This is a genomic window from Dorea sp. BIOML-A1 (genome assembly GCF_009875615.1).
Taxonomy (GTDB): Bacteria; Bacillota; Clostridia; order Lachnospirales; family Lachnospiraceae; genus Dorea_A; species Dorea_A amylophila.
The window spans coordinates 1-41,046 of sequence record NZ_WWSA01000032.1; the positions used below are offsets into that span (position 1 = coordinate 1).

Sequence of the window (41,046 nt, forward strand, 5' to 3'; positions counted from 1 at the left end):
GAAAATCCTAATGGCAATATGTCATACCAACTACTTCCCTTATTATAATAAAATAAGTGTAGATGTTAGAGTTAATTACTCTCTAACAACTACACTTTTATGGTACTAAATGGCAATTGCGTAACGGTTGTGGCCTCCACCGGGTTACACTTCCGGGCATTTTATTTATTAACATTCGCTGCCAGTCACGACTTGAAGGAAACAATAGATAAGGATTATTGTGAATGTGGAATGCCGTTAGAAACAATTAGAGAGTCAGAAGCACCGTTAAAGGAACGAAGCGAACGTGTTTGAGGCGAATGCCGAGTTTGAGCGTAGTTCCTTTGCTTTTAGGTGATTCAGACTCTCTAACTGTTTCTTATGGTATGGAACCTGAACAAGAAGCCTTATCTATTGTTTCCTTCAAGGACTGAGAGGCCGCTTCCCCAGTTAATAAATTAAATCCCAAATCAACTCAGACTCTGTCGTGATTGATCTCGCGATAAAATAACCGTGCAATCTCATCCTGTTTATCCGTCTGACCAAGAATCCACATCAGTTTTGCAACAATGGATTCTGTTGTCATATCATCGGACTGTAGGATTCCTTTATGATTACTGAATTTTTTTCCAACCTGATATACGCCAAGATCACAGCCTTCTTCCGGTACCTGTGTGGTGACAGCGATTGTCTTGCCGGAATCTACCCAGGAGAAGATCGCTTTTTCAAAGGAATCATCATATTCCGGGATACCGCCGATACCAAAGGTTTCCAGGATGATAGCATCATAGTGACCACTCAACAGATCGAAAATCTCAGCTTTGACTTCCGGAGTCAGTTTCAGCACAAAGACACGGTCATTAAGACTTGCGTAAGATTTCAAATCCTGAGGAGCGGGACGTTCTTCCGTATAGTAACGGATGATGCGGCTGTCACGGATAATGGCAAGTTCAGGGAAGTTCATACTGTCAAATGCATCAAAACTTCTGGTGCGCTGCTTACGTCCGCGGGTTCCGGCAACAACTTTTCCGTTAAATACAATGCAGACATTGCAGGAAAGATCGTCGGCAGCATACAAAATACTCTGGAACAGATTGATCTTTGCATCGGTATAAGGATTGGCCATTGGTTTCTGGGAACCGGTCAGTACGATTGGCTTTACACTGTCCTGGATCAGATAAGACAGGGCGGCAGCAGTATATGCCATGGTGTCTGTTCCATGAAGAACGACAAACCCATCGTAGTTGTTATAATTTTCCATGATTGCATCACGGATCATCAGCCATTGACGTGGACGCATATTGGTGCTGTCGATGTTCATAAGTTGAAGTATTTCCAGATGACAGATGTCTTTGATTCCCGGTACGCTGGCTGCAAGTTCTTCCCCTGTCACAGCCGGTGTCAATCCAAGATCCCCCTCTTTGGATGCAATCGTACCACCGGTTGCTATCATTAGTATGTTTTTCATGATCAGTTACCTCTCAATATATATAATATATTTTTTATACTTCTATAAGATTAGCTGTGATTGGAAGGCATGTCAAGAAAAAACAGGTATTTTGCAGAGTATTTTCAGATGGACATTAACCCTTAATATCAGATGGATTTTTACCGGAAGGCGGAGCCTGCTCCGGAGCATCATCTGCGGATGAGACCGGAGGAAGGAATGGATAAAGTTCCTCATACGAATCCAGTTCCGCAGGATTAAGAGGTGCAGAAGGAATCAGACCGGTACAGTCATGAGAAGAGGCAGCAGTTGCGAGATAATCGTAAGAATCAATGAGTTCCTGGTTGGATAATGGGTTTACATTTACAGTCTTTTTTTCATGTTTCTTCATAATAAAAACTCCTTTATAATTCAGATATATTAGAGGGGTGAATAAATGGTGGTTATTTAGTAAAAAAAGAGGAAAACCTGCTTTCCGGTATAGAATGGGTAGAAAAAAAGAAAATTATACGGTATAATACTTCATGTTGTGAAATATTAGAGCGTTAAAGCTGAAAAGAAGAAAAGTTACAATTTAAAATAACAAATAAAAATAACAGATAAAGAAGATCTGATGAAATACAACAGGAAGGAGAAGCAGGAAATGAGAGTAGAAATTGACACACATACGCATACGCTCGCAAGTGGACATGCATATAATACGCTGAATGAGATGGCGCAAGCAGCAGCGGATAAAGGGCTGAAGGGACTTGCAATTACGGAACATGCACCAGAGATGCCCGGAACTTGTCATTTGTTCTATTTTCAAAATTTAAGAATTGTTCCAAGAAAAAAATACGGGATTGAGCTGTTATTAGGAACAGAACTGAATATCATGAATGCGCGGGGGGAGACCGATCTCCCGGATTCGGTTCTTGAAAGACTTGATATTGCAATCGCCAGTATTCATATGCCGTGTTTTAAAGATGAACGGACAATAGACAATGTAACCGCAGCATATGAGAAAGTAATGGAACATCCGTATGTGGACATCATTGGACATCCGGACGACGGGAGATTTCCTGTAGATATGAAGCGTCTGGTAAAAAAAGCAAAAGAAACCGGAACATTACTGGAAGTAAATAATTCATCACTGCGTCCGGAAGGATTTCGAGAAAATACAAAAGAGAACTGTCTGGAGATGGTAAAGGAATGTAAAGCACAGGGAGTGATGATCGTGCTTGGCAGTGATTCACATGTGGATACAGATATTGCAGAGTATCCATATGCGGAAGAAATATTGAGAGAAACAGATTTTCCGGAAGAATTGGTTGCCAATGTTTCACTGGAAAAATTAAAAGCATGTATAAAACATGGGAAAAAACTATAGACTTCGCAATTTTAGTGTGTTAAAATGTAAAAGTAATGAATCTGCTACGAAGGAGATAATGCTATGAGTAAGAAAATCAGAACAGAGGCGGTTGATTATCTGTTTCAGGGAATTTTAAGCCTCAAAGATAAAGAGGAGTGTTATACATTTTTTGAAGATATCTGTACGATTAATGAATTGCTTTCATTATCACAGCGTTTTGAAGTTGCAAAGATGTTAAGAGAACACAAGACTTATCTTGAGATTGCAGAAAAGACAGGCGCTTCAACAGCAACGATCAGTCGTGTGAACCGTTCGCTGAATTACGGTAATGACGGATATGACATGGTATTCGAGAGAATTGGACTTGGGGAAGTCAAAGACGAAAAAGCAGAATAAAGTGCGAAAAAACAGTGCAGATGCATTTGGCAAGAATGCAGAAGCAAAAAAGAAATAAGACGTGCGGTCTTATTTCTTTTTTTTGACCGAATCCTTTTTGACACCGGTATTTTCAGAGTGAAGCAGATCGGGGAAATTATCCAAAAGCTTTTCTACAATCTGCTTTTTAACATAGATGTCAAAACTCAGGTTACAGATAAATGCAAACAACTGCAGAGAATCCCTGTCATCTTCCGGTGCTTCATCAAAACATTTTTTAGAAGAATTATAAGAGCGGATAATTTCTTTTTCAAATTCCGGAATTCTGGACTTTTCCAGTTCGCATACTTCTTTATAGATAGAAGTGATATCAAAATCCTGATCTGTGTCAAAATACTTATCCGTAATCGGTTCTAACATAGTTTCAATATCTTTAATAGAAAGAAAATTTTTAAAATAATAGATAAAGATCATTATCAGCAGATGCTCTTTGGAGTACTTCTTCTTCACAGGTGGAGGGAGAAGATTGTTCTTGGCATAGTTGTTGATCATGGTTTTGGTAAGGATCTTATCATCTTCATGACGTTTACTGGATGCCAGTTCTTTTTCCATAAAGGTAGTAACCTGATCCATGTATAAATCTATATTCGGAATATCATCGGGTCTCACGTAATCAATCCGTGAGATGCTTGATAAAATGCTGTTCAGCATATCTTTTGTGTCTATTGTCATTTTTTATCACCTCAATGTAATTATTATATAGTTTTGAAAACTAGATGGCAAGCGTTTTTTATACACGTTGCAGAAAATGTCTGGAAAATACGGCTGAATATCGGAGAAGTTATTGACATTTTAATTGGATATGATAAAATAAGTTCGCCAACAAACAATTTGATAACAAACAATTTGAATGCGAACAATTGAACGGAAAGGATGGTAATGTGGAAAGAAAAGGAAGAAAGATCGGACCGGAGATACACTGTGCGGATCTGAAATTGTCAAGGAATCTGTCTGCACATGTGAGAAAGTCCGGAGTGGATGAAGTGACGATGATGCATGGCTGGATCATACGGTATCTGTATGAGAACCGGGAGCAGGATATTTTTCAGAAGGATATTGAACAAAGATTTGCAGTAGGTAGATCTACAGTTACGAATCTGCTTCAATTGATGGAAAAGAAGGGATTCGTAAGAAGAGAATCGGTAAAACAGGATGCCAGGTTAAAAAAAGTAATCCTGACAGAAAAAGGAATTGCAAGTCAGGAATCTTTTGAGGATATTGTGGAGCATATCGAAGAAGAGCTTTCCGAAGGCATATCAGAAGAAGAACTTCATATTTTTTATAAGGTATTAGACCAGATTAATCAGAATGTGAAGAAATATGAAGTCAGGTAATCCGGAAAATCGGAGTTATAAATGTAACTATAAAACAAGAAACGAAACAGAAAGGGCGTAAATGGAATGATTAAGACATTAGCAAAACAGATTAAAGAATTTAAAGCAGCATCCATTGCAACTCCGCTCTTTATGATCCTTGAGGTATTGATGGAGATGATCATCCCATATCTGATGGCATCAATTATTGATAAAGGGGTCAATACCGGGGATATCCACCACATCTACAAAGTCGGCGGAATCATGGTTGTTGCGGCGGTCATCGGATTATTCGCCGGAATGATGGGCGGAAGATTCGGTGCAAAAGCATCGGCGGGATTTGCAAGGAACTTACGAGAGGCTATGTTTAACAATATTCAGACATTTTCATTTTCAAATATTGATAAATTCAGCACAGCAGGACTTGTAACCCGAATGACAACGGATGTAACCAATATACAGAATGCATATCAGATGATCCTGCGTATGTTCACCAGAGCACCGGCCAGTATGATCTGTGCGATGGTCATGGCATTTACAATCAATGCGAGACTGGCATGTATCTATCTTGTAGCGGTAATTATTCTTGGAATTTTATTGTTCCTGATCATGAGCCATGCGACAAAGTATTTCCAGCAGGCATTTCCAAAGTACGATGATCTGAATGAATCCGTGCAGGAGAATGTATCTGCGATCCGTGTCGTGAAGGCATATGTAAGAGAGGAACAGGAGACATCTAAGTTACGAAGAGCAAGTGAGAATATCTATAACATTTTTGTAAAAGCAGAGACAAATCTGGTATTCAATGCACCGATGATGCAGACGGCGGTATACACCTGTATCCTGTTAGTGAGCTGGTTCGGAGCAAAGATGATCGCAAGTGATTCCCTGACGACAGGAGAACTGATGAGTCTTCTTACATATTGCATGAATATTCTGATGAGTCTGATGATGTTGTCGATGGTATTTGTCATGGTCGCTATGAGTATGGCAAGTGCGAGACGTATCTCCGAAGTGTTAAATGAGACGAGTGATCTTAAGAATCCGGAACATCCGACCATGAAAGTAGAAGATGGAAGTATTGAATTCCGTCATGTGGACTTTGCGTATAAAAAGGACAGTGACGAACCGGTACTGGAAGATATTAATCTGAAGATCCGCTCCGGTGAGACGATCGGAATCATCGGAGGAACAGGAAGTGCCAAGACGAGTCTGGTTAACTTGATCAGTCGTCTGTACGATGTGACGAAAGGCGAAGTACTGGTCGGTGGCAGAAATGTCAAAGATTATGATATGGAAGTGCTTCGTGATCAGGTATCAGTAGTCTTGCAGAATAATGTGCTGTTCTCCGGAACAATCCTTGATAATCTCCGCTGGGGAGACAAGGAAGCAACTTTGGAAGAATGCAGACACGCGTGTGAACTTGCATGTGCGGATGAGTTCATCGACCGTTTCCCGAAAGGATATGAGACCTACATCGAGCAGGGCGGAAGTAACGTATCCGGAGGTCAGAAGCAGAGACTATGTATTGCAAGAGCACTACTTAAGAAGCCAAAAGTACTGATTCTGGATGACAGTACCAGTGCGGTAGATACTGCAACAGATGCGAAGATCCGAAGAGCGTTTCGTGAAGAAATTCCGGATACAACGAAACTGATCATCGCACAGAGAATCTCAAGCGTACAGGATGCTGACCGTATCATCGTTATGGAAGACGGTAAGGTCAATGGATTCGGTACACATGAAGAATTATTGGAACAGAATGATATCTATCGTGAAGTCTATGAATCACAGACCAGTGGTGGCGGAGATTTTGACGAGAAGGAGGGTGAATAAGATGCCGGGGCCGGGAAGACAGCCGAGAGGAATGAAAGCACAGGTAAAAAATCCGGGTGAATTATTCCTCCGCCTTATGAAATATGTATTAAAAGATTATAAGTTTCACTGCATCAGTGTAGTAGTATTGATTGTTGTCAGTGTTCTTTGCAATGTGCAGGGAACGATGTTCATGAAGAACCTGATCGACGAATATATCACACCATTTTTATTATCAGATAATCCCAATTTTACACCGCTTGCACATGCGATCGCCAGAGTAGCAGCATTTTATGCACTGGGTGTACTGGCAACATTTGGTTATAACCGTCTGATGGTCAATGTGACGCAGGGGACACTACGCAACTTAAGAAATGATCTGTTCTCTCATATGGAGAAACTACCGGTCAAGTATTTTGATACGCATGCACATGGAGATATCATGTCGGTATATACGAATGATATTGATACATTAAGACAGATGATCAGCCAGAGTATGCCGCAGCTTCTGAACAGTGGGATTACGATCATCAGTGTATTTGTCAGTATGTTGATCTTAAGTATCCCACTTACGGTCGTAACGATGATCATGGTCGGAATCATGGTATTCTGTTCAAAGAAATCTGCCGGACAGAGCGGGGCATATTTTGCAAAACAGCAGAAAGACCTGGGAACTGTGAACGGTTATATCGAAGAGATGATGAACGGACAAAAGGTGGTAAAGGTATTCTGCCATGAAGAGGAGAACATGCAGAACTTCAAAAAGTTGAATGATGAACTATATGTCAGTGCAGACAAAGCCAATACATTTGCCAATTTTTTAGGACCGATCAATGCACAAATCGGAAATATCAGTTATGTGATCTGTGCGATCATCGGGGGTGTGCTGGCACTTGGAAAGGTCGGAGGTTTTACCCTCGGAGGTTTGGCAAGCTTCCTGACATTTAATAAGAGCTTCAGTATGCCGATCAACCAGATCAGTATGCAGATGAATGCAATTGTTATGGCAATGGCCGGGGCCGACCGTATTTTTAAGCTGATGGATGAAAAAGAAGAACTGGATGAAGGTTATGTAACACTGGTCAATGCGAAAGAAGAAGACGGAAAGCTTACAGAGTGTGAAGAAAGAACCGAACGCTGGGCATGGAAACATACACATCAGAATGATGGCAGTGTGGATTATGTGGAGGTGAAAGGTGAAGTCGTATTCAATGGTGTGGATTTCGGTTATAATGATGAGAAGATTGTATTGCATGATATCAAATTATATGCCAAACCGGGACAGAAGATTGCATTCGTCGGATCGACCGGAGCAGGTAAGACGACGATCACCAATCTGATCAATCGTTTTTATGATATCCAGGACGGCAAGATCCGTTATGATGGAATCAACATTAACAAGATTAAGAAAGCGGATCTCAGACATTCACTTGGGATTGTTCTGCAGGATACACATTTATTCACCGGAACGGTGCGCGACAATATCCGCTTTGGCAAACTGGATGCGACCGATGAAGAGATCGTGGCAGCAGCAAAGCTTGCAAATGCCGACAGCTTTATCCGAAGACTTCCGAAAGGCTATGATACGATGCTGACCGGAGACGGAGCAAATTTAAGCCAGGGACAGCGCCAGCTTCTGGCAATTGCAAGAGCCGCTATTGTTGATCCTCCGGTATTGATCCTTGATGAAGCAACCAGTTCCATCGATACCAGAACGGAACGGATCGTACAGGATGGAATGGATAAGCTGATGCGTGGAAGGACAACATTTGTTATTGCCCACAGATTATCGACAGTCCGCAATTCTGACTGCATTATGGTACTGGAACAGGGAAGAATCATTGAGCGTGGTACACATGATGAACTGATCGAAGAGAAAGGCAGATATTATCAGCTGTATACGGGAAATGCGATCAGCGCGTAAATGAATCGGATGATGAATGAAAATGAAAAAGGGACAGGACATTTTTTTATTTGGGACGGAGGATTTTTTAAAATCCTCCGTCCCAAATTGTTTCTTGCAGAACCCGGACAAAGCAACTATAATGGAAACAGACATTCGAAAAGGGGTAGAATGCATATGAAATCAATCATGCTATGTTATAATCTGAAAGGCACGAAAAAGGGAAGAAAGATCGGCATGCTGGGAAGTTTTCTTGGTTTTCGTGTGAAATATGTGGAAAAAGAAGAGTATTCAAAGACAATCGGAGTACTGACCGGACTGAAAGAAGAAGTGGCGGAAGAGGCATCAAGAGAGGAAATTTCCGGGACAGACAATGAAAAGAATGAAGAAATCACAGACTTTGAAGAAGAGATGCTTGTCATGCTACTGGCAGACAATCGGATATTGGATAAGCTATTATTCCAAATGAAAAAAGAAAAAGTACAGGTTCCGCTGAAGGCAATCGTTACTGCAAAGAATCAGAACTGGACATCAACGGCTCTTTATAGCGAAATAAAAAGAGAGCATGAATCCATGACGAAAGCAGAACAGGCCGGAAAGAAAAAAGAAGAATAAAAAACCGGAAAGAAAGGAAACCATAAGATTGAGTATATACGATACATTAAATGAACAACAAAGAGAAGCAGTGTTCCATACAGAAGGACCACTTCTGATTCTTGCAGGAGCAGGATCCGGAAAGACCCGTGTTCTGACACACAGAATTGCTTACTTAATTGAAGAGCAGCAGGTGAATCCATGGAATATCCTTGCAATTACATTTACGAATAAAGCAGCCGGAGAGATGAGGGAACGTGTCGACAAATTGGTTGGATACGGATCAGAGAGTATATGGGTAAGCACCTTCCATTCCATGTGCGTGCGTATCTTAAGACGCCATATCGATCTGCTCGGATATGATACCAACTTTACAATCTACGACAGTGACGATCAAAAGACACTGATGCGTGAGGTCTGTAAGCTTCTGCAGATAGATACGAAGATGTTCCGGGAAAGAGCACTGTTGTCAGAGATTTCCAAAGCAAAGGATGAACTGGTGACGCCACAGGAATACCGTATGCGTGCGGAAGGAGATTACAGCCGGAAAAAAATTGCAGAAGTATATGAAGAATATGAAAAACAGCTCCGATCAAATAATGCATTAGATTTTGATGATCTGTTGTTTAAGACCGTGCAGCTTTTCCAGACACAGAAAGATGTACTGGAATATTATCAGGAGCGTTTTCGTTATATCATGGTAGATGAGTATCAGGATACAAATACAGTACAGTTCGAACTGATCCGTCTGCTGGCATCCAAGTACCGTAATCTGTGTGTGGTTGGAGACGATGACCAGTCCATATATAAGTTCCGCGGCGCGAACATTAAGAACATTCTAGATTTTGAACATGTGTTTGAAGATACCAGAGTGATCAAGCTGGAGCAGAATTACCGTTCTACCGGCAATATCCTGAATGCAGCCAATGCCGTGATCCGGAACAATCAGGGAAGAAAGGATAAGACACTCTGGACAGAGAATGAAGATGGAGATATGATTCAGTTACGTCAGTTTGATTCTGCTTATGAAGAGGCAGAATATGTAGTCGGTGACATCAGACGTCATGTCAATAAAGAACTCTGCAGCTACAAAGATAATGCAGTCCTTTACCGCACCAATGCGCAGTCCCGTATGTTCGAGGAGCGTTTTGTCCGTGACAGCATCCCATATAAAGTCATCGGCGGTGTGAACTTCTATGCGAGACGCGAGATCAAGGATCTTCTTGCGTATCTGAAGACGATTGATAACGGAAGAGATGATCTGGCTGTCAGACGTATTGTAAATGTTCCAAAACGTGGAATTGGACTGACCAGCATCAACCGTGTGCAGGAATATGCATCAACCAGAGAATGCAGCTTCTATGATGCACTTCGTGCCGTAGACCTGATCCCGAACATCGGAAGAGGACAGGCAAAACTGGAATCGTTCGTTGCAATGATCGAGCATTTTAAGAATGATACAGAAGACATGAGTGTATTGGAACTGTTGGAGGAAGTTATCAAAGAAACTGGTTATATCGATGCGCTGATCCACGAATGTGAGAGTGAAGAGGCAACATCAAGAATTGAAAATATAGACGAACTCCGCAATAAGATCGCTGCTTATGAAGAAAGCTGTGCGCTACAGAATGAAGCACCGACACTTGGAGGATTTCTTGAGGATGTAGCTTTGGTAGCAGATATCGACAGTCTGGATGAAAGTACGGATTATGTCGTATTGATGACATTACATAGTGCAAAAGGTCTGGAATTCCCACATGTATATCTGGCAGGAATGGAAGACGGACTGTTTCCGAGCTATATGACGATCACAGCAGACGATCCGGCAGAACTGGAAGAAGAAAGACGATTATGTTATGTAGGAATCACAAGAGCAGAGAAAGATCTGACACTGACCTGTGCAAGAAAACGTATGGTACATGGGGAGACACAGTATAAGAAGATGTCCCGTTTCTTAAAAGAAATCCCATTGGAACTTCTGGAGACAGGATCATCAGCAAAAAAAGAGAAGAAAGAAGAAAGTGAGCAGGTAAGGGTGAAGACCTCTTTCATGCAGGCGAAAGAAACATTTAAGACGAAGGCATTTACCGCATCAAAGCCGGTACAGCAGTTCGGGACACCAAAAGACGGGAAGCTTCCTTACGGAGTGGGAGACCGTGTCAGACATATCAAATTCGGAGAAGGAACGGTAACTGCAATCATTGAAGGCGGACGTGATTATGAAGTAACAGTTCACTTCGACGGACCCGGAACGAAGAAGATGTTTGCCACATTTGCAAGACTTCAGAAAGTATAACAATCCGGAATCTATCCGGGTTACAGGAGAAAAATCTGAAAAATAAGTAGTCATACACTACGTAAAGTGTTATAATAAGTAAAGAATGATTTGCCGAAAGAGCAGAGGAAAGGACGTGGGAGCATGAGTAAAGTAGAAGATATTATTGCAGCATCCAAGCTTAGCGAACTGATGAATAAAAAAGAAGAGGACAAACACGGCAAGACCGTACTCTGGATTCTGGCAGTAGTCGGAGCTGTAGCTGCAGTTGCAGGAATCGCTTATGCAGTATATTGCTTCTTTACCCCGGATTACCTGGAAGACTTCGAGGATGATTTTGATGACGATGATTTCGACGATGACTTTTTCGATGATGACGATCAGGTATAAGAACCGGGCGGATGAATAAGTGAAGAAAGAGGCAGGTTAGAAACCGATCTGGTAAAAGAAAGGCGACTGGCCTGCTTTTCTTTTGCAATCTCAAGTGCGTCCGCATGGAAAATTCAGTAATATTTATAGAAAGAAGAGAGAGAAGGTATGCAGGAACAGTGTTATGCACTACTGATTGATGCAGATAATGTATCAGCAAAATACATTAAGCCGATCCTGACAGAATTGTCAAAATATGGGATCATTACATATAAAAGAATATACGGAGACTGGACGAGCACACAGCATTCAAGCTGGAAAGATGAACTTCTGACAAACTCGATCACGCCGATCCAGCAGTTTAGTTATACACAAGGAAAGAATTCTACCGATTCAGCTATGATCATTGATGCGATGGATATCCTGTATACGAATGATGTGGATGGATTTTGCATTGTATCCAGTGACAGCGACTTTACAAGACTCGTCAGCCGTCTTAGAGAGAGCGGAAAGATGGTTATTGGCATGGGAGAAAATAAGACTCCGGAGCCATTCAGGAAAGCGTGTGATAAGTTTACGATTCTGGAAAATCTGATGAGTGAGCAGAATCCGGGAACATCGAAGAGCGAGACAACACATGACAGACGAAGTAAAGAGAAGATTGAAGATGCGATCATTAAGATGATCATTGAGAATCAGGATATCAATAAGCCAACCGGACTCGGTGAAGTAGGAAGCCGTCTGGTCAGTCTTTACCCGGACTTTGATGTGCGGAGCTACGGGTATAATATGCTGTCCAAGTTTCTGGAGGAATTCACAAGAATCCAGATGGTAAAACATGGAAATATTGTGTCGGTTACTTTAAGAGAGGATCAGGATCTGAAGGAAAATATCGACAGCTACGTCGTACAGATTGTGAAAAAGTCGGGAAGATCCGGAGTAGAACTCAGTACACTGGGAAATAAAATGTATGAAAAATACAAAGACTTTAAGATCCGCGATTATGGATATTCCCAGTTCAATCAGTATGTGAAAAGTTTGAAACATGTGAAAGTGGAACAGGAAGGGACAATCCTGAAAGCAGTATATAAAGGATAGAAAAGCGGAACAAGAGACAGAACCAGAAATAGTAAAGATAATGAAATAAATTGCAATAGATAAAAGCTATGACAGAAAGGATAGATATGAAAAAAGGACAGGTATACGAAGGAATTATAGAATCCGTAGAATTTCCAAATAAAGGGCGCATTTATCTGCCGGAAGAAGACAGATGGGTAGTCGTAAAGAATGGCGTGCCGGGACAGAAGGTAAGGTTTTCTGTCAATAAGATCAGAAAAGGAAAGGCAGAAGGGCGTCTTCTGGAAGTACTGGAACCGTCAGCCAGCGAGATTCCGTCAGCCTGTCCACATTTCGGACAGTGCGGAGGCTGTACTTATCAGAATCTTCCGTATGAAGAGCAGCTTGCCATGAAGAATGAGCAGGTGAAAAAAATGATGGATGAAGCGGTAGACGGGGAGTATATCTGGGAAGGCATTAAACCAAGTCCTGTCAGGACCGAGTACCGCAACAAGATGGAATTTTCATTCGGAGATGAATACAAAGACGGACCACTGGCACTTGGGATGCATAAACGCGGAAGTTTTCATGATATTGTAAATGTGACAGATTGTCAGATCGTAGATGAAGATTACAGAAAGATTCTTGCATGTACACTGGAATGTGCGGGAGAATCGGGACTTCCATATTATCACCGCATGCGTCATGTCGGATATTTCCGCCACCTACTGGTAAGAAAAGCAGTAAAGACAGGAGAGATCCTGGTGGATCTGGTCACAGCATCCGATACGGCAGAACTCGGAGTTGATCCGGCAGAGGCAATGAAAAAAATCCAGACATTCAAGGCTGCATGGCTGGAAAAGATGACAGCAGTGAACTTTGATGGAACATTGGTCGGAATCCTGCATACAAAGAACGACAGCCTTGCAGATGTCGTAAAAGACGAAGGAACAGAAGTCCTGTTCGGACAGGATTATTTCTACGAGGAATTACTTGGATTAAAATTCAAGATCACACCATTCTCATTCTTCCAGACTAATTCGCTGGGAGCGGAAGTCTTGTATGAGACAGCCAGAGAATACATCGGAGATACGAATGAAAAAGTTGTCTTTGATCTGTACAGCGGAACGGGAACGATCGCACAGATCCTCGCACCGGTTGCGAAGAAAGTGGTTGGTGTGGAGATTGTAGAAGAAGCGGTAGAAGCAGCAAAAGAAAATGCGAAGTTAAATAATCTGGACAATTGTACATTCTGGGCCGGGGATGTATTGAAAGTCATTGATGAACTGGGGGAAGTTCCGGATCTGATCATGCTCGATCCGCCGAGAGACGGTGTGAATCCGAAGGCACTTATGAAGATCCTGAATTTCGGAGTGGAGCGTCTGGTGTATATCGCATGCAAACCGACCAGTCTGGCACGGGATCTGGAGATGATACAGGGACGTGGATATAAAGTGGAGAAGATCAGCGGGGTGGATTTGTTCCCGGGAACTTATCATGTGGAGACGGTCTGTCTCCTCTCTAAGAAATGCCTAGTTTAAGCGGGGTTGAGGGGTATATCTGCTAGAACATATTATGAAAATAAGCCTATAAATTAAGAAATTTATTGTTGGATGAGAAGAATGAACTTCATAATCGTACGATGCACATTAGTGGAAGGTTTGCAGAAGTGGACATTGAAAGAGTAAAAGTGGACATTGAGAGTGGAGAAGTGGACATTGAAAGCACAAAAGTGGACATTCGAAATAAATTACTTTCTTTCTCAGATACGATTTCAGAAAAAACAATAAATCATACAGTAGAAATATTTTCAAAATGTGGAAAAGAAAATTGTTTCGGAAGAACGATAGTTGAAGAAATTACTGGATTAAAGCCATCAGGAGCTTCCAAGTTAATAAAACTGTTGGTTGATAGTGAGGTAATCGTACCTGTAACAGGACATGGAAAAGGAAAATATCGGTTTCAATAAAAGTGAACATTGAAAGGGTGTTAATGCCATTCGCAAAAATGTCCAAAACAAATCGGCGTACTGATATATTACCAAATTTGGTAGCAGTATTTAGAATAATTTTGTATTATAAAAGTGTTACAAAATATCGGCGTACCCGCCACACGTTTGCAAAGTCAAACGGTCTGTACGCCATGTCTTAACCTTATGATTGCAGATATTAGCAACCTGTCAAAGGGGGTAAAAACTCAGTAACTATGCGGGTTCGCGTACTGTTAAAGCAGTGAAAAACGACACCGCACGTCGAGACGGTTGTTCTTTTGTCCCAACATCGAGACAAGAGTACTTGTCTCGATGAACGCAGCAGTCGGCAAATCGAGATGCAAGCATCTCGGCTTGCCTCGTTGCTCGCGCAAAAACCGGATGACACGATAGAGATCGACTTAGACCTGGACGAGCTGGATGCCACCAGTGCCGAGTTGAAAGCAGCCTATCAGGAAATCAAAGATTATGTGTTGAAAGAATTAGTGTATATTTAAAGCGTAGAAAGCTCCTTCGGGAGCTTTTGGCTGTTTATAAGATAAATTCTGCCGGAGATTTTGATTTAATGATTTGATTTATAAAACTGACAATGATACAATTAGCGTAATTTGTAAGAAAGCAGAGAAAATATGAGTGAAAAGTTACTGATTGTTGAAGATGACAAAAAATTAAATGATGGAATCCGTCTGGCTTTAAAGAATGATGCTTATTTCTTTTATCAGTGCAGAACTTTGCAGGAGGCTAGAGAGATCTTGAAAAAGGAAGATATCACATTGGTTTTGTTAGATGTGAACTTGCCGGATGGGAATGGGATTGATTTTGTAAGAGAAATAAGGAAAAACAGTCAGGTGCCGATTATTCTGCTTACAGTAAATAACATGGAAGTAGATATTGTAACAGGATTGGAAGCTGGGGCAAATGATTATATTACGAAACCGTTTAGCTTGATGGTTTTGCGTGCAAGAGTGTCTGTACAGCTTAGAAATAAAGAGGCAACAGCTAATAATTCTATGGAGCTTAATGGATTTGAGTTCTATTTCGATAAAATGGAATTTTTCAAAGATGGAGAACCTATTGAACTTAGTAAGACAGAACAAAAGCTCCTTAGAGTGCTGTGTGAAAACAGAGGAAAAGTATTGAAACGGGAATATCTGATTGACGAGGTATGGCAGGGAGATACAGAGTTTGTGGATGCTCATGCTCTGACTGTTGCAGTCAAACGCCTCAGAGACAAATTAGAAGATGATACGCAGAAGCCTGAATATGTCAAGACGGTTTATGGAATTGGTTATACATGGGCGGTGAATGGATGATAGAAATAATTATGTTGATTGTAGTTATATTTGTCCTGAGCGGAGTTTTTTGGTACAGCTTTTTTTATCAGAAAGAAAAAAAGCTTTTTAACCGGCTGCAGCGAATGCTGGATTGTGCAATAGATGGAGAACTGGAACGGACAGAAATATCAGAAGAAAAGTATTCTGCTCTTGAAAACAGCATGAAACAATATATAGACAGTAGTTTTCTGGCGAAAAAAAATCAACAGGAACAGAAAGAAGTGATACAAAAACTTATTTCAGATATTGCGCATCAGACACTGACTCCCATTTCAAATCTGAAAGTCTATGGAGAAATACTCTCTGAAGTGAGTAATGAAAATCAAGAGGAGATAGCTACCATTTTGGAGCAGACGGAGAAATTGGATTTTCTGATACAATCACTGGTCCAATTATCACGAATGGAGAGCGGAATTATAGCAGTACATCCGGAGGATACTGCTATTGCACAGATGTTTGCATCCGTACAGCAGCAGTTTAATGTAAAAGCAATGGAGAAGGATATTTCCCTGAGTCTATTTGACACGGATTTACATGCTATGTGTGATGCAAAATGGACCGTGGAGGCACTCGGAAATATTGTAGACAATGCGATTAAATACACAGCATGTGGGGGAAATGTTCAGATAAAAGTCGAGCAGTATTCTTTTTTTGTAAAGATTGATATCATTGATGATGGCATTGGAATAGAAAAAGAAGAAATACCAAAGATATTTGGAAGGTTTTATCGGAGTCTGTCAGTGGCAGACCAGCCAGGAGTAGGAATTGGCTTATTCCTTGCAAGAGAGATCATTCAGGCACAAAAGGGGTATATAAAAGTGACATCAAAGAGAGGAAAGGGTTCTACATTTTCTGTGTTTCTTCCGATAGCAAAGAAGGAATAGTATCAAAACTGTGACATTTCAGAAACCAGATGGAGACATTGTTATGATAAAGTCTGTATTGTAAAGATCAATACAGGCTTTTTTGATGGGAGGATGACATGAATATATTAAAAGCAGTAAATTTACGAAAAATATATGGGCAGGGAGAAACAGAAGTCAGGGCTCTTGATGGTATAAACCTGGAAGTAGAAAAAGGGGAATTTGTAGCGATTGTTGGAACCTCTGGAAGTGGAAAGTCTACATTGCTTCATATCATTGGTGGTTTGGATAATCCAACATCCGGTCAGGTCATTGTTGACGGACAGAATTTAAGCCATATGCCAGATGAAGAGCTTACTATTTTTAGGCGTAGAAATATTGGATTTGTATTTCAACAGTATAATCTGGTTCCGATGCTGAATGTATGGGAAAATATTGTTCTTCCTGTAAAACTGGATGGAAAAAAGATTGAAAAAGGTTATGTAAATGAAATTATAGATACACTGGGTATTCGGACAAAACTGGAAAATCTTCCAAGTGCACTGTCAGGGGGTCAGCAGCAAAGAGTGGCAATCGCAAGAGCATTAGCGGCAAAACCTGCTATTTTGCTGGCAGATGAACCGACAGGCAATCTGGACTCCAAAACGAGTCAGGATGTATTGGGACTTTTAAAAGTCACCAGTAAGCGTTTTCATCAAACGATTGTAATGATTACTCACAATGAGGAGATTGCCCAGATGGCTGACAGGATTTTACAGATTGAAGACGGAAAAATTGTTTCAGACAGTGGTTTGGTATAGTGAGGGCGATTATATGGTAAAAGTAGAGAATAAAGAAACGTTACGATTATTGACGAAACGTTTTATGAAAATGAACCGAGCAAGAAATATTATTGCCGTTATTGCAATCATGTTGACATCACTGTTATTTACAAGCCTCTTTGTGGGGAGCGTATCCATGATACTTTCCAAAAGAGCAACGGAAATTAAGCAATTTATGGATTCATCCCATGCTATTGCGCAGAATTTGTCAGAAGAAGATGCGGAGAGATTGCAAAAAACAATAGAACAAAGTGATGAGGTGGAACGATATGGAACAGGCATTTTTCTGGGAGCAGGAAGAGATAAACATTTTGGCTTTTCAGTAGAAGTTAGATATGCAGATAAAAATATGGCAGAAAGCTTTAATTGTCTGCCAACTACAGGAAGACTGCCAGAGAAGGAAAATGAAGTAGCAGTCAGCAGCTTGGTACTGGAAGCACTGGGAGTTACACCAAAGATTGGGGAAGAAGTCACGCTGACGTGGGAAGTAAATCCAATGCTGAAACAATACAAAACAGATACATTCCAGATATGTGGATTTTGGCAGGGTGATAAGGCTGTTTTAGGTCAGATGGTCTGGGTATCTGAAGCCTATGCGAAGGAGAATTGTTATCCTGTTACACAGAAAGAATTAGAAAATGGTATCTATAATGGGGGAAAGGAGTATTCTGTCTGGTACAAGAATCTTTGGAATCTGGAAAAGAAAACAGAAAATATATCTAAGACAGCAGGATTTACGAAAGCAGGGACAGGATTGGAGATCAATCCGGCATATAATCTTTTTGAAGAGGATTCATTTTCATTCACTTCCCTTATTGTAATGGTACTGTTTGTGATATTGGCTGGTTACTTAATTATTTATAATATTTTTAATATATCCGTGAAAACGGATATTAGAGCCTACGGATTATTGAAGAACGTGGGAACAACAGGAAAACAATTGAAAAAAATTGTACGTATGCAGGCATGGAAATTGTCAGCAGTGGGGATTCCAATCGGATTGATCTTCGGTTATCTTGCAGGTCTTTGTATGGCTCCGTCCTTGACTGCAGATGCCCAAATTAGTGCACAGGCAGGAAAAACGGCTCAGACAGTAGTATCAGCAAATCCTTTGATTTTCCTTGCAGCGATACTTTTAACGCTTTTAACGGTGTATCTCTCCAGTCTGCAGGCTTGTAAAATGGTGGAAAGAGTTTCGCCTGTGGAAGCTCTGCGTTTGGCAGAAGGAGAGCAGTCACATAGGAAAATAAAAAAGAATACTTCTGTAACCTGGTGGGGGATGGCAGTTCAAAATGTGTTACGAAATTGGAAAAAGGGATTGATTGTTATGCTTTCTATCGCTCTTTCTATGGTGGTTGTCAACTGTATCGTGATGTTGGTGCAGGGATATGATTTTGATTCTTACCGAAAAGTGCTTTTAGCTTCCGATTTTCAACTGGATCAGATGACCGACACTTTATCGAATACAAATTTCAACGGTATTACACCTGAAATCAAAGAGATTCTGAATAAGTGTCCGGAAAGTGAGAAAACAGGATATGTGTATTATTCGGAAGAAAGACATAAGATGGAACCGGCACTTTTGAAAACGTGGGAGACATTGGCAGAAAAAAACAAAGAAAACTGGACAGATTATGAAAAGCAAATCTGGGAGGAAACAAAAGCGGATAATACTGTAAAGGTTCATTTCCTCGGAATTAGTGAAGCGGTGTTTGATATGTTAGAATGGAAAGGGGAAAAATGTTCCTGGGATACGTTTAAAAGTGGGGATTATGTGATTGTGGACTATAGTGATAAATATACAGAACAACCAGTTTCTTATTATCAGTCTGGCGAAACTTTTAAAATGGAGTACGGAAACGGAAAGCAGAAAGATTATGGGGTGATCGGAGAAGCTATGATGCCATATTCCCTGGATTATCCGTATGCAGATTCTGTTTATATTACAGTAATGGTCCCAGAAGAAGAGTATATCACCCAGACAGAAAATCAATCAGCAATGTATGCTGCCATCGATGCCAAGAAGGGAGAGGATAAGCAAGTAAAAGAATACATTGATAAAAATGTTTTGAAAGAAAATGATATGATAAATGTTTTTTCTGTATTGGATATGAAGGAGAGTTTTCAGCAGTTTGTCAGCAAATATTATATGATCGGTAGTTTTCTTGTCGTTATTTTAGCCTTTATTGGCATTATGAATTTCTTTAATACAACAGCAACTTCTGTAATTAGCAGAAAAAAAGAACTGGCACTTTTGGAAGTTGTTGGAATGACGAAAAAACAGATATCAAAAATGCTAGTGGCTGAGGGATTCCTATATTTGGGAGGCGCATTTATGATTGCAGTATTGTTAGTTGTGGTTGGAGCAAAGCAGATTTTAATAAATACGCTCGGTACGGCATTTTTCTTCCGGCTGCATCTTACGATAGTGCCATGTGTGCTTATGATTCCAATTTTGGTTGGGATTGCGTATGTGATACCAAAGTATCAGTTTGAAAAGATGAGTCAGGAAAGTGTAGTTGAAAGAATTCGTAAGGAATAATAACAATATATAAATTAGGCGTATGGATTTGCTGATCCATGCGCCTCTTTTTAAAGAAATTATAATTCTATATCATATGATTTTTTCTTAGTCCGAGCAGGCTGATTTTGTCGCATCTCCTGTTTCCTCTGATATTCAAGTTCCCATGCACGATGGGAGAAAACATGGGATTCAAAATACTGGTTTTATCCTTTTGCACATTCAGTTCTTTCCGTTCTGTAACTTTAGCTTTGAGTTTCTTTTTAACGGTGTTGTATTTATTCAGTATTGGATTAAAATGATTCATCCAGTCATATTGTGCTTACGTTCTTCATGTACTCTTGTTGTGATTTCATTGTTTTTTATCGTATAATATGGATACTGGAGGTGGTTTGGATGAAATACAAGATTTTAGTTGTCGATGATGATAAAGAATTGGTGAAAATGCTTTGTAGTTATTTTAATATGAAACAATATGAAACCATTACGGCTACAGATGGAATGGAAGCATTAAATAAAATAAAAATGAAACCGGATATTATTTTGTTGGATATCAATATGCCACGCATGGATGGGATTGAAGTATGTCGTCTGATACGCAGTAAAGTGTTATGTCCAATTTTATTTCTGACAGCAAGAGTTGACGAAGATGATAAAATTAATGGGTTGCTTTCAGGCGGGGATGATTATATTACGAAACCATTTAGTCTTCGGGAGTTGGAAGCGAGGATTGTTACAAACATAAAGAGAGAAGAAAGGCATCAACAAAAAACAGAATACCGCTTCATGGATGAAATGCTGATTGATTATTCTGAAAAAATAGTAGCTATAGCTGGACACAGGATGGAGTTCACAAAAATTGAATATCAGATTATTGAATTCTTATCCATGCATCCAGGGCAGGTATTTGATAAAGAACGTATATATGCACAAGTCTGTGGATATGATGCGGAAGGGGACAGTAGAACGATAACGGAATTAGTACGGCGTATAAGGAAAAAAATAGCGGATTATTCAGAAAAAGAATACATAGAAACTGTATGGGGGATTGGATACCGATGGAAAAAATAAGAAACTTGTCACTGAAAAAAACAATTCTGCTTTATTTTGTGATCAGCTTAACGGCAGCATTTCTGTTATCTGGATTTACAGTTCATTTTGCAAGAAATATGCAGAATAAAATATGGGAAAAATATATTGATTATGCAGATTATACGGAAGTGTTTCAGCAATATGGAAAGAAATACGAGATTGAGATATCAAGACCTAATCAATCGCAGATGAATCGTTTGGACTATCATCTTTCGGAAATGTGTGACTTTATGGAAACATATTCGGTACTGATTTTTTCGATTGTTGGGAGTGCTGTTGCGGTATTCTTTTTTTATAAAAATAAGTTAAAGACACCTCTACAGGAACTAAAAGATGCCTCGCAAATGATTGCAGATAATGAACTGGATTTTCATGTGTCCTATGAAAATAAAGATGAGATGGGAACTTTGTGTAAAGAATTTGAAATGATGCGAAGTGATTTAGCAGATAACAACAGAAAGATGTGGCGAATGATTGATGACGAGAAGGCTTTGCGGAATGCAATTGCACATGATATACGTTCTCCACTTTCCATATTGCGTGGGTATCAGGAAATGCTCTTAGAGTTTGTTTCTGCCGAGAGTATAAAAACAGAGGATGTTATTGATATCTTACAAACAGGCATGTATCAGATTGACCGTATAGAGCATTTCACGGAAAACATGAGAAAAATGTCCCATTTAGAACAGAGGGAACTGCAATGCTCAGAGATAGAGTTATCGGAACTGGCAAAAAAGATTGAGGCAGAAGCTGCCATGCTGTCCAAGAAGGAAAGTAAATTATGTAAGGTAGAAAGAGTGCAGGAACAAAACATTGTGAAAGTGGATGAGGAACTTGTCATGGAAGTGACAGACAACTTACTGGAAAATGCGGTTCGATATGCACAAAAAAGTATTGCTTTGCAGATAAAGAAAAAGGATAGTTTTCTTATAATTTCTGTTGAAGATGATGGAATAGGATTTGTGGATACTGAGGAAAAAGTAACAGAACCATTTTATCATAAGAATCCACAAGATGATTTAAAGCATTTTGGCCTTGGTATGTATATTTCTCGTATTTTCTGTGAAAAGCATGGAGGAAATTTGAAAATATATAATGCCAGACAAGGCGGTGCTCATGTAGAAGCTCTTTTCAAAGCTGAATAAAAATACTTTATAAGGCTGAAATCACAAATAAAGTGGTTTTAGTCTTTTTTGTTGTGAATTTATTGAGAATTGATTTGTATGATGTTGTTAAAGAAATAAAGAAAGGAAGAGATACAATGAAAACAATCATAAAAAGAAGTATACTTGATTATTTAAAGAACCCTGTTTTGTGGATTGGCTTGATTATTATAGTTGCCAGTATGTATCAATGTCTGTCATCGTATTTGCAAATTCATTATATCAAACAGAATGAACAGATCACACAAAATGACGTAGCGTTGGAAGATGCTGATGTCATGGATGGGTACATTCCCACATCTGATGATAAAGAAAGAAGAAGGGAGTGGGAAGATACGATCAAAGAGACGTTAATGGACACCTCCAAAAATGGTTTTGGATTTAGCAGGCAGGAAGCAGATCATGTAATGAAAGAAATTCAGAATATGGATGTAAAGACTGCTTCTGAGTTCCTAGAATCCCAATATGGCTATTATAATGCAATATATGCTTATGAGGACCTTGAAATTCATAAGGGGACAGCAGAAGAAATCAATCATTATATCGAGCGGAAATTATCCGAACATTCTTTTTCATGGTACTTTGCCAAAAAGTTCACGGATTTTGCAGGATTGCATATGGCCTTTTTTGCAACAGTCTTGCTATCATTTTTATTTATTCAGGATACACGAAAAAGTACCTATGAATTATTACATACAAAGCCTGTTACGGCAATCCAATATATATGTGGGAAAGTAATAAGCGGATTCATTAGTATGTTGGGAGTATTAGTGATTTTGAATGTTATATTCTTTATGTTGTGTTTGAAAACGTCTTTAGAATCGGGCTTTTCAGTAACACCTATTGATTTTTGCGTGAATTCTCTGATCTATATTGTTCCGAATCTTTTGATGATATGTTGTGTCTATACAATTACAGCAGTAATATTTAAAAATCCGCTTCCGGCAGCACCAATCTTGTTTTTACACATTATATATTCAAATATGCTGACCATGAAGAATGATATTTATTATATGAGACCGTTCTCTATTATGGTGCGATTCCCTGGCAGATTTTTTGAAACACATGTAGCCAAAATGGCAAACATAAATCAGATTATTCTTGTAATTTCATCAGTTATATTAGTATGTATTTCTGTTACAATTTGGAAAAGGAGGAGGGTTCATTGAAAACGGAACTAAAAAACTGCCTGTCGTTATATAAGATTTTTTATTCATGTGCATTTATACTGATATTGTGTGTTATTCATCCGATTATATACTATGAAGAAATCGGTTCAGCAATTCAGTCTCCAATAGCATTTTTAACAATTATTTTTTGTAGTGACACATATTTGATGGAAGTAAAAAGTAAGCGTGCCGATGTATTTCATTTGTATGATCAAAAAAAGCAGTTAAAAGTAATATCGCAGAGAGTGGGCGTTCAAATATTATATTTATTAATACTTTCTTGTGTTGGATATGTTTTGTTTTTCTGGCAAAAACCGGGCAGTGTAAACGAAGGCATTTCGGGTATTCAGATATTTCTTTTATATTTCATTGCAATGTTTGGAACTATCTGGCTTTGGAGTATATGCTCTGTGATTTTGTGTACATTGCTTCGAAATATGTGGGCAGGTATTGGATGTTTATTTGGAATTGTCATTGGACTTATATCAAAAGCGGGAAGTTCATTTTTCGGAAATCTGGGATTGTTTTCTTTCAGCTTTTGTGAACCTACTCAATTAATGTCCGAGAGTTGGATTTATGGAACGCTTGTGTCTTTTATAGCGGGGCTGTTTTTATTTGCAGTATTACCAATGGCTTTAAAGAAAAGAGGATAGATTATGAGTATTAGAATAAATGATTTAACAGTTAGATTTAAAAATGGTGTAGTTGCAGTAAATAAGGCATCTCTTGAAATACCTAAGGGAATTTACGGACTTTTGGGAGAGAATGGTGCGGGAAAAACCACGCTGATGAGGGTTCTTACAACTGTTTTAAAACAAACGGAAGGAATGGTTTCCCTTGATGGAATTCTGTATAACGAGGGAAATTATGAGAAAATACAGAAAAAGATTGGTTATCTTCCACAGGAAATCGACTTATACCCGAATCTTACGGTGAAAGAATGTCTTGTATATATGGGGGGACTGTCAGGAGTAGCCAGAAATGACCTCGAACAAAGAATTACCTATTATCTGGAAAAGACTTCTCTTACAGAGCATCAGAATAAAAAAATGCGGCAATTATCTGGTGGTATGAAGAGACGTGTCGGACTCATACAGGCACTTCTTAATAATCCGGATTTTTTGATTATTGATGAACCAACAACTGGGTTAGATCCGGAAGAAAGAATTAGGATCCGCAATCTTCTGGTTGATTTTTCAAAGGATAGAACTGTGCTGTTTTCCACTCATGTAGTAGAAGATTTAGCAGCAACCTGTACACAGCTTGCCATTATGAAAAAAGGGAATTTTTTATATTCCGGAAGCGTGAGTGGATTGCTGGAAAATGCAAAGGGCTGTGTTTGGAATTGTACGGTACAAAATGCAGAAGAAGCCCGTTTGTTAGAAGCCAATTATTCTATTTCATCTAAGCAGTATGTCGAAAATGGAATTCATATGAAAATATTAAGCAAAGGAAAGCCAAATGAGAAGTGTGTCCCGGATAATGATATCACTTTGGAAGATGCGTATATTTATTTGACGAATAGTTGAATATAACGGCGGGCAAGTTGCCCGCCGTAAATTGTACTTATTTTGTTAAAAGACCGGATAGATTTTTTCCAATGCAAAATCCAATCTGTGGATATAACTCCTGAATTTCCTGATATTTTGCTTCAATCATTTCTGGTTCATCAGCCCAGATCTTTTCATATATTTTGAAAGCTCTTTTAAAATGTGTTTTGGCTTGCGGAAGATTGGCGGTCATCAGATAAATAGTTGCAAGGGTTTCCTGAACTTTGGCATAATCCAGGCAGTCATCGGAATGGTATTCCTTGATGATGCCGGATAATCTTTGTAATTCGGAGATTCCTCTTTCAGGTTCCTGCTGTTCTGTCAGGAACATTGCATAATTGGCAATCTTAGGTATGCTGTCATTTATATGAAGCAGGTTAAATTGGTCAAGCAGTGAGATATTTTTTTCTATGTGTTCTCTTGCAAGATCGGGATGACCGTTCATGCGGTAAAGTCCACCGAGATTGGCATGAAGGTTGGAAACAAGGCGAGCATTGTCAGCAGTGATAGTTTCTATCTGGGCAAGTGCATCCTTTTCTAGTTTTATTGCTTTTTCAGGTTTTGTTTCAAGAGTTGCCTGAAAATCTAGTAATAATGCCCGGTCAGAGTCGGTTCCAATGTTATTTGTCTTTAACAGCCCCGTCAGTTCCTGAATGATTCCATTCATACCTTTGTGGTAGTTATAGTTATCCATGTATGGAAATGCATTTTCCAGAAAAAGCAGATACTTTGGTATATCATCCTTTTCAATCAATTCTATGATATTTCCGATTGTTTGAAATAGCTTTTTGTAATAAGCTACTTCCATTCCATGCATTAAACATATTTTCTGTAAAGAATCCAGTAATATGTGGCAGCCAGTTACAGATGGTTTTGTCTCTGAAAGGGTGATTTCCTGAATCATCGGATGCAGAGAGATAGTGCGACGTGTTGTTGTCTGAACGAAACCAGTCTCAATTAAATCGTTGATTTCATTTAGTGTGGGCAGTTCCAGCCATTTGGCAAATATACGGGCAGAAATACCGGTGGAAGGAAGAAAGCACATATTACACATGATATCCTGCTGTTCAAGAGATAAAGTGTATAAAGAAAACAGCGTATGGATATGACTGTAATAGGTGGCTTTGCTGCTTTGTCCATTTTTGATTATTTTAATTTTATCTTCGTTATGGAAAGATACTTTTTCCACCTGAAGTCTTGTTAATAACTGGTCTGGAGTTGAGATTCCATTTTCCAGAAGTTTTGCTGCCAGTTCCACGGCAAAAGTATGAGAGTGAACAGTTTCGATGATCTTTTCAACTGTTGCCCGGTACGTGTCTGCCTTTGAATAAAATACTGATGCCAGCTGGAAGAGAGCGTTCATATCCTCTATTTCTTTTAATGGCAGAGTACAGTATTCATCCAGTTTGCTTCTGGTTGTAAACAAAATCTGGCAGCGATATTTTAATACTACTGACAGAAAGCTGTCCTGTGTCGCAGGGACATTAAAATTATCTATGATAAGCAGAGTATCGGATTTCAGGGAACGCAGAAAACGGTTATGTCTTTGAAACCGTTTCTGGTCAGTGCTTTCCGGCGGATCGTCAATAAAATCCATGTCAGTAATATCCTGATGAAGATTGCCGGTATATTATACATAAAGGATATTGGTGTATTGCTTTATGTACCGCTTTGCGTAGGCTTTGGCAAGTTCACTTTTTCCGATTCCGGCGATTCCGCAAAGAAAAACATGACGGTTTTCCTCAAGCATGGTATATAATTCTTCCAGTTCTTTATCTCTTCCGATAAAATGACGGCATGATTTCGGAACCTCACTGTTCATAATATAATCCAGCACAATGGGGGATAAAGCGCCTCCGGCGAGCAGTTTCTGATTTTTGGTATTACGTTTGATGAATTGGCGTTCCATGCCAAAAAAAATCAGTTTTGCAAGAAACAGCAGTCTTGAACTGGCTGGTTTATATAAGGGAGTCAGATTTTTCTTTTTCGCATCTGAGATGCTGTCATTCTGAATGAATAAAGTGTAAATATCTTGTATAGCCATATTACAGTCAGACATCAGTGGAAGAAGATTCTGGTGGATGGTATAGGCTAATTTTTCCTAATTGGATGGCTTGGAATAGTAAGCGGATATTTTAGGACTGATTTTAGCCTGACCAGTCATCCGGCGGCAAACCAGACCGTTATCCATTGAATAATCCTGATTTGCCGGATCATCCATAAAATCTTCAAATAATTCGTATAAAAAATCAGGCTGACTCATTTGATTACTTTCGCTGATATGATTTTTTTAGCAAGTGCTAATAGAAGAAAAATCGCATCGATTCAATAGAAATTCCCCTTTCGTAGTTAAGATTGAGTATATCTATCATAACACGAACATATATTCGATTCAAGAAAATACGGATATTTTTAAAGTGATTGTGTCAATTTACAATCAATTTCTATTCAATGTGGTTTTCAGGCAGGTTCTGTAAAATAAGCTCAGAACAAACAATAATGGGAGGAGCTTATGCAACAGAATATTGAATTTGAGCGGTGCATTGATTTTCTGGTACGGATGATTGATAAGTACGGCGCTGAAGTCCTCCGGGAGTTGGAGGAAGAAAAACAGAATAAGGAAGAAAAAACAGCATAGAATACTTCTGAGCGGGTATGGCTAAGAATGTTTTGGTGTATTGACAGGACATTTAAAATGACGTATACTAAGCTCAGTGATCGTTCTGTAGAAACTTGCGAAGCCTACAGGCGAGGGAGAGCCTGCGGGTCTCTCCCTCTTTTGTTTTAAGGAGAAATGATATGCAGACACCGAAAAAATTCTCTTCTTTTAGTGACCAGGTTTCTTGGATCAGTGATGAAAAGGGAATAAAAATAAAAGACAGAGAATATGCGGAAGAGATGTTACGTCAAATAGGATATTTTCCTCTTATGGGAGGATATAAACATCTTTTTAGAATATCGAATACAAAGAAATATAAAGTAGGAACAAGTTTTGAAGAAATAGTCAGTCTGTATAAGTTTGATGCAGAGCTTAGAGAGTTGTCACGGACGATGAGAGTATGTAGAAATTAGTTTATTATAGAGTAATTTGTTGGGGAAGGAGGCCTCTTATTTGAAAAAGAAAAAGATGAAATAACCATCCGTTCCAGTGCAGCAGAATACTTAACCTATGTTGCCTCTGTGGGTGATCAGCAGGACAGCATTGAGATGCGCTATGAGGATGAGAATATATGGCTGACACAGAAGATGATGGCCACATTGTATGACGTTGGTTTGCCAACGATAAATGAACATATTAAAAAGATTTATGCAGATAGTGAATTAGAAGAGTCTTCAACTATTCGGAATTTCCGAATAGTTCAAACCGAAGGTTCACGTCAGGTGACTCGTGATACAAAGCATTATAATCTTCAAATGATTATTGCGGTTGGATTCAAGGTGAATAATGAGCGAGCAGTGCAGTTTCGTAAGTGGGCCAATGGCATCGTAAAAGACTACACTATCAAGGGCTGGGTCATGGATGATGAGCGCCTGAAAAATGGTGGATCTGTGCTTACAGTAGAGTATTGTTACAACAAATTGTAAGCAGATATTAACAGATAACAGTTGTGCATTTAGTATTTTAGAAGCGGGATATCAGGAGTATATTGCAACTGTTTTAAAGAAGAATTTTTAATTAAATGTATTTATAACATATTAAAAAATACAGTATATAAAACATAAAAAACCACAAACCCAGATTTCCCCACACCTCTCACAAATTCAAGTGATGTGTCCAACGGGGAGATTATTTTATTGACAAAAAGAAGGAATCCCCCATGAACCAACAAGAAATATTCACATACATCCAAAAGCAATACCCCACTCACCCGAAAGAACAACTTTCATGGAGGTTCAGGCAGAGCCGGACATGATAGGTAACTACAGCGAAATGTAGCACCTGTCATTGTGATCGAGCGTGATCTGGATGTGATGAAGAATGCAGATTACATGATTGATATGGGCCCAGGAGGTGGAGATGCCGGGGAAACGATTGTAGCAGCAGGCACGCCAGAGGATATTATGGCGTCAGAACAGAGCATAACCGAAAAATATCTGAAAACAGAAAGAGGATAAAAATTACATGAGAACATATAAAATACGTTTATTAAAATGCAGCGGAAAAGACCAGAAGATATCCGCTTATCTGCAGCTTCTGACAGGCCTCGATAAAGTGATGGCTAACCGCATCGTATCGAACCTTCCAGCCACACTGTTTGATAATCTGGACGAAGAAGGCATGGAATATTTTAAAGAGGTGTTTGATTTTTATGAAGTAGAATACGAGATCACACCACTGGAAGAAACATGTGAGGTGTGCGGCTATCCATCCAGACAGGTCATTGTACTTGGGAGAATTGTAGAATATTATGGTCAGAGAAATGGCTTCTTACAGCTTGCGAAAAAATATAATTTTGAAACGAAGGAAGACCTGTCTATGGCACCATTTCTGATCCGGGATGGTATGGATGCGGAGAAAGCCGTTAAGCTTCAGCAGGAACTGACCAACATCGGAATCCGTTCACAGGTTATCCGCAGCGGAAGTCCGGTGACAGAAAGAAAGCGGAAAAAATTCTTTCAGAGATTGCTCTCTTCGGAAGTATGATCTATAATGAGCGGTGCATGTTTTCTTGTAAAGAGAAAATCATACTGAAAAAGGAAGGACATTGAGAAAGAATGAAAGATTTAACGAAGGGAAAGCCCTCGGCACTGATACTAAGTTTCGCATTACCGATATTTTTAGGAAACTTATTACAGCTGACCTACAGTCTGGTAGATACCAGGATTGTCGGCTCGTTTCTGGGAGAAGATGCACTGGCAGCAGTAGGTGCGACCAGCACACTGAGCGGTCTGATCATCGGATTTTTACTGGGATTATCCAACGGATTTGCGATTATTACCGCACAGAAATTTGGTGCGAAGAACATCGCAGATATGAAAAAGTCCTTTGCAATGTCGCTTGTGATCGGGACTGGAATATCCATTTTATTTACGATAGCAGGACTGCTATTTTTGAAACCGATCTTACATTTCTTAAATGTGCCAAAGCATCTGGTTCCGGTGGCGAAAGGATATATCGCGATCATCATAGCAGGACTGCTTGCAACATTTTTATATGATGCCTGTGCGGCGACGCTTCGTGCAATCGGAGATGCAGTAACACCATTGATCATTCTGGCGATATCTGTAGCACTGAATATCGTGGGGGATCTGTTCTTCGTTGTGGTATTGAAGACTGGCGTAAAAGGAGCAGCAATTGCAACTGTACTGGCACAGATCATTGCATTTGTGATCTGCTGGATCTATATGATTAGAAAATATGAGATATTAAGGCTTCAGAAAGAGGATTTTAAAGATCCAAGTCCAATCATGGTAAAAGAGATGATAAGTGCCGGAATGTCGATGGGATTTATGAGTTCTCTGGTTAATATCGGTACTTTGACATTACAGACGGCGATTAATAAGCTTGGAAAAGACATTATCATTGCCCATACAGCGGCGAGAAAGATCTCGGAAATATTCATGATCATGTTCAGTGTATTCGGACAGACGATGGCAACTTACTGTGGACAGAACATGGGAGCAGGGAAGATCGACCGTGTGAAGAGAGGCATCTGGCTGGCGATTGTCTACACTGCGATCTGGTCAGGACTTACGATCATTGCAAGTTATACGATCGGAGGATGGCTGGTATATCTGGTAACCGGAAGTCATAATAAGACAGTAATCTTAAATGCAACAAATTATCTGAAGTTTGATACGCTGTTTTATATTGAGACTACCTTGATCTGTATTTTAAGAAATGCGATGCAGGGATTAGGGGATCATATTACACCACTGATCTCCAGCGGCCTTGAGATGGCAGGGAAGATCGTGATCGCGGCCACTCTGGTTCCGTGGCTTGGATATACGGGTGTGATCATCTGTGAACCGATCGTGTGGTTCATTATGGTAATCCCGCTTTTGATTCAGACATTCCGGATGCCGGTACTCAGGACAGAAAAGACAGATGGAAAAATATAGAGGGGAAATATAAAAAATATAAATAAGAAAAATCAATTTGAGAGGATAAGATAGATGGAGATACATATTCTTGATATGATCCAGAATTTAAGAACGCCAATAGGAGATGTGGTTGTTCCGCTCATTACCAGACTTGGAGATGCGGGAATTATATGGATCATTCTGACGGTATTATTACTGATCATTCCGAAGACAAGAAAGACGGGGGTGATCATGATGGCGGCATTGCTGGTGGATGTGCTGCTCTGCAATGTGCTCATAAAGAATCTGGTGGCAAGGACCAGACCATTCGATGTCAATACAGCAGTACAATTACTGGTCGCAAAGCCGCAGGATTACTCTTTCCCGTCGGGACACACGGCGGCTTCATTTGCTTCGGTTACGGCATTGTATCTTGCCGGAGAGAAGAAGATGTGGAAAGCGGCTCTTGTACTTGCGGTTCTGATTGCATTATCAAGATTGTACCTGTATGTGCATTATCCAACGGACATCATTGGTGGTGTGGTATTCGGAAGTCTTTCCGGATATCTGGGATATAAGATTGTGGAATGGATACAGAAGAAAAAGATAAAATAGAGATAGAAAAAAGAGCAGGGCAGGCAGCATTATGCTGTCTGCCTTGCTCTTTTACTGACTACCAGTGCGATACAGAAGATCGCAGCGGCAAAAAGTAACTGGATTCCATAGTTGCGGTATAAGAGTTGTCTCTGTGCCTGAGTGAGAACAGCAGAGTTGTTCAGCAGATTGTTACTGATCTCATACCAGTAGACCGGAAGAAAATGAGCCACAGTTTTCACGCCTTTTCCCATGATATCAAGTGGAACGAATACGCCGCACAGGAAGCTCATGCCAAGTGTGACAACATTTACGAGGGCGGTCAGGATATCTTCTTTGGTGATAAATGTACCAAGAAGGAAGGAAAGCGCAAGGCCGACCAGAAGCAGGGTCAGGCTGTTGAGCATATAATATGGCATCTTTGGCGACTGGAAAAATGCTTTCCGGTAAAAGAAGAAAGCAGGGATCCATGTTGTAAGCATCCAGACGGAGCATCCGACTGCCAGATATCCCAGTGCAAGCTGCAGGTTCTGGCTTCTGATGGATACAGCCGAGCAAAGGATTCGCTTTTGCAGATCCGGCTGATGGAATGCGATCATGATCAGTCCCATTACATAGCACAGTATGGAGATTAACACATATGGCAGATACTGATACATGTAACCATAACCCGGCGTCTTTTCGGAAGAAGCAGATTTTAACATTGTAACATGAGAAGAACTGTCTGTATGTTTCAGAATATATGCAGCTGCCTCTTTATCGGAATAACCACTGTCTGTCAGGACACGTGCCTGATTCAGATAGGTGTTAATCTGCTGGTCGATGTAGTATCCGTCCGTGCTGCCCGGAATCTTGGATACCGGTAATGCCTGATACTCACGGAGGCAGGAGGCTTTAAAATCTTCCGGAATGGTTACGATATAAGAGACATTCCGGTTAAAGAGTGCGTCCTGGAGTTTCGCAGTGTCATCCGGCATTTGCCTGACGGTATGATACTGTGATAAATATGTGGAAAGTCCTTTGGAAAGCACGCCTCCGTCATGATCAACCACACCTACCGTGAGTGCTTGGGCATGGAACCCGGTGCCGGAAGTATTGCTGTCGCTGCCGGAGGCAAGGATTCCAATCGTAAGGAAGATTGCCAGATACATGAATACCATCAGGAGATTGCGTTTGGTTATGATTAAAAATCCTTTAAATACTGTCATAACGTTCCCTCCTTATCATGAGAAATGAGAAGCTGATACAAAGCAGGCACATGATTACAAGAATCAGGATACACCTGCGGTAGCGGACAGCATCATCATAGACACTGAGGCAGTAGAATGCATCACTCAGTACACTGGCAGGATTGATCCGGTTGATGACCGGGCAGTGCTGTTCGATCACATTTTTCATTCCACCGAACATCAGGCCTGCAAGAAAACTTGGTAACAGTGTAACGAGGACACCGATTCCGGATTTGACACTGTAGGACAGTTTGCCGGCGCATCCGATCAGGATTCCGAGACAGATACCGATCAGGGTTCCCATAAATGTAATGAGAAGAAGTTTCGGAATGTCATGCCCAAGGCTGATATGAAGTACCTGGGTAAGGTAAAGCTCCAGGATCAGGATGTTGACGAAATGAATACTTTCCAGTACCAGCAGATCGCCGAGAATCAGGGAAAGTTTGTGGGTCGGTGTGATGCTGCGCCGTTCTCCGAGTGCACTTAAGTTCGCCTGAAGCTGAACCGTGGAATGGATGCTTAAGTAGACTCCGCTTAAGCAGGCAAATGCAATCAGTGCGAGAAAATAAGTCAGTGTCGGATCTAAGGAATGTCCGCCTAAGGACTTTTCTTTCACCAGTGTCTGGTAGTCGTTCAGGGATGAAAGGGCGTCCGAAAGCTTTTCCGGATGCTGTGTGGTAATATCCCGGATCATGTCAGTATTCTTTTCATAGCTGTCCAGAAGGGAAGACAGAATGCTCTGGTTAATGCCATTGGAAGCAATGGTAAGGGAAGGAACCGACTTCACGTAATAGATGCCGGATATTTCCTCCCGCCGGAGCGCTTTTTTGGCAGCTTTTTCTGTCTTGTAAGAATGGATATCGATCATGTCTTGATCCGTTTCATTCAGAAATGTCAGGAAAGATGTTGCATTTGCGGAACTGCTTTCCACTGTGACGATGGCAACAGGAACCGGTTCCCAGTCGGTCTCTCCGCTTCCTGCAAGACCGGTATTTCCAAAGGACACATAGAACAGGGTTCCAAGGATGAGCGGAAATGCGAGAGCCCAGAACATGATAGAGCGGGAACGTATTGTCTGTAAGAATTGATATTTTAATAAATGTAACATAAAGTGTCCCTCCTTTAATCCCTGAGTTCTTTTCCTGTGATCTCAAGGAAGACATCATTGAGAGTCGGAAGCTCGGAGAAGACGCGTCCGAATGGAATGTCCTGTTCCTGCAGGTAATTCAGTACCCGGATCAGATTGTGTTTTGCACCGCTGCAGCGTAGGATCATTGTCTGATCTTGGTATGATAAGTCAAATACATGTGAAAGGGAGCGGATATCTGCCAGGTTGTTTTTCGTTAACGCAACCGCTTCGATCGTGATCGTCTCACCGGTCTTGATCATTTTTTTTAGTTCCTCGGTTGTGCCGGAAGCAAGTACACGGCCATGATCAATGATCGCAATACGGGTACAGATCTGTTCCACCTCTTCCATGTAGTGAGAGGTATAGATGATGGTAGATCCCTGACGGTTGAGTTCCAGAATCCCTTCCAGAATCTTATTACGGCTCTGAGGATCTACAGCAACGGTCGGTTCATCCATGATGATGAGTCTGGGCTTATGGACAATGCCGCATGCGATATTCAGTCTTCGCAGAAGTCCGCCGGAGAGTTTCTTCGGGCGCATCTTACGGAAATCGGACAGACCGGTGAATGCGATGGCTTCTTCCACGAGTTCTCTTCGTTTTTGTTTGTCTCTGATATAGAGTCCGCAGAAATAATCGATGTTTTCATAGACGGACATCTGCTCAAAGACGGCAACGTTCTGCATGACAACACCGATATCCTGCTTGATATCGTAGCTGTCCGGCTTCATATCCTTTCCAAAGATCGTGATCGTTCCTTTGTCATATTTTAACAGTGCGAGCAAGCAGTTGATGGCGGTGGTTTTACCGGAACCGTTTGGTCCGAGCAGTCCGAAGATCTCGCCTTCTTCGATGTCGAGTGACAGGTGGTCAAGCGCTAACAGATCACCGTAACGTTTTACAAGATTTTCTATATGTACAAGCATAAGATTCCCTCCTTGATGAATGTATGTCGGTATCGCAGAAGAAATGGAAGATTACTTTCTGCGGTCATGACATTTGTTACTTGTAGTATAGCGGATGGCTGATTATAATGGTAGTGTCACCGGTCATAAATTGAATGTGACAAATGTAATATAGGAGAAAAGAATGAGAAAGATAACAGATGAAGGATTTTTGTTCCTTTACGGAGCAGGACTTCTGGTAACAGCGGAAACAGGGATTCCGGTGGTTATCACTATTCTGTTTGCGTGTATCTATACCTGTGTGAATCTGGTAGGGGAAGAAAAGTATCTGCATTACATTATGACGATTGCTTTCGTGGCAGCCGGAATTGTTTTTAAAGAAATGTGGATGTTTCTTCCGGTAGTTTTATATAATATGCTATGCTTTTATTCTCCGGTTTATATAGGGGTTGGCGGTATAATCGTGGCCTGTGAGGCGCCGGCGTTCCGGGAATATTACGGGCTGGAAAAAGAGATGCTTATTGTTGCCGGGCTGGCAGCAGCAGTTCTGTTATATGGACGGACCAGGAGGCTAAATGAATTGGAGCAGGAATATAAAAGGGCCAGAGATGACAGCAGAGAACTGACACTGATGCTGGAAAAGAAGAATCAGGATCTGCTGGAAAAGCAGGACACAGAAGTATATCTGGCCACACTGAAAGAACGGAATCGTATCGCCAGAGAGATCCATGACAATGTGGGACATATGCTGTCGCGGTCCATCCTGATGGTGGGAGCATTAAAGACTGTTAATCAGGCTGAGAATCTGAAAGTCCCGATGGAGCAGCTGGATCAGACGCTGAACGAAGCCATGACGAATGTAAGACAGAGCGTGCACGATCTGCATGATGAGTCGGTAAATTTAAAAGAAGTGATGGAATCGCTGGCAGAAGAATTCCGTTTTTGTCCGGTACAGCTTACTTATGATATGGGATATGATATTCCAAAAGAGATCAAATACAGCTTTATAGCCATTACGAAAGAGGCACTGAATAACGTGATGCGTCACAGCAATGCAAATGAGGTGAAGATTTTGGCAAGAGAACATCCCGGACTATATCAGCTGATCATAGAAGATAATGGAACGTCAGATGAGCGGATCCGGCCAAACAGGGACCGAGAAGAATATGCAGAGAAGGAAAGTGCTGGAAAGACCGGAAACACTCGAAAAACAGAAAACACAGAATGCAGCGGAATCGGAATCAAGAATATGAAAAAACGTGTCCGCATGCTGGGCGGAACCATACAGATTCAGAAAGAAAATGGCTTCCGGATATTTATTACGGTTCCAAAAAATGAGGGGAAAAGATGAAGATAGTAATTGTAGATGATGATATCCTGGTGTCCAGTGCGTTAAAGACAATCCTGGAAGCAGGAGGAGAAGTAGAAGTAACCGGCACCGGACAGGATGGAAAAGATGCCGTCCGGTTATATGATGAATTGCTGCCGGATGTTCTTCTGATGGACATCCGTATGAAGGACATGAACGGCCTGGATGCCGCAGAGCAGATTTTGAAAAGGCATCCGGATGCAAAGATTCTTTTGCTTACCACGTTTTCCGATGATGAGTACATCGTAAAAGCATTAAAATATGGTGTGAAGGGATATCTGATAAAACAGGATTACGGCAGTATCCTTCCGGCATTGCAGGCGGTGCAGATGAATCAGACCGTATTCGGAACTGAGATTATGTCCAGAATCCCGGGATTGCTTCAGAAAGAAAAAGAGCAGACATTTGACTGGAACAGTTACGGAATCGGAGAACGGGAACTGGAGATCACAGCACTGGTTGCTGAGGGACTCAGTAACAAAGAGATATCGGAGAAAGTCTGCTTAAGCGAAGGAACGGTCCGGAATTATATCAGCAATGTGCTCGAGAAACTGGAATTAAGAGATCGGACACAGCTTGCGGTGTATTATCTGCAGAGAAGCAGAAAATGTGATAAGAATAAATAGGAGCAGAGAAAAAATAAATGGAAGAAAAAAGTAAATATACAAAAATAATCAACTGGAAACAGTTCTACCGGAATGTATTTGCGCTGGTTATTCCTATTGCAATCCAGAATCTGATCAATGTCGGAGTTACGGCGACGGACGTGATCATGCTTGGAAAGGTTGGAGAGAAAGTGTTATCCGGGGCATCTCTTGCAGGACAGATCCAATACATCATGACACTGATCTTTTACGGAGTGACCTCCGGAGCAACGGTTCTGACGGCGCAGTACTGGGGGAAGAAAGACACCAGAACGATAGAGAAAGTCCTGGGTATGGGATTAAGTGCCGGACTCATCGTTGCGGTAGTATTCGCAGGAGCAGCCCTTGGCATACCGGAGACACTGATGCGGATCTATACCTCTGATCCGGAAGTTATTGCAGAAGGAGTAAAGTATTTAAGAATCGTAGGATTTTCCTATGTGTTCATGGCGGTGACACAGGTGTATCTGAATATTATGCGCAGTATCGAGAGGGTTATGGTGGCTACATTTATTTATCTGATTTCATTGCTGATGAATATTGTGGTAAATGCGGTTCTGATCTTCGGACTACTTGGATTCCCGGTAATGGGAGTAAGGGGTGCGGCAATCGGTACGCTGTGTGCCAGAGCTGCCGAGACAGTGATGGTTCTCGTTTATGCCATCTTCCGAAATAAAGTAGTAAGGATCCGGCTTAAAGATATGGTGAAGATCGATAAGGTTCTGTTAAAAGATTTCGCAGTTTATTCTATGCCGGTGGTATTAAATGAACTGATGTGGGGACTGGGAACGTCGGCGAATACGGCGGTGATCGGGCATCTTGGAAGCGCAGCAGTGGCAGCCAACTCGGTGGCGCAGGTGGCAAGACAGCTTGCAACAGTCGTAACATTCGGGATTTCCCATGCAACGGCGATCTATCTCGGCAAGACGATCGGGGAAGGCAAGATGGAACTGGCAAAGGCATACGGAAAACGTTTCGTGTGGTTAAGTCTGATTCTTGGAATCCTGGGTGGTGTGCTGATACTGATCTCGGCACCAATCGCCAATGCGAATCTGGCACTGACCGGACCGGCAAAGAATTACTTAAGTTTCATGTTCTTCGTTATGTCGTATTTTACTGTGGCACAGGCATTTAATACCACAATGGTAGTAGGGGTATTCCGTGCAGGCGGGGATACGAAATTCGGATTGATCATGGATGTATCGACGATGTGGGGATTCTCCATTTTACTCGGGGCAGTGGCGGCATTTATTTTGCATGCCAGTGTGCCGGTCGTATATGTTATACTGATGAGTGATGAACTGATCAAAGTACCGATTACTTTAAAGCGGTATTTGACATACAAGTGGCTGAGAGATGTCACAAGGGAACAAAAAGAACTGGAGGAAATGTAAAATGATCGTATTAAGCAAGGAGCAGATCGAAGAAATGGTCGATCCGGATCAGATGATGGATCAGATCGAAGAGGCATACCGGATCTATGGATCAGGTGAGTTCTATATGCCGCCAAGACCGACGGTAGAACATGAAAATAAGCAGCTCATGTATATGCCATGTTACACAAAGGATATCATAGGGACAAAGATCCTGTCGATCTTCCCGGAGAATTCTAAACTGGGATTGCCGTCGATAGATGGTATCGTGTTACTGAATGACTATACGACAGGCGCGCCGCTTGCTGTTATGGACGGGCAGTCGGTAACCGCATGGAGAACCGGAGCTGTCGGTGGTGTGGGAATCCGCCATCTGTCAAGAAAGGACTGCCATACGGTTGGAATCATCGGAGCAGGAATGCAGGGATTCCATCAGGCTGTGTATGCATGTGCGGCAAGAGATATCCATACCGTATATGTGTTCAACCACAGTGACCGTGATCTGACAGATTATCTGGAAAGACTGAAAAAAGCTATTGATAAGGAAGACGTAAAGGTAGTACAATGTAAAGCAGTGGAAGAGCTTGTACGAAACAGTGATATCATCTGTACAACAACTCCTTCTACCACACCTGTTCTTCCAGATGACAAAGAACTTCTGAGAGGAAAATGCATCATTGCAATCGGCTCTTATATGCCGGAGATGAGGGAAATCCCGGATGCAGTACTGGATCTGGTGGACAATGTATACATTGAACTGCCATACGCATGTGAGGAAAGCGGAGATCTAAGCCAGCCCCTGGCAAGTGGAAAACTTACAAAAGACCGCATAAAACTGATGCATGAATATCTCGTATCGGGGGAAAAAGAGATCAAAGAAGGTCAGACAACATATTTCAAATCGGTTGGAATGGGATTATTTGATGTGTGTATCGCACAGAAATTATATGAAGTAGCAAAGGAGAAATAACATTATGAAAATCGTAGCAACAGAAAAAGCACCAAAGGCACTTGGACCATACTCACAGGGATATGTACACAACGGAGTACTGTATACAGCAGGACAGATTGCAATCAATCCTGAAGTGAATGATGTAGAAGCAACTACAATCGAAGCACAGACAGAGCAGGTATGCAAGAACTTAGGAGAAGTCTTAAAAGAAGCAGGAACATCATTTGACAACGTATTAAAGACAACATGCTTCCTTGCAGATATGAGTGACTTTGCAGCATTCAACGAAGTATATGGAAAATACTTTACATCAAAACCGGCAAGAAGCTGTGTTGCAGTAAAGACACTTCCAAAGGGAGTTCTGTGTGAAGTAGAACTTATTGCGGCTGTAGAGGAGTAAGACAAATGGCAGAAGAACAAAAAACAGGCTGCAGCCCGTCCGATTGTGCAGGCTGTTCCCATGCAGGTGAATGCGGAAGCAAACCGCAGAGTCTGATCAAACCGGAAAATAAAAAATCACACATCAACCATGTGATCGCAGTTGTCAGCGGAAAAGGCGGTGTTGGAAAATCTATGGTTACCGCATCACTTGCAAGGCTGATGAGAGAACAGGGATTTTCTGTAGGTATCATGGACGCAGATATCACAGGTCCATCCATTCCGAAGATGTATGGAATCCATGAAAAAGCAAAAGGGGATGGAGAAAATATTTTCCCATGTGAGGCAAAGGATGGAACGAAGATCATGTCCATCAACCTTTTACTTCCGGAAGAAGATGATCCGGTTATCTGGAGAGGTCCGGTCATTTCAGGTGTTGTCACACAGTTCTGGACAGATGTTGCATGGGGAGAACTGGATTATCTCTTCGTAGACATGCCGCCGGGAACCGGTGATGTACCGCTTACCGTATTCCAGTCCCTTCCGGTAGAAGGCATCGTGATCGTAACTTCTCCGCAGGATCTGGTACGCATGATCGTAAAGAAAGCTTACAACATGGCAGGACAGATGGATATCCCGGTACTCGGAATCGTGGAGAACTATAGTTATCTGGAATGTCCGGACTGCGGACGTAAGATCTCCGTATTCGGCGAGAGCCACATCGACGAAGTGGCAGAAGAACTCGGCGTTCCGGTCATCGGTAAGATGCCGATCGATGCAAGTCTTGCAGAGGCAGTGGAGAATGAGAACTTTGCAGAAGTAAGCAATGATTATCTTGCGGAAGCAGTGAATAAACTTTAGAAGATACCATTTTTGTGATAAAAAATTAACTTATGGATTTACTGTTGACTTAGAGAAGATAACCTGTTGTGCTAATTGCATAGTTGATGGATGAATTTGTGAGATACCTATGTACAAAGTGCATAAATGAGAAAGTGGAGATAGCACGCAGCATAGGAGCCGAAGGGGCATGCAGAAACTCTCAGGTAAAAGGAACGAATTCGGACGACGCTCTGGAGAACAATTAGAATTGTACCGAAGAAGTAATCTTTCAGGTAAAAGGACAGAGGCAGACAAAAAACACTTTTGAGAAGAAAGTATTTTTTGCCTGCTTTTTTAATGCTTAAAATGGGGAATGGGCATGAAAAGCAGGCAGATTCCGAAGGAGGCGCAGTGCATGTGGTGCCGAGGAAGAAAAAATAAATTTGGGATTTAATTTAGAAGGCATGACTACCCGGACCTGCACTTCCGGGCATTTTATTTATTAACATTCGCTGCCAGTCACGACTTGAAGGAAACAATAGATAAGGATTATTGTGAATGTGGAATGCCGTTAGAAACAATTAGAG

At 40.9% G+C, this 41,046-nt stretch carries 38 protein-coding genes, 3 pseudogenes and 1 riboswitch; of the genes and pseudogenes, 34 read left to right on the forward strand and 7 right to left on the reverse strand.

Annotated features, from left to right (window positions below):
• Positions 1-454 precede the first annotated feature (454 nt).
• Together GT508_RS11700 and GT508_RS11705 are read right to left on the reverse strand one after the other, a co-directional pair.
• Positions 455-1,447 carry an asparaginase gene (locus tag GT508_RS11700; protein WP_028087214.1) on the reverse strand — a complete coding sequence of 331 codons (993 nt, stop codon included), beginning with the start codon at positions 1,445-1,447 and terminating at the stop codon, positions 455-457.
• Positions 1,448-1,562: 115 nt separating this feature from the next.
• A complete protein-coding gene (locus GT508_RS11705; protein WP_055281722.1) occupies positions 1,563-1,817 on the reverse strand; it encodes a hypothetical protein in 255 nt (84 codons plus the stop codon).
• 252 nt (positions 1,818-2,069) lie between these two features.
• Between GT508_RS11705 and GT508_RS11710 the strand changes: the two genes are divergently transcribed.
• Both GT508_RS11710 and GT508_RS11715 read left to right on the forward strand, forming a co-directional pair.
• On the forward strand, positions 2,070-2,795 hold the full coding sequence (locus tag GT508_RS11710) for a phosphatase (protein ID WP_161144299.1): 726 nt from the start codon (positions 2,070-2,072) through the stop codon (positions 2,793-2,795).
• A gap of 63 nt (positions 2,796-2,858) precedes the next feature.
• A complete protein-coding gene (locus tag GT508_RS11715) occupies positions 2,859-3,173 on the forward strand; it encodes a YerC/YecD family TrpR-related protein (protein ID WP_028087216.1) in 315 nt (104 codons plus the stop codon).
• A 69-nt stretch (positions 3,174-3,242) separates the two neighbouring features.
• On the opposite strand, the gene GT508_RS11720 is transcribed toward GT508_RS11715, so the two are convergent.
• Entirely contained in the window at positions 3,243-3,884 is a 642-nt protein-coding gene (locus GT508_RS11720) for a DUF1836 domain-containing protein (protein WP_161144300.1), read from the reverse strand.
• 209 nt (positions 3,885-4,093) lie between these two features.
• Here GT508_RS11720 and GT508_RS11725 point away from each other — a divergent pair, with 209 nt between their 5' ends.
• From GT508_RS11725 to GT508_RS11820, 19 genes and pseudogenes are all read left to right on the forward strand, one after another.
• The gene (locus GT508_RS11725) at positions 4,094-4,546 is read left to right on the forward strand and encodes a MarR family winged helix-turn-helix transcriptional regulator (protein WP_044924868.1); all 453 of its coding nucleotides are present in this window, start codon (positions 4,094-4,096) and stop codon (positions 4,544-4,546) included.
• A 66-nt stretch (positions 4,547-4,612) separates the two neighbouring features.
• Positions 4,613-6,361, forward strand: coding sequence for an ABC transporter ATP-binding protein (locus tag GT508_RS11730; RefSeq protein WP_161144301.1), 1,749 nt, complete (start codon positions 4,613-4,615; stop codon positions 6,359-6,361).
• 1 nt (position 6,362) lies between these two features.
• Positions 6,363-8,264 carry an ABC transporter ATP-binding protein gene (locus tag GT508_RS11735; RefSeq protein WP_161144315.1) on the forward strand — a complete coding sequence of 634 codons (1,902 nt, stop codon included), beginning with the start codon at positions 6,363-6,365 and terminating at the stop codon, positions 8,262-8,264.
• Positions 8,265-8,420: 156 nt separating this feature from the next.
• The gene (locus GT508_RS11740) at positions 8,421-8,858 is read left to right on the forward strand and encodes a DUF3783 domain-containing protein (RefSeq protein ID WP_226853927.1); all 438 of its coding nucleotides are present in this window, start codon (positions 8,421-8,423) and stop codon (positions 8,856-8,858) included.
• Positions 8,859-8,886: 28 nt separating this feature from the next.
• Positions 8,887-11,133: a DNA helicase PcrA gene (pcrA, locus tag GT508_RS11745; protein ID WP_161144302.1), complete on the forward strand. Its 2,247-nt coding sequence runs from the start codon at positions 8,887-8,889 to the stop codon at positions 11,131-11,133.
• Positions 11,134-11,256: 123 nt separating this feature from the next.
• Positions 11,257-11,502, forward strand: a complete 246-nt coding sequence (locus GT508_RS11750) for a hypothetical protein (RefSeq protein WP_028087223.1) — start codon at positions 11,257-11,259, stop codon at positions 11,500-11,502.
• Between the two features lie 147 nt (positions 11,503-11,649).
• Positions 11,650-12,579, forward strand: a complete 930-nt coding sequence (locus tag GT508_RS11755) for an NYN domain-containing protein (protein WP_028087224.1) — start codon at positions 11,650-11,652, stop codon at positions 12,577-12,579.
• A gap of 86 nt (positions 12,580-12,665) precedes the next feature.
• Positions 12,666-14,078, forward strand: a complete 1,413-nt coding sequence (gene rlmD, locus GT508_RS11760) for a 23S rRNA (uracil(1939)-C(5))-methyltransferase RlmD (RefSeq protein ID WP_161144303.1) — start codon at positions 12,666-12,668, stop codon at positions 14,076-14,078.
• Between the two features lie 68 nt (positions 14,079-14,146).
• Positions 14,147-14,506, forward strand: a complete 360-nt coding sequence (locus GT508_RS11765) for a hypothetical protein (RefSeq protein WP_055281706.1) — start codon at positions 14,147-14,149, stop codon at positions 14,504-14,506.
• Positions 14,507-14,778: 272 nt separating this feature from the next.
• Positions 14,779-15,009: pseudogene (locus GT508_RS15145) on the forward strand (hypothetical protein); the annotation flags it as partial.
• Between the two features lie 147 nt (positions 15,010-15,156).
• Positions 15,157-15,840 (forward strand): response regulator transcription factor, encoded by a 684-nt coding sequence (locus GT508_RS11775; protein ID WP_161144304.1) that lies wholly within the window; start codon positions 15,157-15,159, stop codon positions 15,838-15,840.
• A complete protein-coding gene (locus tag GT508_RS11780) occupies positions 15,837-16,745 on the forward strand; it encodes a sensor histidine kinase (RefSeq protein WP_161144305.1) in 909 nt (302 codons plus the stop codon). The genes GT508_RS11775 and GT508_RS11780 overlap by 4 nt, the downstream gene beginning before the upstream one ends.
• A gap of 98 nt (positions 16,746-16,843) precedes the next feature.
• The gene (locus tag GT508_RS11785) at positions 16,844-17,524 is read left to right on the forward strand and encodes an ABC transporter ATP-binding protein (protein WP_005339636.1); all 681 of its coding nucleotides are present in this window, start codon (positions 16,844-16,846) and stop codon (positions 17,522-17,524) included.
• A gap of 13 nt (positions 17,525-17,537) precedes the next feature.
• Entirely contained in the window at positions 17,538-20,087 is a 2,550-nt protein-coding gene (locus GT508_RS11790; protein ID WP_161144306.1) for an ABC transporter permease, read from the forward strand.
• Between the two features lie 375 nt (positions 20,088-20,462).
• Positions 20,463-21,137, forward strand: coding sequence for a response regulator transcription factor (locus GT508_RS11800; protein ID WP_014080778.1), 675 nt, complete (start codon positions 20,463-20,465; stop codon positions 21,135-21,137).
• A complete protein-coding gene (locus GT508_RS11805) occupies positions 21,125-22,303 on the forward strand; it encodes a sensor histidine kinase (protein ID WP_161144307.1) in 1,179 nt (392 codons plus the stop codon). Before GT508_RS11800 ends, GT508_RS11805 begins: the two co-directional genes overlap by 13 nt.
• Positions 22,304-22,419: 116 nt before the next feature.
• Positions 22,420-23,490, forward strand: coding sequence for an ABC transporter permease subunit (locus GT508_RS11810; RefSeq protein ID WP_161144317.1), 1,071 nt, complete (start codon positions 22,420-22,422; stop codon positions 23,488-23,490).
• The gene (locus GT508_RS11815) at positions 23,487-24,143 is read left to right on the forward strand and encodes a hypothetical protein (RefSeq protein ID WP_005339624.1); all 657 of its coding nucleotides are present in this window, start codon (positions 23,487-23,489) and stop codon (positions 24,141-24,143) included. The genes GT508_RS11810 and GT508_RS11815 overlap by 4 nt, the downstream gene beginning before the upstream one ends.
• A 3-nt stretch (positions 24,144-24,146) precedes the next feature.
• On the forward strand, positions 24,147-25,019 hold the full coding sequence (locus GT508_RS11820; protein WP_005339623.1) for an ATP-binding cassette domain-containing protein: 873 nt from the start codon (positions 24,147-24,149) through the stop codon (positions 25,017-25,019).
• A gap of 37 nt (positions 25,020-25,056) precedes the next feature.
• Here GT508_RS11820 and GT508_RS11825 read toward each other — a convergent pair.
• Positions 25,057-27,303 (reverse strand): annotated as a pseudogene (locus GT508_RS11825) (tetratricopeptide repeat protein).
• 249 nt (positions 27,304-27,552) lie between these two features.
• Here GT508_RS11825 and GT508_RS14830 point away from each other — a divergent pair.
• The 7 genes and pseudogenes from GT508_RS14830 (at position 27,553) to GT508_RS11855 (ending at position 31,679) form a co-directional block, all read left to right on the forward strand.
• Positions 27,553-27,678 (forward strand): hypothetical protein, encoded by a 126-nt coding sequence (locus GT508_RS14830; protein WP_255642453.1) that lies wholly within the window; start codon positions 27,553-27,555, stop codon positions 27,676-27,678.
• A gap of 161 nt (positions 27,679-27,839) precedes the next feature.
• A complete protein-coding gene (locus GT508_RS11830) occupies positions 27,840-28,112 on the forward strand; it encodes an Abi family protein (protein WP_243144121.1) in 273 nt (90 codons plus the stop codon).
• A gap of 60 nt (positions 28,113-28,172) precedes the next feature.
• Positions 28,173-28,607: pseudogene (locus tag GT508_RS11835) on the forward strand (virulence RhuM family protein); the annotation flags it as partial.
• Positions 28,608-28,988: 381 nt separating this feature from the next.
• Positions 28,989-29,156, forward strand: a complete 168-nt coding sequence (locus GT508_RS11840; RefSeq protein ID WP_330368907.1) for a hypothetical protein — start codon at positions 28,989-28,991, stop codon at positions 29,154-29,156.
• A 7-nt stretch (positions 29,157-29,163) separates the two neighbouring features.
• Positions 29,164-29,685 (forward strand): hypothetical protein, encoded by a 522-nt coding sequence (locus GT508_RS11845; protein ID WP_055281475.1) that lies wholly within the window; start codon positions 29,164-29,166, stop codon positions 29,683-29,685.
• A gap of 71 nt (positions 29,686-29,756) precedes the next feature.
• Positions 29,757-31,103: an MATE family efflux transporter gene (locus GT508_RS11850; RefSeq protein ID WP_161144308.1), complete on the forward strand. Its 1,347-nt coding sequence runs from the start codon at positions 29,757-29,759 to the stop codon at positions 31,101-31,103.
• A 54-nt stretch (positions 31,104-31,157) separates the two neighbouring features.
• Positions 31,158-31,679, forward strand: a complete 522-nt coding sequence (locus GT508_RS11855; protein ID WP_022414964.1) for a phosphatase PAP2 family protein — start codon at positions 31,158-31,160, stop codon at positions 31,677-31,679.
• A gap of 29 nt (positions 31,680-31,708) precedes the next feature.
• Here the strand turns inward: GT508_RS11855 and GT508_RS11860 are convergent, their stop codons facing one another.
• The 3 genes from GT508_RS11860 to GT508_RS11870 are packed head-to-tail and all read right to left on the reverse strand — an operon-like array spanning position 31,709 to position 34,942.
• On the reverse strand, positions 31,709-32,866 hold the full coding sequence (locus GT508_RS11860) for an ABC transporter permease (protein WP_161144309.1): 1,158 nt from the start codon (positions 32,864-32,866) through the stop codon (positions 31,709-31,711).
• Positions 32,853-33,995 (reverse strand): ABC transporter permease, encoded by a 1,143-nt coding sequence (locus GT508_RS11865; protein WP_161144310.1) that lies wholly within the window; start codon positions 33,993-33,995, stop codon positions 32,853-32,855. Before GT508_RS11865 ends, GT508_RS11860 begins: the two co-directional genes overlap by 14 nt.
• Before the next feature lie 14 nt (positions 33,996-34,009).
• Positions 34,010-34,942, reverse strand: a complete 933-nt coding sequence (locus GT508_RS11870) for an ABC transporter ATP-binding protein (protein WP_055195684.1) — start codon at positions 34,940-34,942, stop codon at positions 34,010-34,012.
• Positions 34,943-35,105: 163 nt separating this feature from the next.
• Between GT508_RS11870 and GT508_RS11875 the strand changes: the two genes are divergently transcribed.
• The 6 genes from GT508_RS11875 to GT508_RS11900 are packed head-to-tail and all read left to right on the forward strand — an operon-like array spanning position 35,106 to position 40,498.
• Entirely contained in the window at positions 35,106-36,272 is a 1,167-nt protein-coding gene (locus tag GT508_RS11875; RefSeq protein WP_161144311.1) for a sensor histidine kinase, read from the forward strand.
• A complete protein-coding gene (locus GT508_RS11880) occupies positions 36,269-36,916 on the forward strand; it encodes a response regulator transcription factor (RefSeq protein ID WP_161144312.1) in 648 nt (215 codons plus the stop codon). The genes GT508_RS11875 and GT508_RS11880 overlap by 4 nt, the downstream gene beginning before the upstream one ends.
• A gap of 17 nt (positions 36,917-36,933) precedes the next feature.
• Positions 36,934-38,328, forward strand: coding sequence for an MATE family efflux transporter (locus GT508_RS11885; protein ID WP_161144313.1), 1,395 nt, complete (start codon positions 36,934-36,936; stop codon positions 38,326-38,328).
• Between the two features lies 1 nt (position 38,329).
• Complete coding sequence (locus GT508_RS11890; RefSeq protein ID WP_192934820.1) at positions 38,330-39,277, forward strand: ornithine cyclodeaminase family protein; 948 nt, start codon at positions 38,330-38,332, stop codon at positions 39,275-39,277.
• 4 nt (positions 39,278-39,281) lie between these two features.
• Positions 39,282-39,659, forward strand: a complete 378-nt coding sequence (locus GT508_RS11895) for a RidA family protein (RefSeq protein WP_117597800.1) — start codon at positions 39,282-39,284, stop codon at positions 39,657-39,659.
• Between the two features lie 5 nt (positions 39,660-39,664).
• Complete coding sequence (locus GT508_RS11900; protein WP_022415642.1) at positions 39,665-40,498, forward strand: Mrp/NBP35 family ATP-binding protein; 834 nt, start codon at positions 39,665-39,667, stop codon at positions 40,496-40,498.
• A 202-nt stretch (positions 40,499-40,700) separates the two neighbouring features.
• A riboswitch (glycine riboswitch) is annotated at positions 40,701-40,774 on the forward strand.
• Positions 40,775-41,046 lie beyond the last annotated feature (272 nt).

Excerpts from the sequence above, each read along its gene's own strand:
- GT508_RS11700 (WP_028087214.1), bottom strand. The coding sequence starts at position 1,447 with ATGAAAAACATACTAATGATAGCAACCGGTGGTACGATTGCATCCAAA.
- GT508_RS11705 (WP_055281722.1), bottom strand. The coding sequence starts at position 1,817 with ATGAAGAAACATGAAAAAAAGACTGTAAATGTAAACCCATTATCCAAC.
- GT508_RS11895 (WP_117597800.1), top strand. The coding sequence starts at position 39,282 with ATGAAAATCGTAGCAACAGAAAAAGCACCAAAGGCACTTGGACCATAC.
- GT508_RS11750 (WP_028087223.1), top strand. The coding sequence starts at position 11,257 with ATGAGTAAAGTAGAAGATATTATTGCAGCATCCAAGCTTAGCGAACTG.
- GT508_RS11810 (WP_161144317.1), top strand. The coding sequence starts at position 22,420 with ATGAAAACAATCATAAAAAGAAGTATACTTGATTATTTAAAGAACCCT.
- GT508_RS14830 (WP_255642453.1), top strand. The coding sequence starts at position 27,553 with ATGCAACAGAATATTGAATTTGAGCGGTGCATTGATTTTCTGGTACGG.
- GT508_RS11880 (WP_161144312.1), top strand. The coding sequence starts at position 36,269 with ATGAAGATAGTAATTGTAGATGATGATATCCTGGTGTCCAGTGCGTTA.
- GT508_RS11805 (WP_161144307.1), top strand. The coding sequence starts at position 21,125 with ATGGAAAAAATAAGAAACTTGTCACTGAAAAAAACAATTCTGCTTTAT.
- GT508_RS11730 (WP_161144301.1), top strand. The coding sequence starts at position 4,613 with ATGATTAAGACATTAGCAAAACAGATTAAAGAATTTAAAGCAGCATCC.
- GT508_RS11780 (WP_161144305.1), top strand. The coding sequence starts at position 15,837 with ATGATAGAAATAATTATGTTGATTGTAGTTATATTTGTCCTGAGCGGA.
- GT508_RS11885 (WP_161144313.1), top strand. The coding sequence starts at position 36,934 with ATGGAAGAAAAAAGTAAATATACAAAAATAATCAACTGGAAACAGTTC.
- GT508_RS11890 (WP_192934820.1), top strand. The coding sequence starts at position 38,330 with ATGATCGTATTAAGCAAGGAGCAGATCGAAGAAATGGTCGATCCGGAT.
- GT508_RS11900 (WP_022415642.1), top strand. The coding sequence starts at position 39,665 with ATGGCAGAAGAACAAAAAACAGGCTGCAGCCCGTCCGATTGTGCAGGC.
- GT508_RS11845 (WP_055281475.1), top strand. The coding sequence starts at position 29,164 with ATGAGAACATATAAAATACGTTTATTAAAATGCAGCGGAAAAGACCAG.
- GT508_RS11870 (WP_055195684.1), bottom strand. The coding sequence starts at position 34,942 with ATGCTTGTACATATAGAAAATCTTGTAAAACGTTACGGTGATCTGTTA.
- GT508_RS11875 (WP_161144311.1), top strand. The coding sequence starts at position 35,106 with ATGAGAAAGATAACAGATGAAGGATTTTTGTTCCTTTACGGAGCAGGA.
- GT508_RS11775 (WP_161144304.1), top strand. The coding sequence starts at position 15,157 with ATGAGTGAAAAGTTACTGATTGTTGAAGATGACAAAAAATTAAATGAT.
- GT508_RS11855 (WP_022414964.1), top strand. The coding sequence starts at position 31,158 with ATGGAGATACATATTCTTGATATGATCCAGAATTTAAGAACGCCAATA.
- GT508_RS11790 (WP_161144306.1), top strand. The coding sequence starts at position 17,538 with ATGGTAAAAGTAGAGAATAAAGAAACGTTACGATTATTGACGAAACGT.
- GT508_RS11740 (WP_226853927.1), top strand. The coding sequence starts at position 8,421 with ATGAAATCAATCATGCTATGTTATAATCTGAAAGGCACGAAAAAGGGA.
- GT508_RS11710 (WP_161144299.1), top strand. The coding sequence starts at position 2,070 with ATGAGAGTAGAAATTGACACACATACGCATACGCTCGCAAGTGGACAT.
- GT508_RS11800 (WP_014080778.1), top strand. The coding sequence starts at position 20,463 with ATGAAATACAAGATTTTAGTTGTCGATGATGATAAAGAATTGGTGAAA.
- GT508_RS11830 (WP_243144121.1), top strand. The coding sequence starts at position 27,840 with ATGCAGACACCGAAAAAATTCTCTTCTTTTAGTGACCAGGTTTCTTGG.
- GT508_RS11755 (WP_028087224.1), top strand. The coding sequence starts at position 11,650 with ATGCAGGAACAGTGTTATGCACTACTGATTGATGCAGATAATGTATCA.
- GT508_RS11860 (WP_161144309.1), bottom strand. The coding sequence starts at position 32,866 with ATGACAGTATTTAAAGGATTTTTAATCATAACCAAACGCAATCTCCTG.
- GT508_RS11850 (WP_161144308.1), top strand. The coding sequence starts at position 29,757 with ATGAAAGATTTAACGAAGGGAAAGCCCTCGGCACTGATACTAAGTTTC.
- rlmD (WP_161144303.1), top strand. The coding sequence starts at position 12,666 with ATGAAAAAAGGACAGGTATACGAAGGAATTATAGAATCCGTAGAATTT.
- GT508_RS11865 (WP_161144310.1), bottom strand. The coding sequence starts at position 33,995 with ATGTTACATTTATTAAAATATCAATTCTTACAGACAATACGTTCCCGC.
- GT508_RS11785 (WP_005339636.1), top strand. The coding sequence starts at position 16,844 with ATGAATATATTAAAAGCAGTAAATTTACGAAAAATATATGGGCAGGGA.
- GT508_RS11820 (WP_005339623.1), top strand. The coding sequence starts at position 24,147 with ATGAGTATTAGAATAAATGATTTAACAGTTAGATTTAAAAATGGTGTA.
- GT508_RS11715 (WP_028087216.1), top strand. The coding sequence starts at position 2,859 with ATGAGTAAGAAAATCAGAACAGAGGCGGTTGATTATCTGTTTCAGGGA.
- GT508_RS11720 (WP_161144300.1), bottom strand. The coding sequence starts at position 3,884 with ATGACAATAGACACAAAAGATATGCTGAACAGCATTTTATCAAGCATC.
- GT508_RS11735 (WP_161144315.1), top strand. The coding sequence starts at position 6,363 with ATGCCGGGGCCGGGAAGACAGCCGAGAGGAATGAAAGCACAGGTAAAA.